A 56606-nucleotide genomic window follows, 5' to 3' on the forward strand; every position below is an offset into this window, starting at 1 on the left:
CTGAAGTCCCGGAGCAGCACGGGATCTCCCTTCCTCGCCAGTGCCCCGCGACCGAACACGCCTCAGCCCAGCGGGGCGACCATCCCGAGCCCGCCGAGGGGATCCACCCTCGGCGCTGCATCCCCCGAAGCACTCGGCCACATCGTGGGCCCGGTCGTAGGAGGACAGATATCCAGACCTGCCTTCAGACGGGCAGCGCCCCGTGCAGCCCGGTCTGGCAGCCGACCATCACCTACGTGGGCGGCGGCAAGGCCGACTACAACGGCCACAACTACCACGCCAAGTGGTGGACCCTGAACGAGAACCCTGCCAGTAGCGGACAGTGGGCGTGTGGGCCGACGACGGCCCGTGCGCCTGAGCGGCACGGCCTCCTGAGGCGCGTCCGGTCGCGCCGCTCGGAACGCCGGACGGGCCGTCCGCTCCCAGAACTTCTGGGGGCGGACGGCCCGTCCGGGTCTGCGGCTGTCGGGTGACAGGACGTCAGACGGTGGCGCGGTTGCGGTACTCCTCCGCGATGGCACGGGTCGAGGACAGGTCGGCCAGCGGCTCGCCGACCACCCGGGAGGCCAGCTCGGTCGCCACCTTGATGACGTCCTCGCGCAGTTCGGCCTCGGCCAGCACCTTGTCGGCCGCCAGCTGGACCTGTGCCTCGGCCACCAGCCGCTCACGCTGCTGGAGACCCTCGGCGCGCAGGGCGGCGACCAGGGCCGCGCCCTCCTCGGCGGCGGTCTGCCGGATCGCGGCGGCCTCGTGCCGGGCTGCGGACAGCTCGGCCTGGAACTCGTCGCGTATCCGTTCGGCCTCGGCCCGGGCAGCCTCTGCCCGGACCAGGCCGCCATCGGTCTTGTCGTGGCGTTCGGCAAGAGTCCGTTCGATGCGCGGCAGCACGACCTTGCCGAGCACCGCGAACAGCAGGAAGAAGACAATCAGGCCGAGGATCAGCTCGGGCACATTCGGTTCGAGAGGTCCCATACTCAGTATGCTATCCGGTCATCTGACTGACCGTTCGATCGGGGGTACCCCATCCACCTTGCCCCGCACGGCACTTCGACGCCGGTCAGGCGCCGGTGAAACCGTCGACGTGCTCACGCAGCAGGTCCACGTACCCGTTGTATCGGGCGCACTCGGTCGTGACGTGCAGGAACGTCATCCGCAGCGACAGCTTGGGGACGGTCCAGGTCATGCTCACGATCACGCCGAAGGCCCGAACGCGCGCACCGGAGAGTGTTCCGCGGGCTGTCCGTCGCCGCCCTGCGCCGCGCACCCGGCCGCTCACCCGGAGCGGGGCCGAGCGGGGTGTGCCCGGACCCGGTCCGGGCGGTTGGTAGCATCGCGGTGAGCCGTGACTGGCGCGCTGGGATGGATTTCACCATCGGGGAGCGGCTCCGCACGGAACCTGCGGGTTCCGACGTGCTGTAGCCGAGCGCCTGGGCCGTCCGAATCGTCGCCGTTCCGTACGAGGAGACCGCCTTGGCCGAGTCCCTGACCCCGCACACCTTCGGCAGCCCTGCCGCCGACACCGCCTTCCGCAGCGCCCTGGACGTGGTGCGCGCTGTCGAACCGCGGATCGCCGCGGCGATCGGCGCGGAGATCGAGGACCAGCGCGCCTCGCTGAAGCTGATCGCCAGCGAGAACTACGCCTCGCCCGCCGTGCTGCTGGCGATGGGCAACTGGCTGAGCGACAAGTATGCGGAGGGCACCCCGGGCCGCCGCTTCTACGCGGGCTGCCGGAACGTCGACACGGTGGAGTCGCTGGCCGCCGAGCACGCCCGGGAGCTGTTCGGCGCAGAGCACGCGTACGTGCAACCGCACTCCGGGATCGATGCCAACCTGGTGGCGTTCTGGGCGGTGCTCTCGCAGCGGGTGGAGAGCCCGGCGCTCCGGCGGGCGGGGGTGCGCAACGTCAACGACCTGAGCGAGCAGGACTGGGCAGAGCTCCGCCGCGAGCTGGGCAACCAGCGGATGCTCGGCATGTCGCTGGACGCGGGCGGTCACCTGACGCACGGCTTCCGGCCGAACATCTCCGGCAAGATGTTCGACCAGCGCAGCTACGGGACGGACCCCGTGACCGGACTGGTCGACTACGACGAAGTCCGGCGGATCGCCCTCGAGTTCAAGCCGCTGATCCTGGTCGCCGGATACTCGGCGTACCCGCGGCTGGTGAACTTCCGCCGGATGCGGGAGATCGCGGACGAGGTCGGCGCGACCCTGATGGTCGACATGGCGCACTTCGCGGGCCTGGTCGCGGGCAAGGTGCTGACCGGCGACTTCGACCCGGTCGCGCACGCGCAGATCGTCACCACCACCACCCACAAGTCGCTGCGCGGCCCGCGCGGCGGCATGGTGCTGTGCACCTCTGAGCTGGCCGAGCACGTCGACCGGGGCTGCCCGCTGGTGCTCGGCGGTCCGCTGTCGCACGTGATGGCCGCGAAGGCCGTCGCGTTCGCGGAGGCCCGGCGTCCCGAGTTCCAGGTGTACGCCCACCAGGTGGTGGACAACGCGCATGCGCTGGCCGAGGGCCTGCTGAAGCGTGGCGCCCGGCTGGTGACCGGCGGCACCGACAACCACCTGGTGCTGGCGGACGTCTCCTCCTACGGCCTGACGGGCCGCCAGGCGGAGGCGGCGCTGCTGGACTCGGGCATCGTCACCAACCGCAACGCCGTCCCGCAGGACGCGAACGGCGCCTGGTACACCTCCGGCATCCGGCTCGGCACCCCCGCCCTGACCACCCGCGGTCTGGGCGCCGCCGAGTTCGACGAAGTGGCGGACCTGATCCACACCGTACTGTCCGCGACCTCCGCCGCCGGCTCCTCCAAGGCGCAGTACCTGCTCGACGCCGGCGTCCGCGACGCGGTCGCCAAGCGTGCCGTCGACCTGCTGTCGGAGCACCCGCTCTACCCCGGCATCACCCTCGCCTGACCGCCCGTTCCTCACCCCTGCGGCCCTGGTTCCGGGCTCGCGGCCTCCCCGGCCGCGCGCCCGGACGGCGCCGACCGGCCCGGCCCTGGTCGCTCGGGCGGGGCCGGGCACTCGCGCCGCCTAGGATGGCCGCCATGATCGCGGACGAACCGACGGCAGCGGGACTGGACGGGCCCACCGTCCCCGGGGTGCGCAACTTCCGGGACGCGGGCGGGCTCGGGACACTTCCCCGTGGGGTGCTGTACCGCTCCGGGGCGCTGGACCGGCTGACGCCCGACGGCGCCCGGGCGCTGCTCGACCTCGGTGTGCGCACTGTCCTCGACCTGCGCAGCACTCCGGAGACCACCGCCCGCCCGGACGCGCTCGGCGACTCCGGCATCCGCTACCTGCACGTTCCGGTCTTCGCGGAGCAGCGCTGGCCCGAGGAGCAGCCCGAGCTGTACCCGTTGATGGCGGAGCTCGCCGGACGCCCGGCCGTCGCGGCGGTCCGGGCCCTGCTGGCCGCCGACCGCCGGGCCGTCCTGGTGCACTGTGCGTCCGGCAAGGACCGCACCGGAGTGGTGATCGCGCTGGTGCAGTCGTTGCTGGGCGCAGCGGAGCCGGAGATCCTCGCCGACTTCCTGTGTTCCAACACGGCGCTCGGGCTCACCGTTCCCGCCCCCGGCGCACCCGGTCACGCCACTCGCCCGGTCGCGGCCGTCCATCTGCGGCGCGCCCTGCTCTCCGTCCGCTCCCAGCACGGCGCACTGGACGAGCACCTGCGCGCCCACGGCGCTCGGACGTCCGAACTCGCCGCCCTGCGCTCCCAGTTCCACGCCGCTGTCAGCCCGTAGGGATCTGCTCCGGCGCTAGGGTGCCGACCATGCACGAACCCGACGGGGGATCAACCATGGACGCCACCAGACCTGGCCGCCTGACAGGCCCCGACAAGCCTGACGAACCGCCCGACGCGGCCGGGCCCGACGGAACCGACCGGCGGCCCGATCCGGACGAGAGGTACCTCAGGTCCGGCAACTCCCGCCTCTCGGCCGGCGGCGGGGCGGCGCTCACGGTCGCTGCCCTCCTGTTCATCGGCTTCCTCGGCTTCGGCTTCGCCTACGGCGGGGCCACCGACTTCACCTACCAGGCCGGCTGGCGCGGCACCCCCCATCTGCGGATGACGGTGGACCACTGCGACTCGAACGGCCGCAGCGGTCGCAACGAGACCTACAGCTGCTCCGGCCACGGCGAGCCGCGCACTGCCGACCCGGCGGGCGGCTACCGGCAACTGCCGAACAGGTCCGCCCCGTACGCGCTCGGCACCGAGCTGGAGGTGAGTTGCCTTCCGACCGGCCACTGCGTCGAGTTCGGCACCGACCGTGCGGTGGGCGACAGCGCCAGGTTCCTGTTCGGACTGTGGCTGCTCTCCCTCGCTCCCGGCGTCGGACTCGCGCTGCTGAACATCCGTCGTGCCGACCGGCTCCGACGCGCCGGAGGGCCGGTCCACAACGGCCTCAGCCTTCCGTTGCGCCTTGGCTTCGTCTGGTTCGCCGCGCTGCCGGTCCTCGCGGCGGTGCTGGGCATTGTGTCGGTCTTCCTCGAGTGACTCCTTCGCAGGCCTCCCCGGGACGGTCGTTCCCGCGCCGCCGAGGAGGCCGCCTGCCGCGGACGACCGGTCAGCTGCGCGGGTGGGTCTCGTACATGCGCACCGCCACGATGACACCGGCCACCGCGGTCAACGCGGCGACCGCCCAGATCGCGGTGGTCACGCCGTACGCGTCGGCGAGGATGCCGGCCATCAGCGCACCGACCGCGAAGCCGCCGTCGCGCCAGAGCCGGTAGACGCCGACGGCGCGCGCCCGCCACGCAGGGTGGGCGACGTCTCCGACGACGGCCAGCAGCGTCGGGTAGACCAGGGCCGTGCCCGCGCCCAGCAGGGCCTGGGCCGCGGCCCAGATCGGGAAGCTGGTCCCGGCCGCGACCAGGCCGAGGGCGACGGCCTGCAGCAGCATGCCCGCGGTGATCAGGTGCTTGCGGCCGATCCGGTCGGACCACCAGCCGGTGAGCATCTGCCCCGCGCCCCACACCGCCGGGTAGAGGGCGGCCAGGATGCCGATCCGGCCGAGCTCCAGACCGTGCGCGGCGTACAGCAGCGGGAAGATGCCCCAGGCGAGCGCGTCGTTGAGGTTGTTGACCATGCCGGCCCAGCTGGCACTGGACAGCGCCCGGTCGCCGAGGCTGGTGGTGCGGGCTATTCGGGCGGTGCTGAGCACCGCCTGGTCACCGCCGCCGAGGTGCGCCTGGGCCGTGACCGCTGGCGTGGCGGCGGCCGGGGCCGGGTGGGCGGCGGCCTCTGCGCGGGCGTACTCGCGGGTCTCCCGGACGGCGGCGACCGTCAGGCCCAGGCCGAGCGCGACGTAGGCCGCGCCGAGCAGGAAGGGCTGCGGGCGCAGGCCCCAGTGGGCGGCGATGGCGCCGGTGCCGGTCGCGGTGACGGCCACCGCGAGGTAGCCCGCCGCTTCATTGAGACCCATCGCCAGGCCGCGCCGGGCCGGACCGACCAGGTCGATCTTCATGATCACGGTGGTGGACCAGGTGAGGCCCTGATTGACGCCGAGCAGCACGTTCGCCGCGACGATCCACCCCCAGGTCGGACCCCAGGCCAGCATCGCCGGAATCGGCAGGGCGATCAGCCAGCCCGCGATCAGCACCGGCCTGCGCCCGTACCGGTCGGAGAGCGTGCCGGCGAAGAAGTTGGTGACCGCCTTGGTCGCGCCGAACGCCAGGATGTACGTCAGCGCACCTGTGTAGGCGGACAGGTGGAAGACCTGGTCCGCGAGCAGCGGCAGGACCGTCCGCTCCTGGCCGAGCATGCCGCCGACCAGGGCGTTGACCGCCACCAGCAGGCCGAACTGCGCGAGGTTGGCGCGCAGCCCGAGCCGGATCGGCCGGCCTCCGGGCCCGCCGGCCGGGGTGGTGCGCGCCGCGGCGCTCGGCGTGGCTGCTGGGGGCGGCAGTGGGGGCTGGGCCTGGACGGACATGGGGGACTCCCGGATGGTACGTGGGACGTGGTGCGTGGAGCGGTGCTCCGCGGGCGTCGATCGAGCGGGGGCACATCGGCGATCATATTCCAATCTTTTATGGATTAGTGGATACAGGGATGGTCGCCGGCCGTGCAGGCAGTCCCCGAATCGCCGGCAGGGCGAGCAGGACGAGGCCGGCCGGCAGTGCCAGCGCGGTCATGCCGAACAGCGCCCGGTGCACGCCGATCCCCTCAGCGAGCGGGCCTGCGAGCACCAGGCCGAGCGGCATCAGCGCCTCCGCGGTCAGGTGGTCGTAGGAGCTGACCCGGGACAACATCTGCTCGGGTATGTGCACCTGGAGTGACGTCTCCCACAGCACGAAGAACAGGGAGACGCCGACTCCGGTGCAGGCCTCCAGCAGAGCGATCACCACGACCGGAGCGCCGGATCCGATGATCAGCGCCTGACAGGAGGCAACCACCATCGCGACGGCCGCCACCGCCATCGGACGGGCCGGTTTGAGGCGGTAGGCACAGACGTCGCCGACGATCGCGCCGAGGCCGAAGGCGGTGACCACCATGGCCCAGGCGCCGGCCCCGCCCCACTCGCGATCCGCCAGCACCGGACCGAGCACGAACACCGAGGGCAGCACCACCACGTGGTAGACCGCGATCACGAGCATGCTCGACCACACCCAGGACCGCTGACGCACCTGCTGCCAGCCGACCCGGAGTTCGGCCAGGAACCCGAGGCGCTCGGCCCGCTCCGCAACGGCCCTCCCGCCCACCGCGCCGAGCCTCGCCAGCACGGCGGCACTGGCGGCGAAGCTCGCGGCGTCCGCCAGCAGTGCGCCGCCGGGGCCGGCGACGGCGACCAGCGCGCCGGCCAGCACCGGGCCGACCACCAGCCCCGCCGAATGGACGAACCCGCGCAACGCATTGGCCTCGCCCAGCCGCTCACTGGGCACCAGCAGCGGCAGCAGCCCCGTGGAGGCGGGCAGGAAGAAGGCGTCCGCCACACCGAACACCACCATCAGCGCCGCCAGCACCCCGACCCGGGCCGTCCCGGTGAGCAGCAGCACCGCGACGGCCGTCTGGACCACGCATCGCACCAGATCGGAGACCAGCATGATCCGCTGTCTCGGTATCCGGTCCGCCCACACGCCGCCGGCCAGCGTGAACACCAGCATCGGCAGCAGTCCCGCCGCCGCCACCAGGCCGACATCGGCGGCCGACCCGCCGATCGACAGCACCGCGAACGGCAGCGCCACGAACGACACCCTGTCCCCCAGTACGGACAGCGACTGGGCGACGAACAGACGGGCGAACTGGCGCTCCACCCGGAGCACTTCGGGAATCAGCGCAGCCACGGGCACCTCCACAGCGGGTCGGGGAACAGCGATCACCGTGATGGTAGGGAGCCCCCGAACGGGCTGTCGCGTGATTTATCCGCAAGGTCGACAATGCCCTGGTTCACCTCAACTATCATGCCTCTCAGGCAAGTTGACGTGCAGTCACATTCGCAGGCCGGAGCCCGGACGCCCGCCTTCCCCTCCACCCGATCTCCAATCCCACCGATCGGTCAGACTTTCGCGTCCGATCACCCCACCTCCGACCGCCCAATCACCCACCCCCGACCGCCCGATCACACCGCTTCCCCTCCTCCGAACCCCCGCCAACCGGTCGCCCACGCACGGCCGCCACGCCTCCTCGCCCGCGCCCGGGCGCTCCGCGTCCGAACCCGGCCGGTCCGGCGTGACTCCCCCGTGATACCGGCGCGATGAGCTTGTGATTGCTCCGTTCGAGTGAATAGGCTCGGTCCGGCCCGCACCGCCGGGCCCCGCACGCGGCAACGCCGAACCCTGCCCGCCGCGTTGCCGGGTCGATCACCACAACCCTGGGCAGGGACGGGGGAACCAGGTACGTCGCCGTCCCCCACGGCTAGGGGTGAAGTCGCCCGCACCGGCTCCGACCGGCATACGGCGGCCGGGCCTCCCTCCGGGTCCGAACCCGACAGCTCACCTCGCAGGCGTGCGGAGAGGATCGAGCATGCTCTTCACGGGTTCCGGGCGTCACCGCAAGCAGAGCCAGGCGGAGAAAGCCGCCGAGCGGGCCATCGCCGCGGCCGGCGTCGTCGGTGTCGGCATCGCACTGCCGCTGCTCGCCGCGACGAGTGCACAGGCCGCGCCCAGCGCGGTCTGGGACCGGGTCGCCGACTGCGAGAGCGGCGGCAACTGGAGTCTCGACTCGGGCGACGGCATGTACGGCGGTCTCCAGATCACCGCCCAGCGCTGGGTCGACTACGGCGGCACCCAGTACGCCGAGCTGCCCAACGGCGCCACCCGCAGCCAGCAGATCGCGGTCGCCGAACGCATCCTGGCCACCGAGGGCCCGCAGCCGTGGGCCTCGTGCGCCGACTCGTCGGACCTGCGCGTGGCCAGCGCCCCCGGTGTGGTGGACAACAACGACTCGGCGGACGAGTCGGGTGCGCTGCGCGGTGCCCGCGGCGCGGCAGCTGCCAACACCGCCTCGGACGGCACCGTCGCCGCCCCGAACGCCGCCCCGGTCTTCTCCGGCCTGCCCGGCTACGACCCGGTGTCCCACGTGTACTGGTACCAGAAGAACGGCGGCTGGTTCTGGACCAGCCACCAGAGCCTGTACGAGCGCTACATGCAGCTGACGCACCCGCAGCCGCCGACCGCTGCACCGTCCCCGACCACCACCCCGGACGCGCAGACCCCGACCGCTCCGGCCACCCCGGCCGTCCCGGCACCGCCGACCGACCCGAGCACCACCCCGAGCCCGAACCCCACCACGCCCTCCGACGGCCAGAACGGCAACGGAAGCGGGAACGGGAACGGGAACGGGAACGGGAACGGGAACGGTACAGAGAACGGCAACAGCAACAACGGCGCAGGCAACGGCCAGGGCCAGGGCGAGCCCGGAGGCGGAAGCGGAACCGGCGGCACCCAGTCGCCCGCACCGACCACCTCGCCGACCGCCCCGAACACCGACCCGAGCCAGGCGGCCGGCACGCTGCAGCCGAGCACGTCCACGCCGCCCACCAGCAGCCCGTCGGCCACCGACGCCCCGGCGGCCGGCACCCCGGCCGCCCAGCCGTACACCGTCGGCCCGGGTGACACGCTGGCGAAGATCGCCCGCACCCACGAGCTGGACGGCGGCTGGACCGAGCTCTACAACGCCAACAAGCAGGTGCTGGGCGAGAACCCGGACCTGATCCAGCCGGGCCAGGTGCTGAACCTGGGCTGAGGACTGCCCGGCCGGGCCGCCGTCGCTTCGGGGCGGCGGCCCGGCCCGGCCCGGTGCAGGCCGCCGCAGTGCTCCCCCGACGGAATCCCCGGCGAGGCCGTCGCCCCGTCCCCGGTGCTCTCCCACTCCCGCTCAGGCGATCACTCCGGCGGCGCGCAGCAGCCAGCGGTTGGCGGCGCCGACCAGTCCGGCGCGGTCCAGAACCCCGATCACCTTCCGGGCCATCTCGATCTTGGTGCTGCGCCAATGAGGGTTGACCTGGGCAGCGGCCTTGCCGACCTTCGGGTCGAGGCCGACCGCGGCGTAGACCCGGGGGTGGATCAGCGCGGTGGTGGCGAAGTAGATGACCACTCCGAGGAACAGCTGCTCCCATCGGCGCTGCAGGAACCCAAGCCGCTTGCGGACGAGTTCCTCGCGGGCGTAGCTGATGTGTCGGGCCTCCTCGATGACGTGGATCCGGGAGACCTGCCGGGTGAGCGGCTGGAGCGTGTCGTCGTTCATCATTTCGCGCTGGAACGCGTCCAGGATCTCTTCGACGTACATGGTGCCGCCGAAGGTCTGGCTGTGGGTGGAGATCGCCTTGAACAGCCGGCCGAGGTTGTGGGCGACGAATCCGGCGCCGTACGCGGGGGCGCCCATCTTTTCGATCATGCGGGCGAACATGATCGAGTGCCGGCATTCGTCGGCGATCTCGGTGAGCGCGTACTGGACGTGGTTGCTGGTGGGGTCCCGGTCGAAGGCGTGCCGCAGCAGCATCTGCATGAGGATCTCCTCGAACCAGATGCCGACGCTGGCGATCGAGGCGACCTCGTGCTTGGAGAGTTCGATGCGCTCGCCCTCGGTCATCCGCTCCCACAGGTCGGTGCCGTAGAGGGAGAGGTGGCGGGGCGGGCAGTAGTAGGCGCCGGGGACGGGGTCGGCGTCCCAGTCGACGTCCTTGAGCGGGTTGAACGAGAGCTTCGCGGAGGAGGCGAGCAGGCGTTCGGCGGTGCGTTCCCGGTCCGGGGCGGTGCGCTCGCGGTCGGGGGCGCCGGGGGTGACGGCGGGCTGGGGCGGCATGCCGGCTCCTTCGCGGTGGGGCGGAGTCGAGGGTGGGATGGTGCCACTGCCGCGAAGGTAGAAGTTATTAGACTATCCGTCAATACACCGCGCACAAGGAAGCCCAGACCGTCGACCCGAGGGTCGGTCAGCCCCGCCAGCCGAGCGGATCCGCCCATGCCGCCAGCACCCGTCCGCTGACGAAGCGCCGCGGTGTGCCGTCCACGGGGTCGGTGAACTCCAGCGAGCGTGCCAGCAGTTGGAGCGGGCGCCGGTAGTCCTCCGAGTCCCGTTCGGGCAGCAGCGCGGGGTAGATCGGGTCGCCGAGGATCGGCAGGCCCAGCCCGTTCATGTGCACCCGCAGCTGGTGGGTCCGGCCGGTGCGCGGGGCGAGCCGGTAGCGGCCGAGGCCGTCGCGGGCCTCCAGCAGCTCGACCCGGCTCTCCGCATTGGGCTCGCCCGGGACTTCGTAGGCGTCCAGTCGGCCGTGGTCCTTGACCAGCCGGTTGCGCACCGTGGTCGGCAGGGTCACCGCCGGATCGTGTGCGGCTATCGCCTCGTACGTCTTGACGGCCTCCCGCCGTTCGAACAGTCCCTGGTACGCGCCCCGGCGGGCGGGTTCGGCGACGAACAGCACCACGCCCGCGGTGAGGCGATCGAGGCGGTGCGCGGGGCTGAGCCGGGGCAGGTCGAGGTCGCGGCGCAGCCTGGCGAGCGCGGTCTCGGTGGCGTGGCGGCCGCGCGGTGTGGTGGCCAGGTAGTGCGGCTTGTCGGCGACCACGATCCGCTCGTCGCGGTACAGCACCTCCACCGGGAACGGCACCACAGGTTCGGGCGGACCGGGCTCCCGGTGGAACCAGACGTGGCCCCCGGGCCGGTAGGGCTCGTCGGCGGTGACCGGTCCGTCGGGTCCGACGAATTCTCCGGCGTCGAGCATCACCGCGATCCGCCCGGGGCCCGCGGCGGTGCCGTAGCGCTCCTCCAGGTAGGCCCGGACGGTCGGCCACGCTCCGTCGAGCGGCAGGCGTACGTGGACGGGGTCGATGCCGTCGCGCTGGGGCAGCGGGCTCACGGGGGCGGGGGGCCTACGCGCCATCGGGCGCCGTCCGGGGGTCGGTCCGACGGGTGCACATCCGACCCACGATAGCGGGCGCACACCCGTCTGGGCGCGGGCGGCCCGGCGTGCGACGATGGCAGGGCGGTACCCGCCCCCGGAACGGCAGGTGGCCAGATGGACACCGACAAGCAGGGCAATCAGCGGACCCGCCCCACCTCTCCCTTCGCGGAGGGCGGTGCGCAACTGCCGGACGGCCTGCTGGCCATCCCGGTGGCGACGGCGCTGGTCGCGGCCGACGGCCGGATCCTGCACTGGAGTCCGGACGCGGAGACGCTGCTCGGTTTTCCCGCCGAGCAGGCGGTGGGCGCGCGCGCCGCGGACCTGCTGGTGGGGGCGGACCGGCGCCCGGAGGTGCTGGAGCTGTTCTCCCGGATCCTCAGCGGGAAACCGTTCTCGGGGGTCTTTCCGGTCCGACACCAGGACGGGCATCTGGTGCGGCTGGAGTTCCGGACCTATCCGATCGCCGGCCCGGACGGTGCCCCGATGGTGCTGGCGGTGGCCTCCGACGTCAGTTCGGTGCGCAGGCTGGCCTCCGACCTGGCCATTCTGGACGGTTTCTTCACCCAGTCCCCCGTCGGCATGGCGGTGTTCGACACCGACTTGCGGTTCGTCCGGTTGAACGACGCGCTGGCCCGGTTCAACGGGGTGCCGCGCCGGCAGAGCATCAGGCGGCGGCTGACCGAGGTGCTGCCGAGCATCGACGGGCAGCAGGTCGAGGCGATGATGGCCCGGGTGCTGGCCAACGGCGAGTCGGTGCTGGACGCCCGCACGCACGGCTTTACGCCGGCCGACCCGGATCGCGAGCACGCCTGGTCGGTGGCGTGTTTCCGGCTGGACCAGCCGGACGGCAAGGTGCTCGGCGTCTGCGTGACGGTCGTGGACATCACCGACCGCTTCGAGGCGGAGATCGCCGCCGAGGCCGCCCAGCAGCGGCTGGCGCTGCTGAACGACGCGTCCGCCCGGATCGGCACCACCCTGGACCTGGCCACCACCGCCCGTGAGCTGGCCGAGACGGCGACGCCGCGGCTGGCCGACACCGTGGTGGTGGAGGTGCTGGAGTCCTTGATCCGCGGCGAGGCCGTCGGACTGCCGGACCGGTCCGACGGGTCGGCGGTGCTGCGCCGGCTGGCGTTCCACACCGTGCCCGGCAGTGGGATGTGGTCGATCGGCCCGGTCGGCGTGGTCGGTGCGGTCGGTGCGGTGCAGCGCTATCACCCGGGCAGCCCGTTCGCGTGGGCACTGGCCCACCGTCGGTCGGTGCTGGTGCCGGACACCGACGACCCGGCCATGAAGTGGTTCGCCGACGATCCGACACGCACTGCCGCGATCCGGGAGCAGGGGGTGCGGTCGTTCATGGTGGTGCCGCTGATCGCTCGCGGTTCAGCGATCGGCACCGCGACGTTCCTGCGTTCGCACAGCGCGCCCCGGTACGACGAGTCGGACGTGGCGCTGGCGGCCGAGCTGTCCGGGCGGGCCGCGGTGTCGATCGACAACGCGCTGCTGTACACCCGGGAGCGGGACGCCGCCGAGCAGCGCCAGCGCGCGCTGGAGGCTGCCGAGACCGCCCAGCAGCGGCTGGCCCTGCTGAACGAGGCGTCCACCCGGATCGGCACCACGCTCGACCTGCATCTCACCGCACAGGAGCTGGTGGACGTGGTGATCCCCCGGTTCGCGGACTTCGTCACGGTCGACATCCGCGAAGCGGTGATGGCGGACGAGGACCCGGAGCCGGTGCCCGAATCGGGTTCGGTGCTGCTGCGGGCGGTGGCGGTCGGCGAGCGCGCCGACGACGGCGAGGGCGGCCGCGCCAAGTTGGTGGGCGCGGCGGACGAGATCGGCGAGGCCTCGCATTCCGCGCACCTGTACGCGCACGCGATGCGCACCGGCCGGTCGGTGCTGGTCCCGCACGTGGACGAGTTCGCGCTGCGGCGGATCGTCACCTATCCGGAGCGGGTCCAGCCCAGTCTGGACGCGGGCCTGCACTCGTACCTGATGGTTCCGCTGCTGGCGCGCGGGCAGGTGCTGGGCGGGGTGGAGTTCGCGCGGATGGCCAATCCGGAGGCGTTCACGGCGGCAGACCTGGCGCTCGGCGAGGAGCTGGCGGCCCGGGCGGCGGTGTGCATCGACAACGCCCGGTTGTACCGGCGCGAGCGGGACACCGCGCTGACCCTGCAGCGCAGCCTGCTGCCGCAGGACGTGCATCGCACGCCGGGGTTGGAGATCGCGCACCGCTATCTGCCCTCGACGGTGGGCGACGAGATCGGCGGCGACTGGTTCGACGTGGTGCCGTTGACCGGCGGCCGGGTGGCGCTGATCGTCGGCGACGTGATGGGCCACGGCATCCGGGCCGCCGCGACCATGGGCCAGCTGCGGACGGTGGCACGCACGCTGGTGACGCTGGACCTGGATCCGGCGCGGGTGCTGCGCCGGCTGGACGATGCGACGGCGCAGCTCGGCGAGGGCCAGTTCGCGACGTGCGTGTGCGCGGTGTTCGACCCGGTGGACGAGGAGTGCATCCTGGCGTCGGCGGGGCATCTGCCGCCGGTGGTGTCCGAGCACGACGGGCAGGCGCGGCTGGTGCAGCCGCCGCCGGGGGCGCCGTTGGGCGTGGGCGGGGTGCCGTTCGAGTCGATCCGGTTCCCGCTGCGCGAGGACGGGCTGCTGGTGCTGTACACGGACGGGTTGGTGGAGCGGCGCGGCCAGGACCTGGACGAGGGCCTGGAGTTGCTGCGCGAGACGGTGACGCACCGTCAGGGCACGCTGGAGCGGGGCTGCGACGTGGTGCTGGACGCACTCGGGGCGACGATGGGCCAGGACGACGTGGCGGTGATCATGGCGCACGCGGGCCCGGTCGGCGATGACCGGTTGGCGACGCTGCCGCTGTCCGGCGACCCGGCGCTGCTGCGGCACGCCCGGGACTTCACCCGGCGGACGCTGACGGGCTGGGGCCTGACCTCGCTGGTGGAGCCGGTGGTGCTGCTGACCGGGGAACTGCTGACCAACGCCCTGATGCACGCCGGTTCACCGCTGCAGCTGCGGGTGTTCCGGGGGACGCTGCTGACGGTGGAGGTGTCGGACGCGGACAGCCGGGAGCCGCGGCTGCGGCCGTCGACTCCGCATGACGAGGGCGGCCGGGGCATGCAGCTGATCAACGAGTTGGCGCACCGCTGGGGCAGCCGGGCGACCCGGGACGGCAAGGTGGTCTGGTTCGAGATGGAACTCCCAGCCCGCTGATCCGATCGTCATACCGCAGCCCCTCAACTCCCGTACCCGACGCGCAAATCGACAGTGCCGGGCCCAGGTAGGGCATCCGGCGGTACCTCGATCACCCGTCACGGCAGTCGCGTTGCCCCGGGCGGGTGACGACACGACCGAAGGCGCGCGTCGCAGGTCGGACCTCCCCCAGGATCGGTCGCGATCGGTCGTGTTCGGCGCCAACCATGGAGGAATTGATGCGTTCCAGCATTGCCAAGCTCACCACCGCCACCTTCCTCACCGGGCTCGCCCTGTTCGGCGCCGCGGGCACCGCAGCCGCGCACGAGCACGGGCACCACCACGAGCACCCGCACGGGGCGATCGCCTTCGGCGGCGACTCGGTGGCGATCGACGGCGACGCAGTGGCGGTCGAAGGCGACGCCTGGGCCGTGCACGGCAACGCGCTGGCCGTCGACGGCGACGCGGTCGCGCTGGACGGCAGCGCCGCCGCGCTCGGTGGCGACGCCTGGGCCACGGGCGGCGACGCGCTGGCTGTCGAGGGCGACGCCGGTTCCCGCGGCGGCAGCGCGCTCGCGATCGACGGGGACGCCTTCTCCGCGGAGTGAACCGTGCCGGTTCCGCCCCACCGGGACGGGCCGACCAACGGCAGCACGGCCGGGCGGTGTCCTCGCGACCCGCCCGGCCGTCCTGTTCGACCTGGCGACGGCTAGAGCGGGGTGACGTAGGCGCCGGAGATGCCGCCGTCCACCAGGAAGGTGCTGGCGGTCATGAAGGAGGAGTCGTCGCTGGCCAGGAAGGCGACCGCGGCGGCGATCTCCTCGGGTTCGGCGAACCGGCCGAGCGGGATGTGCACCAGCCGACGGGCGGCCCGTTCCGGGTCCTTGGCGAACAGTTCCTGCAGCAACGGGGTGTTGACCGGCCCGGGGCACAGGGCGTTGACCCGGATCCCCTCCCGGGCGAACTCGACGCCCAGCTCGCGGCTCATCGACAGCACGCCGCCCTTGGAGGCGCTGTAGGAGATCTGCGAGGTCGCCGCGCCCATCACCGCCACGAAGGACGCGGTGTTGATGATCGAGCCCTTGCCCTGCCGTCGCATGTGCCCGATCGCGTACTTGCAGCACAGGTAGACGGAGGTCAGGTTGACGTCCTGGACTCGCTTCCACGCCTCCAGCCCGGTGACCAGGATCGAGTCGTCGTCGGGTGGCGAGATGCCGGCGTTGTTGAACGCCACGTCCAGGCTGCCGTAGTGCTCGACGGCGGTGTCGAACAGCGTACGGACCTGCTCCTCGTCGCTCACGTCGGTGCGGACGAACAGGCCGCCGACCTCGTTGGCGGCCTTGGCGCCGGTCTCCTCGTCGATATCGGCGCACACCACCTTCGCGCCCTCGGCGGCGAAGCGGCGCACGGTGGCCAGGCCGATGCCGCTGCCCGCGCCGGTGACGACGGCCACCCGGCCGTCGAGTCGCTTGGTCATGGGGTCATTCCTCCGTCGCGATGAAGACGTTCTTGGTCTCGGTGAAGGCGTGCAGGGCGTCGGGGCCGAGTTCGCGGCCCAGACCGGACTGTTTGAAACCGCCGAACGGCGTCCAGTACCGCACCGAGGAGTGCGAGTTGACGGACAGGTTGCCCGCCTCGACGGCGCGGGCCACGCGCAGCGCCCGGCCCACGTCGCGGGTCCAGATCGAGCCGGACAGGCCGTACTCGGTGGCGTTGGCGATCCGCACCGCGTCGCTCTCGCCGCGGAACGGCACCACCGCGACCACCGGCCCGAACACCTCCTCGGTGAACGCCCGGTGCTCGGGCGCGATCGGCGCGAGCACTGTCGGCGGGTACCAGAACCCGGGGCCCTCGGGTGCGCTGCCGCGGAACGCCACCCCGGTGTCGCCGTCGACGTACGAGGCGACCCGCCGCCGGTGCGCGGCCGAGATCAGCGGGCCCATCTCGGTCTTCTCGTCGCCCGGGTCGCCGACCCGCACCGCGCGCACCGCGCTCTCCAGCCTGGCCAGGAACGCCTCGTACACGCTCGCCTCGACCAGGATCCGGGAGCGGGCGCAGCAGTCCTGCCCGGCGTTGTCGAACACCGCGTAGGGGGCCGTGGCCGCAGCCTTCTCCAGGTCGGCGTCGGCGAACACGATGTTCGCGCTCTTGCCGCCGAGTTCCAGCGTCACGGGTTTGACCTGGGCGGCGCAGCCGGCCAGCACGGACTTTCCGACGGCGGTGGAGCCGGTGAACACCACCTTGCGGACGTCGGGGTGGGTGACGAAGCGCCCGCCGACCACGGGCCCGCGGCCGGGCAGGACCTGCAGCACCCCCTCCGGCAGCCCCGCGCGCAGGGCGAGTTCGGCGAGGCGCAGCGCTGTCAGCGGGGTGAGTTCGGCGGGTTTGACGATCACCGTGTTGCCTGCGGCGAGGGCGGGTGCGAGCGCCCAGGCGGCGATCGGCAGCGGGAAGTTCCACGGGACGATCACGCCGACCACGCCGAGCGGTTCGTGGAAGGTGACGTCGAGGCCGCCTGCGACCGGGATCTGACGGCCGAACAGCCGCTCGGGCGCGCCGGCGTAGTACTCGATGACGTCGCGCGCGTTCCCTGCCTCCCACCGCGCGTTGCCGATGGTGTGGCCCGCGTTCGCGACCTCCAGTGCGGCCAGGTGCTCGCGGTCGGCGTCCACTTCGGCGGCGAACCGGCGCAGCAGGCGGGCCCGGTCGCCCGGGCTGACGGCCCGCCAGCTCTCGAACGCGGCCTTGGCGCGGGCGATCGCGGCGTCGGTGGCCCCGGTGCCGGCCAGCTCGACGGTGGCGATCACTTCCTCGGTGGCGGGGTTGACCACCTGGTACGGATCGGGCTGGTCGGTCACGGCGCTCTCCTCTGCTGTGGGGTCCCGTGGCGGTGCCCGCGCTGCGGCATCGGCGTGGGCGCCCGCCCTGTGCTGTCCGCGCTGCGGTGTCCGGTGGTGGCGCTGCCGGGGCGGCGCCGGGTGTCCGCGCTCACAGCCGTTCGAAGCCGCGACGGCGCTCCCAGTCGGTGACGGCGGCGTCGTAGGCGGCGAGTTCCACGCGCCCCGCGTGGGCGTAGTGCCGGACCACGTCCTTGCCGAACGCCGCGGTGGCGACCTCGCTGCGGTCGAACCGCTCGATCGCCTCCCGCAGGGTGGCGGGCACTCGCGGGGCGTCCGAGGCGTAGGCGTTGCCGGTGAACTCCGGTTCCAGCGGCAGTTGGTGCTCCACGCCGTACAGCCCGGCGGCGATCAGCGCGGCCACGGCCAGGTACGGGTTGACGTCCCCGCCGGGTACCCGGTTCTCGAACCGCAGCGACCCCCCGTGCCCGACCACGCGCAGCGCGCACGACCGGTTGTCGCGGCCCCAGGCGATCGCGGTCGGAGCGAAGCTGCCCGCCACGTAGCGCTTGTAGGAGTTGACGGTCGGGGCGAGCAGCAGCGCGAGTTCGCCGAGGCAGGCGAGCTGCCCCGCCAGGAAGTGCTCCATCGTCGGGGAGAGCCCGCCGGGCTGCCCGTTCTCGGTCTCCCCCGCTCCGCGCCGGGGGAACACCGGACGGTCCTGCTGGTCGCGCAGACTCAGGTGGATGTGGCAGGAGTTGCCCTCCCGCTGGTCGTACTTGGCCATGAAGGTGAGGCTGACGCCTTCCTGCGCGGCGATCTCCTTCGCGCCGGTCTTGTACACGGCGTGGTCGTCGCAGCAGGTCAGCGCATCGGTGTAGCGGAACACGATCTCGTGCTGGCCGAGGTTGCACTCGCCCTTCGCCGACTCCACCACCAGCCCGGCGCCCGCCATCCCGGTGCGCAGCCTGCGCAGCAGCGGCTCGATCCGCCCGGTGCCGAGGATCGAATAGTCCACGTTGTACTGGTTGACGGGCGTGAGGCTCTGGTAGTGCTTCTCCCAGGCCTGCTCGTAGCTGTCGCGGAACACCATGAACTCCAGCTCGGTGCCCACGTAGGCCCGCCAGCCGTACCCCGCGAGCCGGTCCAGCTGGCGGCGCAGCACCTGGCGGGGCGACACCGCGACAGGACTGCCGTCCTGGTGGGCGAGGTCGCACTGCACCATCGCCGTGGCGGGGTGCCAGGGAACCATTCGCAGGGTCGTCAGGTCGGGACGGAACACCAGGTCGCCGTAGCCGGTCTCCCAGGAGGAGACCGTGTAGCCGTCCACGGTGTTCATCTCCACGTCCACCGCCAGCAGGTAGCCGCAGCCCTCGGCGCCGCCGGCCAGCACCTCGTCCAGGAAGTACTGCGCCGCCAGCCGCTTGCCCTGCAGCCGCCCCTGCATGTCGGTGGCGGCCAGCACCACGGTCTCCACGGCGCCTTCGGCCACCAGGCTGCGCAGGCGCTCCACCGTGAGTCGCGCGTCGGTCATCCGCCCCTCCACTTCCGCCGCCCGTGCGCGTCCCGGCAGCCCTGCGCGGCTGCCGGGACGCCGACCACCACGGCCCTGATGATCCCGCCCCGGACCTGCCCGCACCAGTGGCCGCGCGCGTGTCGCGAAAAACTGATTCATCGTCAGAACATCATCCTTCCAAGCAATATGACGCATCATCAGCCTGCTGATCGACCTCTCCACGCCCTCTCCCACCTCGGCAGCAATCCGGCACCGGCAGCCACGCGTCGACAGTGCCGCGGCGTGGTCGGCATCCGGCAGCGGACCGGAAATCGCTTGCGCCGGGCGGAGCCACCTGCTTCGGTGCCGCGTGCATGCTCATCACCCTGCCGTTCCTTCCCGTTGGAGTTCACCACCCGTGACATTCCGTCTGACCGCCCTCACCGACGCCGTCCCGGCGGCGCTCTCCCGCCGACTCACCTGGCTGGCGTCCGCACCCGACGGCACTCCGCTCGGGTCCGCCGTCCTTTCGCTGTTCACCTCGCCCGGCCAGGCCCATCTGTCCGCTCTGACGCTGAACGTCCACCCCGCCGAACGCCGGCGCGGTGTCGGCTCGGCGCTGCTGTCCGCGGCCGCTGCGGCGGCAGCCGAGGACGGCCGCGGATCGATGCTCGCCCAGGCGGTCGAGGGCTCCCCGGGCGACGCCTTCCTCACCGCGCGGGGTTTCGAACGGGCGCTGATCCTCGACTACGCCCGGCTCGACCTGACCGGTCCCAGCGCCCCTGCGGCCGCCGACGGGGCTCCGCTCCACCCCGGCTACCGGCTGATCTCCTGGGTCGGCAGCTGCCCGGACGAGTGGCTGGCCACCTTCACGGTGTCGCGCACCGCCATGGACGACATGCCGATGGGCGACACCGTCTTCGGTCTGATCCTCTGGGACGAGGCCCGCGTCCTCGCCATCGCGAAGGCAGTCGCCGACCGGGGTGAACTCCTGCACACCGTGGCCGTGGTGGAGGAGGCCACCGACACCATCGTCGGCTTCACCGAGCTCGTCCTTCCGGCCGACCGCTCGGGCGACGCCCAGCACTACGGCACCGGCGTGCTGCCCGCCCACCGCCGCCGGGGTCTCGCCCGGGCCATGAAGGCCGAGACCATTCGCTGGGCCCGCGCCGAACAGCCCGGAATCACCGGTCTCCTCACCGACACCGCCGACCACAACATCGGCATGATCACCGTGAACCAGGCCCTCGGCTACCGCACCACGCACCGCTCCGTCGAGTTCCGCCTCCCGCTCCCGTCCTGACGTCCGGTCAACCCGCCTGCCGCACGGCCACCTCCGTCGTCTCCGCGGCCGCCCACCGGGTGCCGGCGGAGACGACCAGTGTCGACCCGGCGACGAAGGCCAGCACCGTCGGCCAAGCCGGCGATCCGCCCCGGGCGAGACCTTGCACAGCCCACTGCGCCAGTGCCCAGACGGTGGCGGCCAGGCCTGCGACCAGGAGAAGAGGTCGCCAAGCTCCGCTGATCGCGGCTCGTGGCCGAGCCCTGCCGGCCAGCCGGATCAGCAGTCCGTCCACTGGCCGCAGGACCGCCAGCAGGAGGCAGAACAGTGCGGCCAGCACCAGGATCCAGACAGGCCGCCAGGCCCACCAGGCTCCCGCGCCCACCGTCGGCTCGGGAGCCAGGTCGGTCAGGTAGAAGGCGGCGCCCGCGGCGAGGACCGGCACCATGTGCCACAGGTAGAGCGTCATGCTGATCCGGCCGAGAGAATCGACGAAACGCATTCGGCGTGCCGACCGCAGCACCCGTTCCGCGAGCGGTGCCAGCGACAGGCACAGGCCGCACTGGGCGAACAGCCATGCCAGCATCGCCAACGAGGGCGGATCGGTGTTGGACACCTCCTCACCGGTGACCAGCACCAGGCTGACGGGGAACGGGCCGAACCTCACCAACGCCGCGTAGCCCGCCGCGCCGCCCACAACCAGAACGGCCCCGAACCACGGCCGGGTTGTCGGCCCGCCGCCCTTCCAGGCGAAGCCGAGTTGATACGCGACCGCCCACACGAGCAGGTAGTTCAACCGCCCCAGCTGCTCTGCCCAGTCCGTGCCCGCACCGAGAACCACCAGGTCGACGCCGACGGCCGCAACGGCCGTCATCGCCACGGAGCGAAAACCCCACCGCCGGTACGCCGCGTACAGCCACGGTGTCAGCGCACTGATCGTCAAATAGACCGGCAGGAACCAGAACTGCATGGCCAGCGCCCAGCCGATCATCCCCAGCAGTGTCGGGTCCGCGCCGAAGGCCGCGGCGATCAGCAGGCCGCCCAGCGCCGGCACCAGGTACGCGCCGGTGGGCAGCAGCAACCGCAGGGCCCGCCCACGGATCCAACCGGCGGCTGTGCCGCCCTCGGCGTGGCAGGCGATCCAGGAGCCGGCTGCCGCGTAGCCACCGGCCAGGAAGAACACCGGCATGATCTGGAAGACCAGCGTCAGCCACTGGGTCCACGGCACAGCGGCCATCAACTCGGGTGCCGCCAACGACCCGTCGGGCTCCCGTTCCAGTGTGGTGATCAGCCAGTGCCCGATCACCACCAGCACGATCGCCGTTGCCCGCAGCAGGTCGACATACCCGCTGCGCGCCGACGTTCCCTTCACGTCGATCCCCCTCTCCCCGTTGTCGGTCATCATCTCCGTTCGCCGATCACACCCGCCCCGTCCGGCGCATTGCGGTTCAGCCACAAGCCTCACCGTCGGGCCGCCTCGGCCATCCCCGTCTGCGTCTCCGGTCCCGCGTCCGACCTGGGTGTCCGGTGCCGGTCGTTTCCCCAGGTCCCGACCAGGTCGGGGTCAAACCCTGGTCAAGGGTGCGGTGAGCGGGGTTGCCGTGGCCCTATCCTGGTCGGGTAAGGACAGACACCTCGTTCGGTGAGGCGTCTTCACGGACACAGGCCACTGATCCCACCCGTCGAGAGACGCTCCGGATCAGGACAGGTCTCCCCGGCCCAAGGGGTGACCCCAAGTGGCTTCCCCCGACCGGGGACACGCCGTGGAGTGCCAAAGCTCTGACGAGTAGGGGTGCGCCGGGCTCTCGTGGCCCGGTCGCCTGCCGCGCGCCCGCGAGTGGAACTCGTCGGCCAAATCGGGAGGAGGCGAGAGATGGACTGCAGTAGTCCGGGGCACGATCAGCCCCTTCCCGATTCGTCCTCGCCGTTGTTCTGCGGTTCGAGGCAGTTCCTCCTTCACTGACTCCGTGATCTCACTCGGCCGAGCGCCGTCGATCGCCCGACCTACCGTGGGTCCGGCTGTCGCTGCCCTACGGTCTGCCCGCCTCCACGGCTGCACCTGACAGCAGTCCGGCCCGGTGCGGTCCGGCGGGCGCCGCGGTGCCCTGTCACGACTTCCCTCCGTCATGCCGTGGGCGGTCGACGGCCCTTCACCGTCGACCCCACGCGGTGGGACCGCCTGCGCCCGGACCGCCGGATCGGCCCTCGGGCCCGGACAGTTTCCGCCGGACCGGGTCCGTCTCGACCGGGTCGGCCGCTGCCCGCCTGGTCCTGCCGAAAGCGGTCCGGGCCGTCGGAGCGGGCCGGTCGCGGAAGTCGACCGGAGTCCATGAGGAGCTGCCTCCAACCGCCCGTCGGTCCCGCCTCGCCGGGACAGAGGGGTGTTCGCCATGGCCACCAACACACTCTTCAGTTCGACCACCTCCAGGATCCGCGACCGCCGGACCAACCTGGGCCACCGCACCATCGCCGGCCGTGCCGTGCGTTCCTCCCTCGTCTCGCTGGCGGGCCTGATCGGAGCGCCTGTCACCAATCAGGCGGGTGCCGAGGTGGGCCGACTCGCCGACGTCGTCGCCCGGCTGTACGGCCCCGAGCCGTACCCGCCGATGACCGGTCTGATCCTGCGGATCGGACGTCGCCGGGCCTTCCTGCCGGCCGACGCGATCGGACGGCTCGCAGCCGGACAGATCCGCCTGAGCGCCTCCCGGGTCGACCTGCGGGACTTCCAGCGCCGCCCCGGGGAGGTGCTGTTGGCCCGCGATGTGTTGGACCACCAACTCGTCGACGTGGACGGCGTCCAGGTGACTCGGGCCGCCGACCTGTACCTGGCCCCGCTGGTGGGTCGGGTCGTCCTGGTCGGGGTGGACGTCTCCCTGCCGACGCTGCTGCGCCGACTCGGCCCCCGCCGCTGGCAGGCCCGGCCGACACCCGAACGGGTCCTGGACTGGCAGTCCGTCGCCCCGTTCGGCGAGCAGGCCACCGACGGCCCGGCGGAGGTCCGGCTGCGGGCCTCGCGATCCGCGCTGCACCGACTCCGTCCGGCCGATCTGGCCGACATCCTGGAGGACCTCGGTCGCAGCGAACGCCACCAGCTCCTGGACTGGTTGGAGCCGGAACACGCCGCGGACGCCCTGGAGGAGATGGTGCCCGCCGAGCTCGAGAACCTGCTGCGCGAGGCCCACCCGGAGGACGCCGCACGGCTGGTCGACGCGATGGAGCCCGACGAGGCCGCCGACGCACTGCGCGATCTCGCGCCCAGTGAGCGGGAGACCCTGCTGGAGCGGATGCCCAGCGAGGAGGCCGCCGAGCTCCGAGGCCTGCTCTCCCACCGGGAGGGCACCGCCGGTGGAGCCATGACGACCCGTCTGGTCACCGTCCGGATGGAGCAGACCGTCTCCGAAGTCCGGGCCGAGCTGGCCGCCCAGGCCGAGCACCGCGCCGAGATCGACGCCGTGGCGGTGCTCGACGCCGACGGACGGCTGATCGCCGACCTCCCGCTGTTCGAGCTGGCGGTGGCCGAGGACTCCACCCGGATCGCCGATCTGGCGGACTGGCTGGCCCAGTTCGGCGCGCCGGTGACGCTCACCCCGGACACCCGGCTCGCCGAGGCTGCCGACCGGCTGATGGCCGCCCGCAAGTCCTCCCTCGTGGTGGTCGGCGAGGACGGACGGCCGCTGGGCCGCATTCTCGCCGACGACATCATCGACGCCCTGCTGCCCGAACGCGGGCGCCTGCACCTCCGGAGGTTCCGCCAGTGAACGCCCACATCGACCCCATCGCCGCCGACGCCGTCGACTCCGCCGCTCTTCAGGCCACTTCGGCCCCAGCCGGCCTCGCGCCGGCCGAACCGGGCGTCACCACGGGACTCTCCGGGCCGACGGCCGCGCCGACACCGCCATCGGGTCGCCGGCGCGGGCTGCGCCGACTCGCCGCTCTGGCGATGATCGCCGGGCCGGGCCTGGTCGCCGCCAACGCGGGCAACGACGCCGCCGGCATCGCCACCTATGCCTCGGCCGGATCCCAATTCACCTACGGCACGCTGTTCTTCATGGTGCTGGTCACCATCGCGCTGGTGATGGTCCAGGAGATGGCCGTCCGTCTCGGGGCGTACACCGGCAAAGGCCTCGGCGCCCTGATCCGCGAGCAGTTCAGCCTCCGGCTGACTGCCCTGGCGGTCGGTTGTCTCCTGTTGGCGAACACCGGACTGGTGGTCAGTGAGTTCGCCGGGGTCGGCGCGGCCTTCGAACTGCTCGGCGTGCCGAAGTGGGTGGTCGTCCCACCGGCCGCCGCGCTGCTGTGGGCGCTGGTGCTGTTCGGCTCCTACCGCTGGGCCGAGCGGATCTTCCTGGTGATGTCGCTGGCGTTCTTCGCCTACCCGATCGCGATGATCCTCGGCCACCCGCACTGGGGCGAGGTCGGCAAGAACCTGGTCGTCCCGCATCTCCAGCCGTCCGGCGACTTCATCCTCCTCGCGGTGGCCCTGATCGGAACCACTGTCAGCCCCTACATGCAGTTCTACGCCGCGGCCGGAGTGGTGGACCGCGGGGCGAAGCCCGAGGACTACAAGCTGATCAGGGCGGACGCCGTGCTCGGGGCGGTGTTCGCCTGCATCATCAGCCTGACCATCATCGTGGCCACCGCCTCGGCGATCGGCGGGACCGGTCCGCTGCAGTCCGCGGCCGAGGCCGCCCGGGCCCTGGCGCCGGTGGCAGGCCCCGGCGCGGAACTGCTGTTCGCCTTCGGCCTGCTGGGCGCGTCCGCCCTGGCCGGCGCCGTGGTTCCGCTGTCCGCCAGCTACGCGATCGGCGAGGCCGCCGGAGTGGAGCGCTCGGTCTCCCGGCGGTTCCGCGACGCACCGTTGTTCCTGGGCGTGTTCACCGCACAGATCGCCCTCGGCGCCGTCGTGGCCCTGACGCCCGTGGACGTCATCCAGCTGCTGATCGGCACCCAGGTGCTCCAGGGACTGATCAGCCCGATCGTGCTGGTGTACCTGCTGGTGCTCACCAACCGCCGCTCGCTGCTCGGCGACGCCGCGAACAGCCGCCGGTACCGGATCGCCGCGACCACAGTGGTGGCCGGCGTGGCGCTGATGTCCACCGTCCTGCTGGTGCAGACCGTGCTCGGCTGGTTCGGCCTGGCCTGATCCTGCACCCCACCCGCACCGCAGCAGCAGTTGCCGGAGCACAGCTCGCCATCCGTTCGTCCTGCGCATGCATTCCCTCCTCTGCCGGGGACGTCGGCCCATGGCCGGCGTCCCGCGCCGAAATCCGGTTGTCCGCCCGGCGATCGCCCTGCGAGGCTTTGCGTCCATGTCCGCCAATGAAACGCCGACCGCCCTTGCCGCCTTCTTCACCGATGGCCGTCTGACGTCCATTCCGCGCAAGCCGGCCCGTCGCACCGCCCTGCTCGACCATCTCGCGCAGTCCCTGTTCGAGCCCGACCGTTCGTACAGTGAGCGTGAGGTCAATGAGGCGCTACTCACCGTCCATGCCGACACCTCCATGCTTCGCCGCTATCTGATCGAGGCTCAGTTGCTGACCCGCACCCGCGACGGGTCCAGCTACCGTCGGGCCGGAGCTCCCGCCGGCCCGGATGCTCAGCCGCCCGCCGCGTAGCGCCAGAACTCCCGCATCAGCGGCGTCGGGGAGGGGCTGGTCATCGCCCGCTGGGTGAGCAGGATCGTCACCAGCCCGGTCATCGGAACCAGGTGGGCCGTCGTTCCGGTGCCGCCCACCCAGCCGTACCGGCCGGGCACGTTCCACGGCTCGCGCCGCTCCACGTCCACCGATCCGCCGTAGCCCCACCCCTGGCCCTCCAGGAACAGCTCGCTGTCCGCACGCTGCCGCTCCGTCAGGTAGTTGGTGGTCATCTGCCAGACCGCGCCCTCGGACAGGACGTGCCTCCCGTCCTTGGCCCGGCCGCCGGACACCAGCATCCGCTGGAAGGCGAGGACGTCGTCCAGGCTCGACACCAGGCCGCCGGCCCCCGACGGGAACGCCGGCCGTGTGCTCCACTGGCCGCCCGGCGGGTCCGTCACGGTCAGCGTCCCGTCCGGGTTCGGCCGGTACAGCGGGCCGAGCCGGCCGGCCTCGCCCGACGGTGCGGAGAAGCCCGTGTCCACCATCCCCAGCGGTTCGAACAGCCGCTCTGCCAGCGCCTCGTCGAGCGGCTGTCCGGTCGCCCGCGACACCAGCACACCCTGGAGGTCCGAGCAGATGTTGTACAGCCACGCCGCGCCCGGCTGATGGAGCATCGGGATGTGGGCCAGCATCGCCAGCCACTCGTCCGGTGGCACCACCTTCTGGGGCTGAGGCGGGCCCTGGAGCAGCTCGTCCGTCAACGAGGCCACTGCCGGCAGGGAGAAGTCCGCCGGAAAGCCGTACCCCGCCCGGGACTCGAGAAGATCCCGCACCGTGATCGGCCGCTCGGCCGGCACGGTGTCGGTGACCGGGGACTGCGGTGTTCGCACCACCTGCCGATCGGCGAGCTCCGGCAGCCAGTGCTCGACCGGGTCGTCCAGACCGAAGACACCGTCGTCGACCAGTTGCAGCACTGCGGCGGCCGTCATCGGCTTCCCGACCGACGCGATCCGGACCAGGGACTCCCTGCTCAAATCGCCCGCCGTCGCGACCTCCGTCGCCCCTCCGCGCTCCACCAGCGCCACAGCGCCCGCCACCGTGCCGTCCGCGACCCGGCGCTCCAGCATGCTCTGCAGTTCGCGCATGGTGATCTCCTTTCAACTCCGGCGCGACCTCCGCGCCTTCTGTTTCCGTGTTGTCCGGAGTGTGCCCGGCCGCCGCGACGCTATCTCAAGACATTCGGCTATCCGTTCCTCACCGATCAGTTGATGGCCCATCAGCCGATCGGTTGACCCCGACATCCACCAACAGGAGATTTCCGCGATCGCGGGCATCGATGCCGATTGCGTCGCCCGATCATCCGGGTATGTTGGCGAACACCACATTGATCGCATACGTCCCGGGAGGCAGTGGTGTCCCAGCTCGTCCTGATGATGTCCGTGTTACTCGACGGCTGTTTCGAAGGCCCGGGCGGCGATCTCGGCTGGCAGTTGGTCGACGACCAGTTGCACGAGCACTTCAACCACAGGCTGGCAGCAATGAGCGGCTTCCTCGACGGCCGCGTCACCTACCAGATGATGGCGGACTACTGGCCGACCGCCGACCAGGATCCGGCCGCCACCCCGCCCATGGTCGAGTTCTCCCGCATCTGGCGCGACATGCCGAAGACGGTCTTCTCCCGCACACTCACCCACGCCGACTGGAACACCGCAATCGCCCGCACCGTCGACCCCCAGGCGATCACCGCCCTCAAAGCCGCCTCCGCATCCGACCTCGCGGTCGGCGGCGCCGTCCTCGCCGCCGAGATGCGGCGGCTCGACCTGATCGACGAATACAGCCTGTACGTCCACCCGGTGGTCCTGGGCCGCGGCCGACCGCTGTTCCCGCCGTCCGACACCCGAACCGACCTGGTCCTCGCCGAAAGCCACACCTTCGAAAGCGGTGTCACCATGCTCAAATACCGGCGCCACTGACACTCGGCGCTCCACAACCGAGTGCCTGCTCCGGGAGCGGGGCGCACCAGCCCCGCCCGCCCGGTGGAGGTCCGGGCCGGGCGGGCGGGGCCGATGGCCGGTGCTCAGCCTTCGATACGGTGCTGGGACCAGAAGGACGTCAGGTCCACGGTCGTCGCGGCCTGCGCGGCGGCCTTGAACTCGGCGGTGGTGGACACCCCGTACCAGTGCGCTGCCGCGTAGTCGTGCAGCAGCGTGGTCATCGCGGTGTCACCGATGGTGCGACGCAGGTCGTGCAGGGCGCACTTGCCGTAGCCGTAGATGACCGTCGAGTACCGGGAGGAGTTGGCGTCCCAGTAGGCCATCGAGTTGGTGATCTTCTCGGCGGAGGACGCCCAGGAGACACTGCTCCAGCAGTTGGTGCCGGAGCTTCCGAGGGCGAGATCGGTGGCGTAGTCGGTGAACGCCTCGTCCAGCCAGGGGGTGTTGTACTCGTCGTCGCCGACGATGCCGTACCACCACTGGTGGCCGATCTCGTGGGTGAGGGCGGTGGTGGAGACCAGGTCGAGCACGAAGCCGGGGTACTCCATGCCGCCGAACCAGAAGTTGTTGTCGATCACCGCGTCCAGTTCGCCGTAGGGGTAGGCGCCGAAGCGTGCGGCGTGCGAGTCGACGGCGGACTTGGCGGTGGTCAGCATGGATTGCGCGCTGGAGGAGCTGATGCCGCTGACGGAGTACACGTTGACGGCGACGCCGCCCGGCGAGGTGCCGGAGATCTTGGTGAACGGACCGGCCGCCCAGGCGAATTCGCGGACCTTCTTGGCAGTGGCGGTGGTGACGGTCCGTCCGCTGCTGCCGGGGGTGTCCACCGAGGTGCCGGTCGCGGGCACGAGCAGGCTGCTCGGGTGGTCGAGGGTGACCGTGTAGTCCGACGCCAGCGTGTAGAACGACTCGCCGTTGTTGGTGTACGGGTCGAGGTGCCAGCCGGCCGCGTCACGGACGGCGAGCACGGGCAGGGCGTTGCCGATGAAGTTGAACGATCCGTCGCGTCCGAACCGGTCCGCGCCGGAGGGGACGGCGATGGACAGGTCGAAGCCGACGCTGCCGCTTGCACCCTGGGCGAGCGGCGCGGGCAGGGTGACCTTGAGCGCGGTGCAGCCGACGGTGAGCGCAGCGGCGGTGCCGCCGGTCAGGTTGCTGACGGTGATCGGCGTCGTGGGGCAGCTGCCGTGGTAGTTGTCCCACAGCCGCAGGTACACCTCGGTCAGCGGGGTTGCCGAGGGGTTGGTGAAGCCGATGCTCTGATGACCGGACCAGTTGGCGCCACTGGCGTCGCTGGTCAGGTTGACGGTGTACCCGGTGGGCGCGGGAGTGCGGGTGGCGTCGGTGGGCGGCGGAGTGGTGCCGCCGCCCGAGACGTCGAGCGCCACGTCGTCCAGCACGAAGCTGGTCTGCAGTCCGGAGTCCTCGACGCCGCTGAACGAGATGCTGACGGTCTGTCCGGCGTAGGCGGACACGTCAAAGGTCTTCTTCACATAGCCGGCCGCCGCATCCAGGTTGGAGTAGGTGGCGAGCGTGGTGGTGCCGATCTTGGCAGTGAGCTTGTCGTACGCCGTGGTCTTACTGGTCTCGGCCGTGTCCACGTGCAGCCAAAAACTGAGGCTGGCGCTGGTGCAGCCTGCGGGCAGGGTGACGCTCTGGGCCAGCGAGTCGGTGTGGGCCGACCCGTAGCCGTTCAGCCAGGCGAAGAACGTTCCGCCGTGGGCGCTCTGGCCTCCCCCGCTGGTGACCACGCCACTGGACGAAGTCCACGGCGTGGTGCCGGACTCGAATCCGCCGTTCGCCACCACCTGGGTCGCTGTGCAACTCGCGGCCGCCGTACCACCGTTGCCCTGTGAGGCCTGGGCGGTGGCGGCGGTCAGGGTCGCGGTGCCGGCGACAACGAGCACGGTGGTGCTCAGCAGTGCGGCGGCGCGGGTGGCGAGGACGCGGAGTCTGTCGCTCATCGATGCTCCTCTCGGTCGCCAGGGTCTGTGGGGGCCCTGGCCGAGGGGCAGATTGCCAGCAAACTCTCAGAATTGATAGGTGCATGCCATAGATCGTTACGACGCCCCACACGCCGTCAACCTCCGTGGAATGCACCTCAATTGGGCAAAATCCCACCGAAGCGCCAAGGGTCGGCGCCCCGACAAGGGTCGGAAACCGGCTGCGCCCGCGCTGGCGCCGGGGACTCCTGCCGCCGGCGCTGCGCGGGGCCGGGGTCGAGTTCGTCGATCGCTTCAGTGACGCGGGCGACGGGCCCTCCGGACACAGTGTCGCCGGGGAAGCGCAGTTCGGCGGCGCAGAAGGGGGCTTCCGGCGGTGCGGGGCGTTGCGGGTGTGGCACGGCGCGTCGGCGTGCCTCCGGGGCGGAAGGCGGTGCCACGTCCGATCTCCGGGCGGTCGAGGCGCTGCCCCCGGCCGGTGCCGTTGGCGGCGCACCCGCTCGGGGGGCGGTTTTCGGCCTTCCGGGTGACAGTGGAAGACGGTCGCCACGGGTTGGGTACCTGTGGGGTCGGGACCGAGCAGCCTGAGGGCGGGCGGATGGGAGCGGGTTTGTGAACACCTGGGCAACCTGGACCACGCAGGGCATTCTGTCCGGCCATGGTGGAGTGAAGACCGTGGAGATCGGCGTCATCACCGGCGATCTCACGGTGCACACCATGTGGATCGAGGGCGAGGCGCGACTGACGGTGCAGTACAGCGGGGCACTCGACTGGTTCACCGTGGAGGGCAGCCCGGTGACTGCGGCCGACGAGGCGGCGGCGCGCGAGGTGCATCAGCACATGGTGGAGGCAGTGAAGACGGGCGGCGGCGCGACCGCCCCGCAGTCCTGACTCCTCCGAACCCGGGTCGCGGCACAGCCGACTGCGCGACCCGGGTTCCGGGCTGCCCGGGTTCGGTGCTTCCCGTTCGGCTTCGCCCTGCGCGGACCCTCCCCGCACGAGTGCACAGGGTCACGCGCGGCTACGGGCTGCCGCGGTCACTCGACCCGTCGACCCGTCGCGACGCGGACGCCCGAACACACCGGCGCACCGGCACACGAGGTACCGGCGCGCCGATCGGTGATCACGGTGTGTCGCGACGGCGCGCGGATTCGACGGCTTCGGCGGCGGTGGAGCCGCGGTGGATCAGCTGCTGCCCAAGAGCGGCCAGGGCACGGCCGACGGCGAGTTCGTCGCCGATCGCCGGGTCGGCGGGGTCCTGGGCGCTGCGGTGGGCCTCGGCGTCGACCTCGATCAGGTTGACACCGGTGTCGAGGACGGCGTGCGCCTGGGTGAGGTCGCCGACCTCGACCAGCCGCAGGCGTACGGACCAGTCGGTGGTGTGCGGTTCAGGCACCGCGGCTCGGGCGCTCACCGCTGCTCCTCCTGCTGAGGCGGCTCGGCGAGCCGCTCGCCCTCCGCCGGCGGTTCCTCCCAGGCACGCATGTTCTGGTCGGAGGTGATGCCTTCCAGGGGGTCTACGGCGCGGATGTCGTCCTCGTCGCGCTGCGCCTTGTCGTTGAGCCTGTCGTTCATCTCGGACATCCTGGGCTCCTTGCTGTCGGGCCCCCACTACTCCCTCCAGCCTGCTCCTGCCGAACGTTTCAGTCGAGTTCGGCCAGCAACGCGGGGTTGACGGCGGCCAGCACGGTCCGCAGGTCGGCTTCGGCGACAGCGGGCCACAGGACGGCGCGGGCATCGCGGTAGCGCGCGGCGAGCCGGTCGCGGTCGGCCTCGGCCAGCCGGGCGGACCGGTCGGCGCGGGAGTTGTGGGCGTTGTCGGCGATCTTGACGAGCGTGGCGGCGTGGTCGGTGACGATGTCGAGCAGCATCGTCCGGTAGTCCGTCCCGGGTGCCCGGGTGACCCGGCGGACGGTCGCGACCACGGCGGCGGGGATGCCGGCGGCGATCAGGTCGTCGGCACGGGTCGGGGTGTCCTCCAGCACGTCGTGCAGCAGCGCTGCCATCTGCAGGCCGGTGCCGAACGCGGCGACGCCCGCCGCCACCGCGCGGACGTGTTCGATGTAGGGGACGCCGATCCGGTCGTGCTGTCCGGCGTGCGCACGGGCGGCGAGGGCGTCCACTTCGGCGAGGGTCGGTGAACGCACGGTGAGTCCCCTCGGGATGAGCGACGATCAGGTGTCGGAAAATATAGTCCGTTCGACGGAAGGAAGTGATCGTCCGGTGCGGGTGACCCCGATCTCCCCGGAACGCCTGGTCGACCTGCTCGCGAAGCGGATCCACCAGCTGCCCGGTGACTCGGACCGCCGCCTGCGGGTGGCGGTCGACGGTGCGGCCGCCGCCCGGCCCGGAGAACTGGCGGACGCGCTCGTGGAGCCGCTGCGACTGCTCGGCCGACCGGTGCAGCGGGTGTCGGCGGGGGCTTTCCTTCGTCCGGCTTCGGTCCGCTTCGAGTACGGCAAGCAGGATCCGGACGCCTTTCACGACCTGTGGCTGGACGAGGGGGCGCTGTTGCGCGAGGTCCTCGACCCGCTGGAGCCCGGCGCGGGCGGCCGGATCCTGCCCACCTTCTGGGATCCGGCGACCGACCGTTCCACCCGGGCCCGCTACCTTCAGCTGCCGCCGCGCGGCGTGCTGCTGCTGGACGGACCGTTCCTGCTCGGCCGGTGGCTGCCGTTCGAACTGACCGTGCACCTCACCCAGTCCTCCGCCGCGCTCGCCCGCCGCACGCCCGCCGGCCAGCTCTGGACACTGTCCGCCCACGAGCGCTACCGCACCGAGACCGACCCGGCCGCGCTCGCCGACCTCACCGTCCGGGTGGACGACCCCCGCCACCCGGCCTTGGTCGAGCAGGACTGACGCCCCTCAGCCGCCCGCGCCCGACAGCGGCAACAACCGACCGCCGCCCGGCACCGACGATCGACCGGCGCTGTCAGCCGGTCGGCGCCGGACCGCGCTGGCAGCGCGGGCACCAGTACGCGGTGCGGTCCTGTGCGTGGGTGCCGGTGCGGATCGGTGTGCCGCAGCGCACGCAGTTGCGGCGGGCCCGGCCGTACACCCAGTTCTGGCAGCCGGGCCGGGTGTCGCCGGTGGTGATGTGGCCGTGCCGCAGCTTGTTGGCGTCCAGCAGCTGGTGCGCCCGGTGCAGCAGCCGGTCCAGGTCCGGCAGTTCGGCGACCGGCAGCCACGGGGTGACTCCGGCCAGGAAGCTGAGCTCGTTCGCGTACACGTTGCCGATGCCTGCCAGGTTCCGCTGGTCCAACAGCGCCGCTCCGACCGGGCGTTGCGGGGCGGCGAGCAGACGGCAGCAAACCTCTGCAACGTCCCAGTCGGGGCCGAGCAGGTCGGGGCCGAGATGGCCGACCACCCGGGCTTCCTCGGCGGTGCGCAGCAGTTGCACCACGGGCAGCCGGTAGCCGACCGCGGTGCCCTGTTCGGTGCCGAGGATCGCCCGGATCTGGAACGCGGGCCCGCTGCGCCAGCGTTCGCCGGGCCGGAACACCTGCCAGCGGCCGTCCATCCGCAGGTGGGTGTGGAGCGTCACGCCGCCCTCGAACCTGGTCAGCAGGTGTTTGCCGCGCGGCACCGTCTCCAGCACCCGGCGGCCGGTGAGGTCGGCGGTGGCGTGGGCGGGCACGCGCAGATCCGCCACCGTCAGGACCCCGCCGGCGAGCGCGTGGTTGAGCTGCGTGGCGACCAGGTAGATGCTGTCTCCTTCGGGCACTCCCCCATCATGCCGCCCGCCACGGACACCGCGTCCCGGCCTGCCCCCGCCCGTCTGCCGACAGGAAATTCCCTCGTCGGGCGGCACGCCGCTGTTCTAGGTTGGCTCGATGACGATCACTCACGAGGTGGCCGGCACCGGCCCCGCCGTCCTGCTGCTGCACTCCTCCGTCTGCGACCGGCGGATGTGGGACGGCCAGTGGGACGCGCTGCGCGAGGCCGGGTACCGAGTCGTGCGGTGCGACTTCCGCGGTTTCGGGGAGACCCCCTGCGCGGACGCGCCGTACAGCAACCTGACCGACCTGGAAGAGCTGCTCGACGAGCTCGGCATCGACCGGGTCTCCCTCATCGGCGCCTCCTTCGGCGGCAACATGGCCGCGCAGTTCGCAGCTCTGCGCCCGGAGCGGGTGCACTCGTTGACGCTGCTCTGCCCGGGCAGTTCGACGCACGAGCCGAGCGCCGAGCTGGTGGAGCTGGGCGAGCGCGAGGTCGATCTGGTCGAGTCCGGCCGGCTGGACGAGGCGGTCGAGCTGATGGTGGACACCTGGCTCGGGCCGGACGCGGACGAGGCCGCCAAGGCCAAGGTCCGGCTGATGCAGCGCAACGCGTACGAGGTGCAGCTCGCGCCCGAGGAGGAGATCCACCCGACCGAGATCGAGGTGGACCTGCGCAACGCCGTCGCCCCCGCACTGGTCTTCGGCGGCCGGCACGACGTGGACGACTTCCGCCGGATCGCCGTCGACACGGCGGCTGTGCTGCCGGCCGGTGAGTACCGCGAACTCCCCTGGGCCGGCCACCTGCCCGCGCTGGAGCGCCCGGCCGAGGTGGCAGACCTGCTGATCGCCCACCTCGCCGAGGTGTGGAAGGCCTGACGCCACGTCAGCGGCGCACTATCTGCATTCCCTCCCTCGGGTGAACTCCGGCACTCTGTTCGGGCCTCGGAGCCCGCTCGCAGCCACCCGCGGGAGGCCCCTGCACCTCGCTTCCGCACCTCACCTGGCCAATCGCTGCATCGCAGAACCGATTCGGCATTGGACCACCACACCGGTCAGTCGGATCGAACGAGCCGTGCGAAGGGTTCGAAAAAACGGATGCACGCGTCCGATCGCGCTGATTTGATTCCGCATGATCAACCTCCACGAGAGGATGCACCACACCCTTGGACGGCACGATGCGCAACACCCTGCACGACACCGACGTCACCCCCACCCCCGAGGGGGAGGCCGGCGGGCCGTCGGCCGTCCTGGCCCGGCTCGAAGAGTTCTACGACGCCGTTCCCCGGTTCTCCGCGACCGCCGAGGAACACGGCCCGCTCACCCTGTTCGTCCGCACGGGGCCGGGCTGGCACTACTACGGGCGCCCGACCCTGGGCGGCAACGGGCCGTTCACCGCGGCCGACGTCGACCTGGTCCGAGCCCGCCAGCGCGAGTTGGGCGCACCGGAGAGCTTCGAGTGGGTGCACGAGACTTCGCCGGGTCTCCGTGCCGCAGTCGAGGCTTCCGGCCTGGAGGTGCACGAGCACCCGCTGCTGGTCCTGGAACTCGACGGCCCGTCAACTGCCGCTCCGGCGGCGGAGGACGGCCCGGAGGTCCGAGTGCTGACGACCGACGACCCGCTGCTGCCGAGCGCCGTCGCCGTTCCGCACCTCGCTTTCGCCGAGCCCGGCACCACGGTCGGCGAGGCCGGCTTGGAGCAACTGGCCGAGGCAACCAGGACGGCGATAGCCGATGGCCTGGTGACGCGGATGATCGGGCGAATGGAAGCCGGCCGCACGGTCATCGCCGCGACGGTCGGGCCGGACGGTCAGGCCACCGCCTCCGGCTGCCACCAGCCGGTCGGCGGGGTCAGCGAGATCGTCGCGGTGGCGACGCTCCCGTCCCTGCGACGGCAGGGCCTGGCGCGCCGAGTCACCGCACACCTGGTCGAGCACGCCCGGGCCACCGGGATACGCACGCTCTTCCTGTCCGCGAGCGACGACGCCGTGGCCCGGATCTACGAGAGCGTGGGCTTCCGCCGCGTTGCCACCGCCCTGATCGCCGAACCCGCTGCGGAGACTGCCACGTCCTGACACCACACCACCGCCCGCGTCCGCCGGGCCCACGGACCAGCAGGCCCACAGGTCCACGGATCCACAGCAAGCAGGCCGTCCGGGTCGGTCGGCCGCCTCTGTCGATCGACCGCTCGGATCAGCCACCGAGATCCGGCAGCGCCTGGTCGTCGCTGAGCAGATCGGCCAGCAGGTCGCCCTGTTCGACGAACCGGTCGAGCACCTCCTCCGGGCTGAAGGTCAGCTCGGCCGGGTCGGCGCACTGCTCGACCTCGCTCCAGCTCACCGGGGCCGACACCCCGGGGATGCTGGTGGCGCGGAGGGTGTAGGGCGCGGCAGTGGTCTTCGCCGTCGCGTTCTGCGACCAGTCGACGAACACCTTTCCCCGGCGCAGCGCCTTGGTCATCCGGGACACGACCAGGGCGGGGTGCTCACGGGCGAGGCGTTCGGCGAGGGCGCGGGCGTAGTCGCCGACCTGCCGGGCGGGGGCTGGGCGCAGCGCGGCATAGAGGTGCAGTCCCTTGCTGCCGGAGGTCTTGGGCCGGCAGACCAGGCCGTCGGCGGCAAGGGCTTCACGGATCAGCAGGGCGACCTGGCAGCAGTGGGTGAGGTCGGCGCCGGGTCCGGGGTCGAGGTCGACGACCAGGCGGTCGTGGGCGTCGGGTCCGCTCTCGGCGGTCCACTGCGGGACGTGCAGCTCCAGGGCGTAACCGTTGGCGACGGTCATCAGTGTCGGCAGGTCGTCCACGGCGACGCGCTGCTTCGGTCCTTCGTGGCTGGGCGCGGTCACAGTGTGCACCCAGGCGGGCAGGCCGGGTGGCGGGTTCTTGGCGAAGAACCCCTCCTCGCCGATCCCGGAGGGGAAGCGCAGGAAGCTGGCGGCGCGGCCGCGCAGGTGCGGCAGCATCGCGGGGGCGATCTGCGCGTAGTAGTAGAGCGCTTCGCCCTTGGTCCACCCGGTGGCGGGCCACAGGACCTTGTCGAGGTGGGAGAGGACCAGGCGGCGGCCCTCGACTTCCGTGACCTGTCGCTCGGGCATACCGTGGGAAATCCCCGCGAAAGGGCCTTGCCATGCCACAGGTCACCTGGAAAGGCGTCATCACGTTCGGGCTGGTCAGCGTGCCGGTCCAGCTGTATGCCGCCACCGAGGAGCACAGCGGCCCTGCTCTGCACCAGGTGCACGCGAAGGACGGCTCACGCATCCGGTTGAAGCGGTTCTGCGAGGCGGAGGAGAAGGAGGTTCCATACAGCGAGATCGCCAAGGGGTACGAGTCCCCGGACGGTCGGCAGGTGGTGCTCGACGACGAGGATCTGGCGGAGTTGCCGCTGCCGAGCAAGAAGGTGGTGGACGTGCTGGCGTTCGTCCCCGCCGAGTCGATCGACCCGCTGATGTTCTCCAAGGCCTACTACGTGGCCACGGCCGACAAGGCCCCGGCGAAGCCGTACGTGCTGCTGCGGGACGCGCTGCGCGAGTCGGGGCAGATCGCGGTGACCAAGGTGACCATGCGGACCAGGGAGTCGCTGGCGGTCCTGCGGGTGCACGAGGACACCTTGGTGCTCCAGACCTGTCTGTGGCCGGACGAGGTCCGCTCGGCACAGGGGATGGCGCCGGACGAGAAGGTGACGGTCCGTCCGCAGGAGCTGAAGATGGCGCGTTCGCTGATGGACACGCTGTCGGAGGACTTCGATCTGTCCGCGCTGCACGACGAGTACCAGCTGGCACTCCAGGAGGTGATCGACGCCAAGCTGGCCGGAGTGGAGGCCCCTCATCTGGAGGAGCAGGCCGAGGGCGGCGAGGCCGAGGTGATCGACTTGATGGCGGTGCTGCGCAGCAGTGTGAAGGCCGCCAAGGGCGAGCACGGCCGGGGCACGAAGGGCGGTCGGGCCGCTGCCGGGTCGGAGGCGGACGCCGAGGCGACGGACGCGGGTGCGTCGCCGGGCGACGGTGCCGCGAAGCGTACCCGGAAGGCGGCGACAGGCCGGAGCGGGGCGGCGGCGAAGAAGACCGCCAAGGCACCGACGCCCGCCAAGAAGTCCGCGGCGAAGAAGTCCGCTGCACGCAAGGCATCCTGACGCCCCGTCGGTTCCACGCATCCCGGGTGAGCCCCGGAACCCCCAGGGCTCCCACGCCACGCGGGTGCAACGGAACTCCGGCGATTCCGGGGACAGCGAGCAGGCACGGCTCCGGGCGCGCAGCCCCGGCTGGGGCGAGGCGGCGCGGCTGCGTGGCGGTGCGGTGCGGACGGACCGCGGGTCAGGAGAAGATGACGGAGCGGAGCTTGAGGCGGTCGGAGGCACGGCCGCCGGGACGGAGCGAGTAGTAGTCGCCGTCGCAGTCGGGGCCGGTGAACATGGTGGCGGTGGCGCCGGTGAGGTTCTGCGGCGCGAAGGCGGGTTCGGTGGTGTCGGGGTCGGCGACCTCGCGGAGGCTGTGGCAGTCCTGGCTGTCCGGATCGACGAGGACGCCCGGTGCACGGTTACCGAAGTCGTCGTAGTAGGCGTACCGGAATTCGCCGACGGCTGCGGCGGCGGGGCATGGCGTGGCGAACAGCAGGGCGAGCGAGGCGACGGCGGCGGCAACCGTGTGACGCAGGTGCATGGGGGTGGTACGGCCTTTCCGATCGAGCGCCGGAATCGGCGGGTCCGGTCCGGCGCGAACCACCGTAGTGAGAAAGCCTGGTGGCGAATCGGTTCTTCCCGTGCACGTCGCGCGCCGTCGCACCGGCCGTGCACGAGCTGCCGGGAGAGGTGCGACGGGGGCCGATGGGATGGGCGCGGCGCGCGGGGCATATGGGTCGTCCGGGGACGAAACGCCAGTGCTAGCAAGGCGGTTCGGCCCGACGTTCGCATGTTAGAACCGGCGTCCAGCGGGCAGATCTGTTCCTACCTGGGACGTAGGGACGCGCCGGCAGGGGACGCCGGTCGCGCCTGCCTGGCGGCGCGGAGGTGGTTGATGGACGGACCGGCACTCTCCCCGCGTGAGCTCCTGATCCTTCATCAGATCGAGGCCGAGCTGGGGAGCGATCTGGAGCTGGAACGCGAGCTGCGCACGATGCGACCGGCGAGGTTGGCACGGCTTCGACGGTCGCTGGTCGCCAAGCCACGATCAGTGGTCGTGGTGATCGCATGCTGTCTGGCCGTGTCGTTCGGACTGTTGGGACTGGCGGTGGCGCTGCGGGCGCCGGCGCTGCTGGTCGCCGTGGTGGCGGCCTGGGGTACGGCGCTGGCGGTCCTGCTGGCGCTGGCACGCTTCACTCGGCGCGCCCGGAATCGATAGCGGGCGGGGCCGACAACGGCCGGGATCGACGACGGGCGGAGTCGCCGGCGCGGGACCCTGATGGCGGGCGCACCACGCACTCAACGAACGTGATCGGCTGACGCACCGCCGCAGAACGACGGGCGTCGGCCGATCGACGTCGCAAGGCCCGATGCCACCGGAACGGGCCACAGATCCAAAGGGTCGAGCGTCGGAGCAGCGGCCGGCGTCAGACCCCGGGCAGGCCGGTCTCCACGCCGTCCAGGGCGTGCGAGCAGAGGCAGTCGCGGGTGGCGGGCAGCGATTCCAGGGTCTTGAACAGGACGCTGCGCAGGCGATCGACGTTGCGGGCGAAGACCTCCAGCACCTCGGCGTGGGTGACGCCCTCGCCGGTCTCCACTCCGGCGTCGAGGTCGGTGACAAGTGTCAACGAGGTGTAGCAGAGGCCGAGTTCGCGGGCCAGCGCGGCCTCGGGGTGGCCGGTCATGCCGACCACGGACCAGCCGTTGGCGGTGAACCAGCGGGATTCCGCGCGGGTGGAGAAGCGCGGTCCCTCGATCACCACCAGGGTGCCGCCGTCGACGGGTTCCCAGGCGAGCGAGCGAGCGGCGGCCAGTGCGGCGGCCCGGCCGTCGGGGCAGTAGGGGTCGGCCATCGGGATGTGCACCACCTCCGGCATCGAGCCGTCGGGAAGGCTCCGGCCGTCATAGTAGGTCTGCACCCGGCCGGAGGTGCGGTCGACGAACTGGTCGGGCACCAGCAGCGTGCCGGGACCGTACTCGGGGCGCAGCCCGCCGACGGCGCACGGGCCGACGATCTGACGCACTCCGAGCGAGTGCAGCGCCCACAGGTTCGCCCGGTAGTTGATGCGGTGCGGCGGCAGCCGGTGGCCGCGGCCGTGACGGGGCAGGAAGGCGACCCGCCGGCCGGCTGCCTCGCCGATGAACAGGGCGTCGCTGGGCGGCCCGTAGGGCGTCTCGACGCGCACTTCGGTGACGTCGTCGAGCAGCGCGTACAGCCCGGATCCGCCGATGACACCGAGTTCGGCGGTCGGGGCGCCGTCGGTTCGGGGCGGGTGGACGTCGGCCATGGCTCTCCTAGGCTCTGCCGGTCGAACGCGGGCCCGGCACGGCCCGGCGCGCCCGGCGGGTCTGCGGCTGGGGTGCCGTTCGGCAGGCGTGCGGCCTGCCGTGGGCACGGTGCCACCCTACGAGCAGTCAGGTCCGGCGTCCCGCACCGGACCTGACCGGTTCGGCCTCCCTTCGACCTCCCTTCGACTCCCCCGTGCCCGACAGCCGATCGCTCCCCGCGCCCGACGGCCGAGCGCTCCGCGTGCCCGACCGTCGCCTGCCCCCTGTGCGCGGGCGTCGGGCGGTACGTGCGCTCCCGGTCGGTGGTGGCGTCCGCGTACAGTGGCAGCCCAGGTCGGCGCGGTGACAGGACGGTGTGATGAACGACGGGCGGCTGACGGTGCACTCCGGCGGTGTCGGGGCGGGGGTGGCGCACCGGGCACTGTCGTGGCGGGTGCGGCCGCCGGCGCCGGACGCGGCGGTGCTGGTGTTGCACGGCGGGCGGGAGTTCGGCCCGGAGCCGGTGCCGGCGCTGAACCTGCCGGGCCTGCGGATGCGCCCGTTCGCGCGGGCCGTGGAACGGGCGGTGCAGCACGGTCCGTGCGGGGACGCGGGCCGGTCGCTGGCGGTGGGCACGGTGCACTACCGCTGCCGTGGCTGGAACGGTGAGCGCGCGGACGCCGCGCGTGACGCGGAGGTGGCGCTGGCGGAGTTGGCGGAGACGCTCGGGCCGGTGCCGACGGTGCTGATCGGGCATTCGATGGGCGGCCGGGCGGCGCTGCGGGCGGCCGCCCACCCGTGTGTGCAGGGCGTGGTGGCGCTGGCGCCGTGGTGTCCGCGGGACGAGCCGACCGAGCACCTGCGGGGCCGGTCGGTGCTGATGCTGCACGGCGACCGCGACCGGGTGACGCCGCCTGCGGACACCGATCTGTTCGCGCTGCGGGCCCGCGACCACGGCGCGCGGGTGGCCGGCTACCGGGTGTTCGGCAGCGGCCACACCCTGATGCGCCGAGCCGGCGACTGGCATCGCACCGCGGCAGGGTTGGCACTGGCCCTGCTGGGCCTGGCCGCACTGCCCGAGGAGATCGACACCGCGCTGGCTGTGGAGGCCGGCGGTTCGGACGGCGTGTGCATTCCGCTCGCCGGCCGCCGCTGAACCCGCCCAGTAGACCCCCGTCGGCCGCCGCTGAACCCGTCCCGGTGGGACTGCCGGACACGCGTCGCGGGCGTGCGGCGCCGGCGGGTGGGTGACCGGTCGATGACGGGCGGTGCAGGCCGGTTCTCCGGCTCGACGGGGGCGGGCCGGGGGCGCACACTCCGGGGGAGGAGACGTCCGCCAACCGTATGAGGGAGGACCCGGCCATGGGGATCAGCCTGACCACTGATCGGCTCGTCGTCCGCGACTGGACGCCCGACGACGCCGAGGACGCGCTGGCCGTGTACGGCTCCACGGACGTCGCCCGCTGGCTGACGCCCGCGATGGCCCGGGTCACCGACGTCGACGCGATGCGGACGGTGCTGCAGGCCTGGGCGCAGGAGCAGCCCGGGCTGCTGCCGCCGCGCGGGCGCTGGGCGGTGGAGCGCAGGGAGGACGGGAAGGTGGTCGGCGGGTTCGGCATCCGGCCGCTGCCGCCCTACGAGGAGGACCTGGAGATCACCTGGCAGCTCGCCCCGCACGCCTGGGGCCAGGGGTATGCGACCGAGGCGGGCCTGGCCCTGTTGCACTGGGCGTTCACCAAGGACGTCGAGGAGATCTTCGCGGTGGCCCGGCCGAAGAACGAACGGGCGCACGCGGTGGCGAAACGGCTCGGGATGCGCTGGGTCGGCGAGACCACCAAGTACTACGACCTGAACCTGCAGGTGTACCGGATCCGCCCCGCCGACCTGCCCTGATCCCCCGTCCCGCACCGCCCGCCGCCCGCCCTGCCCAGGCGGGTTTCGGCGGGCTTTCAGACTCGGCAGAGGCGCGCGGCGAGGTCGGCGGGCAGCGGGTAGCGGCGCTCGTCGGGGAGCAGCCGGCGGGCCTGTTCGGTGCGACCGGCGCGGACCAGCTCGGCGGCGCGCCGGATCTGCGGGGTGAGGTCGGTGAGGGAGACGATCCACTCGTCGACGAAGGTGCGGACGGTCTCCCGCCCCAGGCCGACCTGGATGCTGTAGTGGTTGAGCGCCGCCCCGCGCAGCGACCGCTCCGGATCCCACTGGACGTGCACTTCGGCCGCCGCCAGGCGCTGCTGGTCCCCGGTGGTCAACTCGGCTGCTGCCAGGGCGCGTTCCCAGCCCCGGCGGGTGATCCGGACGGCCAGGATGCGTTCCTGCCCCGGTTTGGCGGCCCAGTTGCTGCGGTGCAGCAGCCAGGGCAGCGAGGGCTTGATCCAGGTCATCCGCCGGAACGAGAACGGCGCGACGAACCGCCCGGCGCGCAGCGCGGGTTCGGCGATGGCCGGCGCGTACGCCTGGTAGACCACGATCGTGCTGTCGTCGAAGTCGGCGCGCACCGCGTGCAGTTCGGACGACTGCCCGGACGCGACGGGGCCGCGCGGCGAGTGCCGGGACGGCGACTGTCGGGGCGAGCTGCGCTGCTGAGCCATCCTCCGACCCTGCCATCCGCCCGGGCCCACCGGCCACGCATTTTCCGGTCCGGCGGCCGGGCGGTTGTTCGCAGAGGACTTGCTGTGCCGACGGACCGTCAGCCCTTGGCGGGCACCCGGGGAGGCCGGACCGGGTGCTTGCTCAGGATCGAGACGCGGTTGAAGGCGTTGATGGCGACGGCGACCCAGATCACGGCGGAGATCTGCTCGTCCCCGAACACTGCCCGGGCCTGCGCGTACGCCGCCTCCTGGGCGGTGGAGTCGGCGGGGTGGGTGGTCGCCTCGGCCAGCGCCAGGGCGGCCCGCTCGCGCTCGTCGAACACCTCGGTGTCGCGCCAGGCGCTCAGCACGCCGAGCCGCTGCACGCTCTCGCCCGCCTGCAACGCGGCCTTGGTGTGCAGGTCCAGGCAGTAGGCGCAGCCGTTGATCTGCGAGACCCGCAGGTTGACCAGCTCGACCAGACGGCGGTCGAGGCCCGCCTCCGCGGCGGCCTCGCGGACCGTCTCGGCGGTGGAGAGCATGGCCCGGAAGGCCTGCGGGTGCTGCTTGTCGATGTAGACCCGCCGGCCGGTCGTGATGGTCGCCACCTCGGTCACCTTGAGCTCCTCCGCCTACGCGCTGGTGTTTGTCGGACGATACACTCCATAATAGTTGAAGCTGAAACGATTTGCCGCGCGCGCAGGACAATCAGAACACGTGAAACGAGCGGAACGAGTCGCACGGAAGCCCCGGCTTCCGGACGGCACGGGAGGGAGCACCACCATGAGCACCGCCGAGAACGGGCCCCGCCCGGCCACCGTCCGGGTCCTCCCGCCGCGGGACGTCCCGCTCGGCGGACCGCGCGCGATGACCGTCCGTCGCACCCTCCCCCAGCGCGAGCGCACCCTGATCGGCGCCTGGTGCTTCATCGACCACTACGGCCCCGACGACGTCGCCACCACCGGCGGCATGGACGTCGCCCCGCACCCGCACATTGGACTGCAGACCGTCAGCTGGCTGTTCAGCGGCGAGATCGAGCACCGCGACAGCCTCGGCGTGCACGCCTTCGTCCGCCCCGGCGAGCTCAACCTCATGACGGCCGGTCACGGCATCGCCCACTCCGAGACCTCCACGGCCGCCACCAGCATCCTGCACGGCGTCCAACTCTGGGTCGCCCTCCCCGACGAACACCGCCACACCGCCCGGGACTTCCACCACCACGTGCCCACTGCCGTCACCTTCGACGGCGGCGAGGCCCGCGTCTTCCTCGGCACCCTGGCCGGCGACACCTCCCCCGTCCCCACCTTCAGCCCGCTCCTCGGCGCCGAGATCACCCTCGACCCGGGAGCCACCCTCACCCTCGACGTCGACCCCGCCTTCGAACACGGCCTCCTCGTCGACCAGGGCGACATCACCTTCGCCGGCGCCCCCCTGCACCCCGCCGACCTCGGCTTCCTCCCCGCCGGCCCCACCACCCTCACCCTCACCAACCCCTCCCCCACCCCCGCCCGCCTCGTCCTCCTCGGCGGCACCCCCTTCGAGGAGGAGATCGTCATGTGGTGGAACTTCATCGGCCGATCCGGCGAAGAAATCGTGCAAGCACGACTCGACTGGGAGAAGGGCGCCCGCTTCGGCGAAGTCGAGGGCTACCCGGGCGACCGCCTGCCCGCTCCGGAGCTCCCGAACGTAGCCCTCAAGGCGCGCGGAAACCGCGACTGACCTGCAGAAACGCCTTCCTTGGGCAGTCGCGGACGCCGAGGCGTGAAGGGTGCTCCGCGACCGCCCTCGACACCGGCGTCGGGGTCGCGTTCACCTCCGACGGGCATCTCGGTTACGAACGCCGGCACCCTGTCGATTCCCATACTGTGGGCCGGTTTTGCAGGCTGTGGGCGAATGAATGCTGACTTTTTGCTGACTTTCGTTCGGCGGTGCGGGCGGCCGGGCATCGTGCCGTGGGCGACCGTCAGCGGCCGGCGGTGAACCGGTAGACCGTGGTGGAGCGGTATTCCTCCCCTGGGCGCAGGACGGTGGAGGGGTACTCGGGATGGTTCGGGGAGTCGGGGAAGTGCTGGGTCTCCAGGGCGATGCCCGCGTGCGCGCGGTAGGGGCGGCCGGAGCGGCCGGTGACCGCACCGTCGAAGTGGTTGCCGGTGTAGACCTGAAGGCCGGGTTCGGTGGTCCGGATTTCGAGGCGGCGGCCGCTGGCCGGGTCGGTGAGGACCGCGACGGTCCGCAGGCCGGTGCCGTCCAGGACCCAGTTGTGGTCGTAGCCGCCGCCGGCCAGGGCGAGCTGCGGGTGGCGGTCCGTCAGTCGGTCGGCGATCGCCCGGGTTTCGCGGAGGTCGAAGGGGGTGCCGGCGACGGGTTCGATCGGGCCGCGCGGGATCAGGTCGTCGTCGACGGGGAGGTAGCCGGCGGCGTCGACCCGGAGCAGGTGGTCGAGGACGGTGCCGCTGCCCTCGCCCGCGAGGTTGAAGTAGGCGTGGTTGGTGAGGTTGACGACAGTGGGCGCGTCGGTGACGGCCCGGTAGTCGATGGTCAACTCGCCCGCAGCGTCGAGCAGGTAGCTGACCTGGGCGGTCAGCGCGCCGGGGAAGCCCTGGTCGCCGTCCGGGCTGTGCAAGCGCAGGCGGACGCCGACCCGCCGATCCTCCCGGACGGGCGTGCCCTCCCACAGGCGGGTGGCAAAGCCGTCGGGTCCGCCATGCAGGGTGTGGCCGGTGTCCTGGGTGGCGAGGCGGTGCACGGCGCCGTCCAGCGGCAGGGTGCCGCGGGCGACGCGGTTGGCGCAGCGTCCGACGGTGGCGCCGAAGTAGGCGGCGTCGCCGAGCAGTTCCGCGACCCGGTCGCCGCCGAGCACGACGTTGCTGCGGTGACCGTCGCGGTCGGGGGCGTGCAAGGCTTCCAGCCGGGCGCCGAGGCTGAGCACCTCCGCCGTGACGCCGCCCGGGGCGCCGAATGTCCAGCGGGTGATCCAGCGGCCGTCGGGGAGGGGCGCGACCTCGGCCTGAGTGATCCTCGGTCGGTCGGATGCTTCGGGCGGCACGGGCGGGCTCCGTTCGGCGTGCGGGCGGCAGGGGGTAGGGGGCAGGCAAGCGGGCAAGCAGACGAACCGGTGCGGAAACGGGTGACGACGCCCGCGGGCGGGCGGGCGTCGTCGGTCCTCGGTGACAATCCCTCGGAAACCCGGGTCAGAGGCCCTGGGCGAGGCGGTGGTACGCCTGGTTCCAACGCAGTTCGCGGGTGAAGCGGCGCATGGTGGTGTCCTGTTCGATGAGGACGAGCTCGACCTTGAGCATTTCGGCGAGGTCGTCGAGGTGGTCGCTGTCGAGGGCGCTGGTGAGCACGGTGTGGTGGGGGCCGCCGGCGGTGAGCCAGGCTTCGGTGGAGGTGCGCAGATCGGGGCGGGGCTGCCAGACGGCGCGGGCAACGGGGAGGTTGGGCAGCGGCTCGGTGGGCGTGACGACGTCGATCTCGTTGGCGACCAGGCGGAAGCGGTCGCCGAGGTCGGCCAGTCCGACGACGACGGCGGGGCCGGGCGCGGCGTCGAAGACCAGCCGGACGGGGTCCTCCCGGCCGCCGATGCCCAGCGGGTGGATCTCGCAGGAGGGGGTGGCGGAGGCGATGCTCGGGCAGACCTCCAGCATGTGCGCGCCGAGGATCAACTCCCGTCCGGGCTCCAGGTGGTAGGTGTAGTCCTCCATGAAGGAGGTGCCGCCGGGCAGGCCGGTGGCGGCGGTCTTGAGGGTGCGCAGCAGGACGGCGGTCTTCCAGTCGCCCTCGCCGCCGAAGCCGTAGCCGTCGGCCATCAGGCGCTGGACGGCGAGGCCGGGGAGCTGGCGCAGGCCGCCGAGGTCCTCGAAGTTGGTGGTGAAGGCGCCGAAGCCGCCGTCCTTCAGGAAGCCGCGCAGGCCGAGTTCGATCCGGGCGGCGTAGCGCAGCGAGTCGTGGCGCTCGCCGCCGGGGCGCAGTTCGGGGGCGAGGCGGTAGAGCTCCGCGTACTCGCGGACGAGCTTGTCGACGTCGGCGTCCGCGGTGGCATCGACGGCGGCGACCAGGTCGTTGACGGCGTAGGTGTTGACGGAGACGCCGAAGCGCAGTTGGGCCTCGACCTTGTCGCCCTCGGTGACGGCGACGTCGCGCATGTTGTCGCCGAAGCGGGCGAGCTTGAGCGAGCCGAGGTCGGCGCGGCCGGCGGCGGCCCGCGACCAGGTGGCGATGCGGCGGGCGACGGCGGGATCGCCGACGTGGCCGGCGACGGTCTTGCGGGCGACGCCGAGGCGGGACTGGACGTAGCCGAACTCGCGGTCGCCGTGGGCGGCCTGGTTCAGGTTCATGAAGTCCATGTCGATGGTCGACCACGGCAGGTCGCGGTTGGCCTGGGTGTGCAGGTGCAGCAGCGGCTTGCGCAACGCGTCCAGGCCGGCGATCCACATCTTGGCGGGGGAGAAGGTGTGCATCCAGGCGATCAGGCCGACGCAGGCGTCGTCGGCGTTGGCCTCCAGGCACACGCGGCGGATCGCGTCGGCGTCGGTGAGGACGGGCTTCCAGATCGGGCGCACGGGCAGGCCGGTGCGGGCGAGCTGGTTGATGACCTGCTGGGACTGCTCGGCGACCTGCTGCAGCGTCTCGGGCCCGTAGAGGCCCTGGCTCCCGGTGAGGAACCAGATCTCGCGTCCGGTGAAAACCTCGGTCACTGGTGGTACTCCTTCACTGGGCCGCGGGGCGCTGGCCGTAGACGTTCTGGTAGCGGAAGTTGAGGCGGTCGATGTCGTCCTGCGCGATGGGCAGCGGCTCGCCGAGCTGGCGCGAGACGTGCACGGTGCGCGCGACGTCCTCGCACATGACGGCGGCCTTGACGGCGGCCTCGGCGTCCTTGCCGATGGTGAACACGCCGTGGCTCTTCATCAGCACGGCGGGCGAGCGGTGCCCGGCCAGGGTCTCGACGATGCCGCGGCCGATCGAGTCGTCGCCGATCAGCGCGAACGGGCCGATCGGGATCTCGGCGCCGAACTCGTCGGCCATCGCGGTCAGCACGCACGGCACCGGCTCGCCGCGCGCGGCCCAGGCACTGGCGTAGGTGGAGTGGGTGTGCACCACGCCGCCCACGTCGGGGCGGTGGCGGTAGACGTAGGCGTGCGCGGCGGTGTCGGAGGACGGGAGGTGCTCGCCCTCGACGACGTTGCCGTCCAGGTCGCACAGGATCATGTTCTGCGGCGTCAGCTCGTCGTAGGAGACGCCGCTGGGCTTGATGACCAGCAGGTCCTCGCCGGGGACGCGGGCGGAGACGTTGCCCGCCGTCCACACGACCAGGCCGTAGCGGACCAGTTCCTGGTGCAGGTCGGCGACTCGGCGGCGCAGCAGGTCGATGGCTTCGCTCATGGGGTGTCAGTCCTCGGTGTCGTGGCTGAGGGCGGTGTTGCGGATGGCGCGCAGGCGGTGCAGCAGCAGGTCGGGGCCGGTGCCGAAGTGCTCGTGCAGCAGGCGGTACTCGGCGTACAGGGCGTCGTAGGCGTCCGCGCGGGCCGGATCGGGCAGGTAGGCGTGGCGCTGGACGCGGCCCATCGCGGCGGCGGCGGTGCGGACGTCGGGGTGGGCGCCGGCGGCGACGGCGGCGTGGACGGCCGAGCCGAGAGCCGGGCCCTGTTCGGAGGCCGCCAGCGAGACCGGGCGGCGCAGCACGTCGGCGTGGATCTGCATGAGCAGGGCGTTCTTCTTCAGTCCGCCGGTGACGACGAACTCGGTGACGGGGACGCCGCCGTTCTCCAGGGCTTCGACGATGGTGCGGGCGCCGTAGGCGGTGGCCTCCAGCAGGGCGCGGTAGACGTCCTCGGGGGTGGTGGCGAGGGTGAGTCCGGCGATGACGCCGGAGAGGTGGTGGTCGACCAGGGTGGAGCGGTTGCCGTTCATCCAGTCGAGCGCCACCAGGCCGTGGGCGCCGACGCGTTGGGCGGCGGCCTTGCGGGTGAGCAGTTGGTGCGCGTCCTCGCCGTTGGCCTCGGCCTCGGCGAGGTGGTCGGCGGGCAGGCCCTGGCGCAGCCACCAGGCGAAGATGTCGCCGACCGCGCTCTGTCCGGCCTCGTAGCCCCAGGAGCCCTCGGCGATGCCGCCGTCGACGACCCCGCAGATGCCGGGGACGTCCGCCAGGGCGGGGCCGTTGACGACGTGGCAGGTGGAGGTGCCCATGATCGCCAGCAGCCTGCCGTTCTCGACGGCCTGCGCGGCGGGGGCCGCCACGTGCGCGTCCACGTTCCCGGCGGCGACCGCGATGCCCTCCGGCAGGCCCGTCCACGCGGCGGCCTCGGCGGTCAGCGACCCGACCCGGGTGCCCAGCGGCGCGAGCGGGTGCTCCAGCCGGGTGCGGGCGAAGTCCGCGAAATCGGGATGCAGGGCGGCCAGGTACTCTTCGGACGGGTAACCGCCGTCCTGGAAGATCCCCTTGTACCCGGCGGTGCAGGTGTTGCGGGACTCCGTGCCGGTCAGCTGCCAGACGATCCAGTCGGCGGCCTCGATCCAGCGCTCGCACGCCGCGTAGACCTCGGCGTCCTCCTCCAGCACCTGCAGGGCCTTCGCGAACTGCCACTCCGCGGAGATCTTCCCGCCGTAGCGGTGGATCCACTTCTCGCTCCGGGCGTGCGCCAGGGCGTTGATCCGGTCCGCCTGGCCCTGGGCGGCGTGGTGCTTCCACAGCTTGGGCCAGGCGTGCGGTCTCCGCGCCCACTCGGGCAGTTCGGCGAGCGGGGTGCCGTCGGCCAGGGTGGGCAGCACGGTGCAGGCGGTGAAGTCGGTGGCGATGCCGATCACGGCGGCCGGGTCGACGCCGGCGGCCGCCAGCGCGGCGGGGACGGCGGTGCGCAGCACCTCGCGCCAGTCCTCGGGGTGCTGGAGCGCCCAGTCGGGGGGCAGGCGGCGGCCGGTGCCGGGCAGGCGGTCCGCGATGACGGCGTGCGGGTAGGCGTGCACGGCGGTGCCGAGCTCTTCGCCGTCGCTGGTGCGGACCACGACCGCGCGCCCCGACAGGGTGCCGAAGTCCACGCCGACGACGTAGCTCTCCGACGTGTTCGCCTGGTCGTGGTGGGAAGTCACGCTCACTGTCTCTTCCTTGGCATCGGGTGGGGGCGTGGACGGTGGGGGTCGGCGGCCGCCGGCGGTTCCGCGTCCTTGCGGGCCGGCGGCCGACCGGTGCTCCCGGCCCGCGCCGTTGACGGGCGCGGACCGGGAACCGCGCGGGCCGTCCGACGAAGCGGGGTGCCGTACGGCCCGGCGGGGTCAGCGGAATTGGTAGCGCTCACATTCAGGTGCGCGCCGCGGCCCGGTGACGCAGGCTCCGGGCCGCAGACCGGAGGCCGTCAGCGTCGGCGGGCGGTGATCAGGCGCTGCAGGACGATGAAGACGAACAGCAGGGCGCCGATGACGATCCGGGTCCACCAGGAGCTGAGGGTGCCCTGGAAGCTGATCACGGTCTGGATCAGGCCGAGCACCAGCACGCCGAGCAGGGTGCCCAGCAGGTAGCCGGAGCCGCCGGTCAGCAGGGTGCCGCCGATGACGACCGCGGCGATCGCGTCGAGTTCCAGGCCCACCGCGTGCAGGCCGTAGCCGGACAGCATGTAGAAGGTGAGCAGCACGCCGCCGAGCGCGGAGCAGAAGCCGCTGATCGCGTAGACAGTGGTCTTGGTGCGCTGCACCGGCAGGCCCATCAGCAGCGCGGACTGCTCGCTGCCGCCGAGCGCGTACACGTTGCGGCCGAACCGGGTGTAGTGCAGGACCACGAAGCCGGCGGCGACCACCAGCAGGGCGATCAGCGCGCTCGGGGAGACGAACAGGTCGCCGAGCGGGATCCGGGTCTGCGCTGTCGCGGTGTACTGCGGGTCGGTGATGGAGATCGACTCGACGCTGATGGTGTAGCACAGGCCGCGGGCCAGGAACATGCCGGCCAGGGTGACGATGAACGGCTGGATCTCGAAGACGTGGATGATCCAGCCCATCAGCCAGCCGCCGGCGGTGCCCATCAGCAGGACCAGCGGGATCACCAGCAGCGGCGGCCAGCCGTGCTGTTCGACCAGCCAGGCGGAGACCATGGTGGACAGCGCCACCACCGCGCCGACCGACAGGTCGATGCCGCCGGTGAGCACGACGAAGGTCATGCCGACCGCGACGACCAGCAGGAAGGCGTTGTCGATCAGCAGGTTGAGCACGACCTGGCCGGAGAAGAAGCCGTCGTACTGCACCGAGCCGACGCTGAACATCGACACCAGCAGGACCGCGGTGACCAGCAGCGGGAGCTGTCCGCGCAGGCGGGTCAGCAGGGCGTGGGCGTTCATGCGCCGACCTCCCGGTTGGTGGGGGCCGCGGCGTGCGGCCGGGCGGTGCGCCGGGTGCGGGCGCCGCGGGCGGCGAGCTTGGCGCGGAAGACGGGCGACTGGATCAGGCAGACCGTGATGACCACGAACGCCTTGAACACCAGGGTGGTCTCCGGCGGGATGCCGATGGTGTAAACGGTGGTGGAGAGGGTCTGGATGATGAGCGCGCCCAGGACGGTGCCGCCGATCGAGAACCGTCCGCCGTTCAGCGAGGTTCCGCCGAGCACCACCGCGAGGATGGCGTCCAGCTCGATCCACAGTCCGGCGTTGTTGCCGTCGGCGGCCGAGACGTTGGAGGACACCATCAGGCCGGCCAGCGCCGCGCACAGCGCGCTGAACACGTAGACCAGGGCCACCAGGCGCATCGCCCGGATGCCGACCAGCCGGCTGGCCACCGGGTTGCCGCCGACGGACTCCAGCAGCAGGCCGAGCGCGGTGGAGCGGGTCAGCAGGACGGTGGCCACCACCACCAGGGCGCTGAGCAGGATCGCGAACGGCATGGTCAGCCAGTAGCCGCCACCAATCAGCTTGTACGGGTCGCTGGTGACGGTGATGATCTGGCCGTCGGTGATCAGCTGGGCCACGCCGCGGCCGGCGACCATCAGGATCAGGGTGGCGATGATCGGCTGCACGCCGGCCTTGGCCACCAGCAGGCCGTTGACGGCCCCGAGCACCAGGGCGGTGCCGAGCGCGATGCCGACGGCGGTCAGCACGGTGGCGAGGCCGCCGGGGTCGGTGGACTCGCTGATGTGCAGGCAGGCCAGGGCGCCGGAGATCGCGACGGTGGAGCCGACCGAGAGGTCGATGCCGCCGGTGGCGATCACCAGGGTCATGCCGAGGGAGACCAGGATCAGCGGGGCGCCGAAGTGCAGGATGTCGATCAGGGAGCCGTAGAGGTGGCCGCCCTGGAGGCGGACGGCGAGGAAGTCGGGAGTGAAGGCGAGGTTGGCGACCAGGAGCACGGCCAGCACCACGGCCGGCCAGAACAGCCGGGACCGGGTCACCGCCTTCACCGGGCTCGCCGCCGTTGCCGTGCTCATTGGTCCGCTCCGCTCGCGATGGTGGCCAGGACTCGCTCCGGGGTGAGTTCGCCGTCATTGTCGAGCTGGGCGACCATCCGGTGGTCGCGCAGCACGCCGATTCGATGGCTGAGCCGCAGCACCTCCTCCAGTTCGGCGGAGATGAACAGCACTGCCATGCCGTCCTCGGCGAGGTTCGCCACCAGCTTCTGGATCTCGGCCTTGGCACCGATGTCGATGCCGCGGGTGGGCTCGTCGAGGATCAGCAGCTTCGGGTCGGTGATCAGCCAGCGGGCGAGCAGCACCTTCTGCTGGTTGCCGCCGCTGAGGTTGCGCACCAGTGCCTCGGGGTGGCCGGGGCGGATGTCCAGGGCGCGGATCCAGCGCAGCGCGTAGGCGTCCTGCGCGGTGCGCGAAAGCGGGCGGGTCCAGCCGCGGGAGGCCTGCAGGGCCAGCACGATGTTCTCGCGGACGGTCAGTTCGCCGACCAGTCCCTCGGTCTTGCGGTTCTCCGAGCAGAACGCGATGCCGTGGGCGATCGCGTCGCGCGGGCTGCGCAGCGCGGTCACGGCGCCCTCGATCCGCAGGGTGCCGCCGTCGCTCTGGTCGGCGCCGAACAGCAGCCGGGCGGCTTCGGTCCGTCCGGAGCCGAGCAGTCCGGCCAGGCCGATCACCTCGCCGGGGCGGATGTCGAGGTCGTACGGTTCGACGGCGCCGCGCCGGGTCAGCCGGTCGGCCTGCAGGAACGCCTTGCCGGTGGGGGCGGTGCGTTCGCGCCGCTTGCCGCCGCCGAGCTGGTCGAGTCCGGCGAGTTCGGCGCCGATCATCCGGGAGACGAGTTCGACCTGGTTCAGTTCGCCGGTCAGGTACTCGCCCTCCAGGCGGCCGTTGCGCAGCACGGTCATCCGGTCGCAGATCTCGTAGACCTGGTCGAGGAAGTGCGAGACGAACAGGATCGCCACGCCCTGGTCGCGCAACCGCCGCATGACGGCGAAGAGTTGGCGCACTTCGTCGCGGTCCAGGCTGGAGGTCGGCTCGTCCAGGATCAGGACCTTGGCGGAGACGTCGACCGCGCGGACGATCGCCACCAGCTGCTGGACGGCGATGGAGTAGCTGTTCAGCGGGGCGCTGACGTCGATGTCCAGGTCGATTCCGCGGACCCGTTCGGCGGCCCGGCGCCGCATCGCCGCCCAGTCGATCAGGCCGAACCGGCGGGGTTCGCGCCCGATGAAGATGTTCTCCGCGACCGAGAGGTTCGGGCAGAGGTTCACCTCCTGGTAGACCGTGCTGATGCCGGCCCGTTGGGCCTGAAGCGGCCCGGCGATCCGCACCGGTTCGCCGGCCAGCTCGACCTCGCCGCCGTCCGATGGGTGGACGCCGGTGAGCACCTTGATCAGCGTGGACTTCCCGGCGCCGTTCTCCCCCATCAGGGCGTGCACCTCGCCGGGGAAGAGCCGGAAGTCGACCCCGTCCAGCGCCACCACCCCGGGGAACTCCTTGCGGATCCCCCGGACTTCCAGGACCGGTTGCTGCCGCACCCCGGCTCTCCTCTCGTGTCTCCCGGGCCGGGCCGCCCGAGGGCGGCCCGACCCGGCGGGGCAGGTCAGTACTGGCGGTTGGGCAGGGCCGCAGTGGCCTGCTCGGGAGTGAAGGCGCCCTCCTCGGTCTTGATCCGCCGCGGCACGCTCTCACCCGCCTTGACCTTCTTCACCAGGTCCATCAGCTGGTCGCCGAGCAGCGGGTTGCACTCGACGTCGTAGTTGATCTTGCCCTGGCTCATCGCGGTGAAGGCGTCCTTGACGCCGTCGACGGAGACGATCCTGATGTCGGCGCCGGGCTTCTTCCCGGCCTCCTCGATCGCCTGGATCGCGCCCAGCGCCATGTCGTCGTTGTGCGCGTACAGCACGTCGATCTTCGGCTGGGACTTCAGGAAGGCCTGCATGACCTCCTTGCCCTTGGCGCGGGTGAAGTCGCCGGTCTGCGAGGCGACCACCTTGAACTTCGGCTCGCCCTTGACGGCGTCCGCGAAGCCGGACTTGCGGTCATTGGCGGGTGCGGAGCCCGTGGTGCCCTCCAACTGGACGACGTTCACGTCACCGGGCTTGCCCTGGTACTCCTTCACCAGCCAGTCGCCGGCCTTCTTGCCCTCCTCCACGAAGTCCGAGCCGAGGAAGGACACGTACAGCGACTCGTCCCTGGAGTCGACCGCGCGGTCGGTCAGGATCACCGGGATGTGCGCGTCCTTCGCCTCCTTCAGGACGGTGTCCCAGCCCGACTCGACCACCGGCGAGAAGGCGATCACGTCGACCTTCTGCTGGATGAACGAGCGGATCGCCTTGATCTGGTTCTCCTGCTTCTGCTGCGCGTCGGAGAACTTCAGCTCGATGCCGGCCTTCTTCGCCGACTCCTGGATCGACTTGGTGTTGGCCGTGCGCCAGCCGCTCTCCGCACCGACCTGCGAGAAGCCCACGACGAGCTTGTGACCGGAACCCTTGCCGGCAGAGCCACCGCCGCCGCCGGAACCACACGCGGTGAGGACAGCGACCATCGCACCGGCGACCAGCGCCGCCGCAGCTCTCTTGGACATGTGAGGACTTCCTCTCGGGGATCGTCGATCGCACGGACGGCGGAGACCGGCCGGCGTTCACGGGACCGGGCGGGACGACCGGGGCCGGGGCCCGGCCGGGGAAGGCCCGTTATCTCGTCGATGTGAACGCGGCGTGGCGGCGCCGTTTCGCTCGAGTGAGATTGTTAGCGTTCACAATCGGCTGCCACAAGCCCCGCCGCCGCCCGTTACCCAATCTTGACCGGCCATGCACACCCCTCCCCGGCACACGGCGCTCGCGCCCGAACCCGAACCGGCCGCGGGCCACGATCAAGTCACCTCGACCTCCTTGACGCCCCGCCACCACCATGCTTTCCTCCGTGTCACGACCTGGACACAGGACCGCTGTTGGCGATCACGGTCGCGCTTCCCCACTCCGAGAACGGCGCTCCACCGGCCGACGATCACGGTTGTCCGCCGCACTCCTGGCCGCGGTCGACACCGGCGACGCTTCGGCGCCGACGGTCGACACGGCCAGGTGGCGCGTCCCGGCGAACCGCAGCAGCGACCCGGCCGCCTCCGCAACCCTGGCCGTCAACCCGGGCAGGCTGCCGTACGCCTATCGGAGCGCCGCCCCTTCCGCCGCTGGCGACCGACTTGAACTTCCTTACTGCACAAGCTGGTTGGCGCGGAACCACAGCCGCCGCCGATCAACCCTCGCCCACTGCGCGAGGTCAATTGTGAGCGTAAACAATAATCGGCGGTACCCTGAAGCACCGGCACGAGGCCACTGCCGCTCCCCCTTGCTCTGCACGAGGCGGGCCGGCCGCCCGGTGGTTGTCCGCAGTCATTGAGGGAGAGTCGAGTTGGGGACCGAAACGGCCGACCTGGAGTCGCGTCAGCCGGTGATGGCGGACGTTGCGAAGCTGGCAGGGGTGTCGCACCAGACGGTGTCGCGGGTCCTCAACGGCGCGCCGCACGTCCGGCCGGGCACCCGGGACCGGGTGCTCGCCGCCATCCGGGAGCTCGACTACCGGCCGAACTCGGCCGCCCGGGCGCTGGTCACCCGCCGCTCGCAGACCCTGGGCGTGGTCAGCTTCGAGTCCACGCTGTACGGGCCCGCCTCGATGTTGGACGGCATCGAGCGGGCGGCCCGAAGCGCCGGGTACTTCGTCAGCGTCGCCAGCCTGCGCTCGCTGGACAGCCGCTCCGTCCAGGAGGCCGTCGACCGGCTGCGCGACCAGGGCGTCGAAGGAGTGGTGGTGATCGCCCCGCAGACCTCCGCGGTCAGCGCCGTCGCCAAGCTCTCCAGCTCGATCCCGGTGGTCGCGGTCGGCTCCGGCACCCGCTCCAGCATCCCGACGGTCTCGGTCGACAACCTCTCCGGAGCGGTCGCGGCCGCCCAGCAACTCCTCGACCTCGGCCACAGCACCGTCCATCATCTGGCCGGCCCGGCGGGCTGGCTGGAGAGCCAGGACCGCCAGGAGGGTTGGCGCCGCACTCTGGAGGCCGCCGGCGCGCGCGTACCCGCCGTGGAAACCGGCGACTGGAGTGCCCGGTCGGGCTACGAGGCGGGCCAGCGGATCGCCGCGCTCGCCGACGTCACCGCGGTGTTCTGCGCCAACGACCACATGGCCCTCGGCCTGCTGCGCGCTCTGCACGAGGGCGGCCGCTCGGTACCGGACGACATCAGTGTGGTCGGCTTCGACGACATCCCTGAAGCCGCCTACTTCATCCCTCCGCTCACCACCGTCCGGCAGGACTTCGGCGAACTCGGCCGCCGCGCCCTGGAATTGCTGGTGGCCGAGCTCAGCGGCGCGACACGGCCCAGTGCCCGAGTACGGGTCGCCCCGGAAATAGTGCTGCGCCGCAGTACCGGCCCGGTCCACCGCGCCTGACCGCATCCACCGGCCGGGCCGACAGCGACGACCCGGCCCGCCCCCGTGGCAGTACCGCGCCCGGGTCCGGCCGCGCAGCCCCTGCTCGGCACGCCCGCAGCGAAAGGCCTGCCGACGGCCTTCTCGTTTCTCGGCACGCCGTCCGGCAGGCCCGGAAGAAGGAGTGCGCGCCCGCCGCGGCCTGACGCCCCGTCGGCACTGCGGGCCGACCCGTCGGCGGCGGCCGGGCTCAGCCGCGCGGGCCGTGGATCAGTGGTTGGCGTTTGACCCGTTCCACGGGCAGGTCATCGCCGGCGCCTCGACCGTGCCGAAGGAGACCGACCTTCGTCCGATGCCGTGTCCGGCCATGCCGGCCCGCGGCCAGGTCCGGATGAAGCACCTGCTGCAGACCCGGCCGGTGGACGGCGTGAGGTCGGCGTCCCTGCGCGGGGAC

At 71.9% G+C, this 56606-nt stretch carries 51 protein-coding genes and 3 riboswitches; of the genes, 22 read left to right on the forward strand and 29 right to left on the reverse strand.

What is annotated here, in order from left to right:
- Positions 1 to 227: 227 nt before the first annotated feature.
- Entirely contained in the window at positions 228 to 473 is a 246-nt protein-coding gene (locus tag IEZ12_RS40655) for a hypothetical protein (RefSeq protein ID WP_373295527.1), read from the forward strand.
- 7 nt (positions 474 to 480) lie between these two features.
- Here IEZ12_RS40655 and IEZ12_RS25110 read toward each other — a convergent pair whose 3' ends face one another.
- Together IEZ12_RS25110 and IEZ12_RS40155 are read right to left on the reverse strand one after the other, a co-directional pair.
- A complete protein-coding gene (locus IEZ12_RS25110) occupies positions 481 to 972 on the reverse strand; it encodes a F0F1 ATP synthase subunit B family protein (protein WP_043907403.1) in 492 nt (163 codons plus the stop codon).
- 85 nt (positions 973 to 1057) lie between these two features.
- Positions 1058 to 1276, reverse strand: coding sequence for a mycothiol transferase (locus tag IEZ12_RS40155; RefSeq protein WP_308431075.1), 219 nt, complete (start codon positions 1274 to 1276; stop codon positions 1058 to 1060).
- Positions 1277 to 1332: 56 nt separating this feature from the next.
- Positions 1333 to 1440, forward strand: a riboswitch (ZMP/ZTP riboswitch).
- Between the two features lie 30 nt (positions 1441 to 1470).
- Here IEZ12_RS40155 and IEZ12_RS25120 point away from each other — a divergent pair.
- The 3 genes from IEZ12_RS25120 to IEZ12_RS25130 all read left to right on the forward strand — a co-directional run bounded on the left by IEZ12_RS25120 (position 1471) and on the right by IEZ12_RS25130 (position 4504).
- On the forward strand, positions 1471 to 2919 hold the full coding sequence (locus tag IEZ12_RS25120; protein ID WP_229847967.1) for a glycine hydroxymethyltransferase: 1449 nt from the start codon (positions 1471 to 1473) through the stop codon (positions 2917 to 2919).
- Between the two features lie 134 nt (positions 2920 to 3053).
- Positions 3054 to 3752: a tyrosine-protein phosphatase gene (locus IEZ12_RS25125; RefSeq protein WP_229847969.1), complete on the forward strand. Its 699-nt coding sequence runs from the start codon at positions 3054 to 3056 to the stop codon at positions 3750 to 3752.
- A 29-nt stretch (positions 3753 to 3781) separates the two neighbouring features.
- Positions 3782 to 4504, forward strand: a complete 723-nt coding sequence (locus tag IEZ12_RS25130; protein ID WP_189274928.1) for a hypothetical protein — start codon at positions 3782 to 3784, stop codon at positions 4502 to 4504.
- A gap of 70 nt (positions 4505 to 4574) precedes the next feature.
- Here the strand turns inward: IEZ12_RS25130 and IEZ12_RS25135 are convergent, their stop codons facing one another.
- Entirely contained in the window at positions 4575 to 5939 is a 1365-nt protein-coding gene (locus tag IEZ12_RS25135; protein ID WP_189274930.1) for an MFS transporter, read from the reverse strand.
- A gap of 97 nt (positions 5940 to 6036) precedes the next feature.
- Positions 6037 to 7290: an MFS transporter gene (locus tag IEZ12_RS25140; protein WP_189274932.1), complete on the reverse strand. Its 1254-nt coding sequence runs from the start codon at positions 7288 to 7290 to the stop codon at positions 6037 to 6039.
- Positions 7291 to 7797: 507 nt separating this feature from the next.
- Positions 7798 to 7966: riboswitch (cyclic di-AMP (ydaO/yuaA leader) on the forward strand.
- Between the two features lie 3 nt (positions 7967 to 7969).
- Here IEZ12_RS25140 and IEZ12_RS25145 point away from each other — a divergent pair.
- Positions 7970 to 9190, forward strand: coding sequence for a LysM peptidoglycan-binding domain-containing protein (locus tag IEZ12_RS25145; RefSeq protein ID WP_189274934.1), 1221 nt, complete (start codon positions 7970 to 7972; stop codon positions 9188 to 9190).
- A 132-nt stretch (positions 9191 to 9322) separates the two neighbouring features.
- Here IEZ12_RS25145 and IEZ12_RS25150 read toward each other — a convergent pair whose 3' ends face one another.
- Both IEZ12_RS25150 and IEZ12_RS25155 read right to left on the reverse strand, forming a co-directional pair.
- On the reverse strand, positions 9323 to 10249 hold the full coding sequence (locus tag IEZ12_RS25150; RefSeq protein WP_189274936.1) for an AurF N-oxygenase family protein: 927 nt from the start codon (positions 10247 to 10249) through the stop codon (positions 9323 to 9325).
- A gap of 127 nt (positions 10250 to 10376) precedes the next feature.
- Positions 10377 to 11324, reverse strand: coding sequence for a pseudouridine synthase (locus IEZ12_RS25155; protein ID WP_189274938.1), 948 nt, complete (start codon positions 11322 to 11324; stop codon positions 10377 to 10379).
- A 135-nt stretch (positions 11325 to 11459) separates the two neighbouring features.
- Here IEZ12_RS25155 and IEZ12_RS25160 point away from each other — a divergent pair, with 135 nt between their 5' ends.
- On the forward strand, positions 11460 to 14579 hold the full coding sequence (locus IEZ12_RS25160; RefSeq protein WP_189274940.1) for a SpoIIE family protein phosphatase: 3120 nt from the start codon (positions 11460 to 11462) through the stop codon (positions 14577 to 14579).
- A gap of 218 nt (positions 14580 to 14797) precedes the next feature.
- Positions 14798 to 15166, forward strand: a complete 369-nt coding sequence (locus tag IEZ12_RS25165) for a hypothetical protein (protein ID WP_043907420.1) — start codon at positions 14798 to 14800, stop codon at positions 15164 to 15166.
- A gap of 101 nt (positions 15167 to 15267) precedes the next feature.
- On the opposite strand, the gene IEZ12_RS25170 is transcribed toward IEZ12_RS25165, so the two are convergent.
- From IEZ12_RS25170 to IEZ12_RS25180, 3 genes are all read right to left on the reverse strand, one after another.
- Entirely contained in the window at positions 15268 to 16035 is a 768-nt protein-coding gene (locus IEZ12_RS25170; RefSeq protein WP_189274942.1) for a 3-oxoacyl-ACP reductase, read from the reverse strand.
- Between the two features lie 4 nt (positions 16036 to 16039).
- On the reverse strand, positions 16040 to 17416 hold the full coding sequence (locus tag IEZ12_RS25175; protein WP_189274944.1) for an aldehyde dehydrogenase family protein: 1377 nt from the start codon (positions 17414 to 17416) through the stop codon (positions 16040 to 16042).
- A gap of 130 nt (positions 17417 to 17546) precedes the next feature.
- Entirely contained in the window at positions 17547 to 18929 is a 1383-nt protein-coding gene (locus tag IEZ12_RS25180; protein ID WP_189274946.1) for a glutamine synthetase family protein, read from the reverse strand.
- A 379-nt stretch (positions 18930 to 19308) separates the two neighbouring features.
- Here IEZ12_RS25180 and IEZ12_RS25185 point away from each other — a divergent pair, with 379 nt between their 5' ends.
- Positions 19309 to 20193 carry a GNAT family N-acetyltransferase gene (locus IEZ12_RS25185; RefSeq protein WP_189274948.1) on the forward strand — a complete coding sequence of 295 codons (885 nt, stop codon included), beginning with the start codon at positions 19309 to 19311 and terminating at the stop codon, positions 20191 to 20193.
- 7 nt (positions 20194 to 20200) lie between these two features.
- Here the strand turns inward: IEZ12_RS25185 and IEZ12_RS25190 are convergent, their stop codons facing one another.
- Positions 20201 to 21544 carry an acyltransferase family protein gene (locus IEZ12_RS25190; RefSeq protein WP_189274950.1) on the reverse strand — a complete coding sequence of 448 codons (1344 nt, stop codon included), beginning with the start codon at positions 21542 to 21544 and terminating at the stop codon, positions 20201 to 20203.
- Between the two features lie 255 nt (positions 21545 to 21799).
- Positions 21800 to 21971: riboswitch (M-box (ykoK) riboswitch) on the forward strand.
- A gap of 591 nt (positions 21972 to 22562) precedes the next feature.
- On the opposite strand from IEZ12_RS25190, the gene IEZ12_RS25195 reads away from it, so the two are divergent.
- From IEZ12_RS25195 to IEZ12_RS25205, 3 genes are all read left to right on the forward strand, one after another.
- Entirely contained in the window at positions 22563 to 23930 is a 1368-nt protein-coding gene (locus IEZ12_RS25195; RefSeq protein ID WP_189274952.1) for a magnesium transporter MgtE N-terminal domain-containing protein, read from the forward strand.
- Complete coding sequence (locus tag IEZ12_RS25200) at positions 23927 to 25315, forward strand: NRAMP family divalent metal transporter (protein ID WP_229847971.1); 1389 nt, start codon at positions 23927 to 23929, stop codon at positions 25313 to 25315. The genes IEZ12_RS25195 and IEZ12_RS25200 overlap by 4 nt, the downstream gene beginning before the upstream one ends.
- 166 nt (positions 25316 to 25481) lie before the next feature.
- Positions 25482 to 25787: a DUF2087 domain-containing protein gene (locus tag IEZ12_RS25205; RefSeq protein WP_043907430.1), complete on the forward strand. Its 306-nt coding sequence runs from the start codon at positions 25482 to 25484 to the stop codon at positions 25785 to 25787.
- Here the strand turns inward: IEZ12_RS25205 and IEZ12_RS25210 are convergent.
- On the reverse strand, positions 25769 to 26896 hold the full coding sequence (locus IEZ12_RS25210) for a serine hydrolase domain-containing protein (protein WP_189274954.1): 1128 nt from the start codon (positions 26894 to 26896) through the stop codon (positions 25769 to 25771). The two genes, IEZ12_RS25205 and IEZ12_RS25210, sit on opposite strands and share 19 nt — an antisense overlap.
- A 267-nt stretch (positions 26897 to 27163) precedes the next feature.
- Between IEZ12_RS25210 and IEZ12_RS25215 the strand changes: the two genes are divergently transcribed.
- Positions 27164 to 27724, forward strand: a complete 561-nt coding sequence (locus IEZ12_RS25215; RefSeq protein WP_189274956.1) for a dihydrofolate reductase family protein — start codon at positions 27164 to 27166, stop codon at positions 27722 to 27724.
- A 104-nt stretch (positions 27725 to 27828) separates the two neighbouring features.
- On the opposite strand, the gene IEZ12_RS25220 is transcribed toward IEZ12_RS25215, so the two are convergent.
- Positions 27829 to 29709 (reverse strand): M1 family aminopeptidase, encoded by a 1881-nt coding sequence (locus IEZ12_RS25220; protein ID WP_189274958.1) that lies wholly within the window; start codon positions 29707 to 29709, stop codon positions 27829 to 27831.
- Between the two features lie 591 nt (positions 29710 to 30300).
- Between IEZ12_RS25220 and IEZ12_RS25225 the strand changes: the two genes are divergently transcribed.
- Complete coding sequence (locus IEZ12_RS25225; protein WP_100589889.1) at positions 30301 to 30579, forward strand: hypothetical protein; 279 nt, start codon at positions 30301 to 30303, stop codon at positions 30577 to 30579.
- Positions 30580 to 30811: 232 nt separating this feature from the next.
- On the opposite strand, the gene IEZ12_RS39035 is transcribed toward IEZ12_RS25225, so the two are convergent.
- Genes IEZ12_RS39035 through IEZ12_RS25235 form a run of 3 tightly spaced genes read right to left on the reverse strand, consistent with a single transcriptional unit; the run spans position 30812 to position 31835 of the window.
- Positions 30812 to 31102, reverse strand: a complete 291-nt coding sequence (locus tag IEZ12_RS39035; protein ID WP_229847972.1) for a dsRBD fold-containing protein — start codon at positions 31100 to 31102, stop codon at positions 30812 to 30814.
- Positions 31099 to 31272, reverse strand: coding sequence for a hypothetical protein (locus IEZ12_RS39040; RefSeq protein ID WP_229847973.1), 174 nt, complete (start codon positions 31270 to 31272; stop codon positions 31099 to 31101). The genes IEZ12_RS39035 and IEZ12_RS39040 overlap by 4 nt, the downstream gene beginning before the upstream one ends.
- Positions 31273 to 31331: 59 nt before the next feature.
- The gene (locus IEZ12_RS25235; protein ID WP_043907437.1) at positions 31332 to 31835 is read right to left on the reverse strand and encodes an HD domain-containing protein; all 504 of its coding nucleotides are present in this window, start codon (positions 31833 to 31835) and stop codon (positions 31332 to 31334) included.
- Positions 31836 to 31911: 76 nt separating this feature from the next.
- Here IEZ12_RS25235 and IEZ12_RS25240 point away from each other — a divergent pair, with 76 nt between their 5' ends.
- Entirely contained in the window at positions 31912 to 32547 is a 636-nt protein-coding gene (locus IEZ12_RS25240) for a nucleoside/nucleotide kinase family protein (protein ID WP_189274962.1), read from the forward strand.
- Positions 32548 to 32620: 73 nt separating this feature from the next.
- Here IEZ12_RS25240 and IEZ12_RS25245 read toward each other — a convergent pair whose 3' ends face one another.
- Positions 32621 to 33412 (reverse strand): DNA-formamidopyrimidine glycosylase family protein, encoded by a 792-nt coding sequence (locus IEZ12_RS25245; RefSeq protein ID WP_189274964.1) that lies wholly within the window; start codon positions 33410 to 33412, stop codon positions 32621 to 32623.
- A gap of 109 nt (positions 33413 to 33521) precedes the next feature.
- Between IEZ12_RS25245 and IEZ12_RS25250 the strand changes: the two genes are divergently transcribed.
- Both IEZ12_RS25250 and IEZ12_RS25255 read left to right on the forward strand, forming a co-directional pair.
- On the forward strand, positions 33522 to 34283 hold the full coding sequence (locus tag IEZ12_RS25250) for an alpha/beta fold hydrolase (RefSeq protein WP_189274966.1): 762 nt from the start codon (positions 33522 to 33524) through the stop codon (positions 34281 to 34283).
- A 287-nt stretch (positions 34284 to 34570) separates the two neighbouring features.
- The gene (locus tag IEZ12_RS25255; RefSeq protein ID WP_229847974.1) at positions 34571 to 35479 is read left to right on the forward strand and encodes a GNAT family N-acetyltransferase; all 909 of its coding nucleotides are present in this window, start codon (positions 34571 to 34573) and stop codon (positions 35477 to 35479) included.
- 118 nt (positions 35480 to 35597) lie between these two features.
- On the opposite strand, the gene ligD is transcribed toward IEZ12_RS25255, so the two are convergent.
- A complete protein-coding gene (gene ligD, locus IEZ12_RS25260; RefSeq protein WP_189274968.1) occupies positions 35598 to 36497 on the reverse strand; it encodes a non-homologous end-joining DNA ligase in 900 nt (299 codons plus the stop codon).
- Between the two features lie 32 nt (positions 36498 to 36529).
- Between ligD and ku the strand changes: the two genes are divergently transcribed.
- Positions 36530 to 37531 carry a non-homologous end joining protein Ku gene (gene ku, locus IEZ12_RS25265; protein ID WP_189274969.1) on the forward strand — a complete coding sequence of 334 codons (1002 nt, stop codon included), beginning with the start codon at positions 36530 to 36532 and terminating at the stop codon, positions 37529 to 37531.
- Positions 37532 to 37712: 181 nt separating this feature from the next.
- Here the strand turns inward: ku and IEZ12_RS25270 are convergent, their stop codons facing one another.
- Complete coding sequence (locus IEZ12_RS25270) at positions 37713 to 38057, reverse strand: hypothetical protein (RefSeq protein WP_189274971.1); 345 nt, start codon at positions 38055 to 38057, stop codon at positions 37713 to 37715.
- A gap of 354 nt (positions 38058 to 38411) precedes the next feature.
- On the opposite strand from IEZ12_RS25270, the gene IEZ12_RS25275 reads away from it, so the two are divergent.
- Positions 38412 to 38735: a hypothetical protein gene (locus IEZ12_RS25275; RefSeq protein ID WP_189274972.1), complete on the forward strand. Its 324-nt coding sequence runs from the start codon at positions 38412 to 38414 to the stop codon at positions 38733 to 38735.
- A gap of 208 nt (positions 38736 to 38943) precedes the next feature.
- Here IEZ12_RS25275 and IEZ12_RS25280 read toward each other — a convergent pair whose 3' ends face one another.
- A complete protein-coding gene (locus IEZ12_RS25280; RefSeq protein WP_189274974.1) occupies positions 38944 to 39804 on the reverse strand; it encodes an S-methyl-5'-thioadenosine phosphorylase in 861 nt (286 codons plus the stop codon).
- A gap of 359 nt (positions 39805 to 40163) precedes the next feature.
- Here IEZ12_RS25280 and IEZ12_RS25285 point away from each other — a divergent pair, with 359 nt between their 5' ends.
- Positions 40164 to 40940, forward strand: a complete 777-nt coding sequence (locus IEZ12_RS25285) for an alpha/beta fold hydrolase (protein WP_189274976.1) — start codon at positions 40164 to 40166, stop codon at positions 40938 to 40940.
- Between the two features lie 206 nt (positions 40941 to 41146).
- Positions 41147 to 41677 (forward strand): GNAT family N-acetyltransferase, encoded by a 531-nt coding sequence (locus tag IEZ12_RS25290; RefSeq protein WP_100589877.1) that lies wholly within the window; start codon positions 41147 to 41149, stop codon positions 41675 to 41677.
- Between the two features lie 56 nt (positions 41678 to 41733).
- Here IEZ12_RS25290 and IEZ12_RS25295 read toward each other — a convergent pair whose 3' ends face one another.
- Complete coding sequence (locus IEZ12_RS25295; RefSeq protein ID WP_189274977.1) at positions 41734 to 42372, reverse strand: DUF4291 domain-containing protein; 639 nt, start codon at positions 42370 to 42372, stop codon at positions 41734 to 41736.
- A 98-nt stretch (positions 42373 to 42470) separates the two neighbouring features.
- Positions 42471 to 42968 (reverse strand): carboxymuconolactone decarboxylase family protein, encoded by a 498-nt coding sequence (locus IEZ12_RS25300; protein WP_189274979.1) that lies wholly within the window; start codon positions 42966 to 42968, stop codon positions 42471 to 42473.
- Between the two features lie 166 nt (positions 42969 to 43134).
- On the opposite strand from IEZ12_RS25300, the gene IEZ12_RS25305 reads away from it, so the two are divergent.
- Complete coding sequence (locus IEZ12_RS25305; protein ID WP_189274981.1) at positions 43135 to 44070, forward strand: pirin family protein; 936 nt, start codon at positions 43135 to 43137, stop codon at positions 44068 to 44070.
- 244 nt (positions 44071 to 44314) lie between these two features.
- Here IEZ12_RS25305 and IEZ12_RS25310 read toward each other — a convergent pair whose 3' ends face one another.
- The 8 genes from IEZ12_RS25310 to IEZ12_RS25345 form a co-directional block, all read right to left on the reverse strand.
- On the reverse strand, positions 44315 to 45397 hold the full coding sequence (locus tag IEZ12_RS25310) for an aldose epimerase family protein (RefSeq protein ID WP_189274983.1): 1083 nt from the start codon (positions 45395 to 45397) through the stop codon (positions 44315 to 44317).
- 145 nt (positions 45398 to 45542) lie between these two features.
- Positions 45543 to 47048, reverse strand: coding sequence for an L-arabinose isomerase (araA, locus tag IEZ12_RS25315; protein WP_189274985.1), 1506 nt, complete (start codon positions 47046 to 47048; stop codon positions 45543 to 45545).
- A 13-nt stretch (positions 47049 to 47061) separates the two neighbouring features.
- On the reverse strand, positions 47062 to 47733 hold the full coding sequence (locus IEZ12_RS25320; protein ID WP_189274987.1) for an L-ribulose-5-phosphate 4-epimerase: 672 nt from the start codon (positions 47731 to 47733) through the stop codon (positions 47062 to 47064).
- 6 nt (positions 47734 to 47739) lie between these two features.
- Positions 47740 to 49437: a ribulokinase gene (locus IEZ12_RS25325; RefSeq protein WP_189275029.1), complete on the reverse strand. Its 1698-nt coding sequence runs from the start codon at positions 49435 to 49437 to the stop codon at positions 47740 to 47742.
- A 263-nt stretch (positions 49438 to 49700) separates the two neighbouring features.
- A complete protein-coding gene (gene yjfF / locus IEZ12_RS25330; RefSeq protein WP_189274989.1) occupies positions 49701 to 50672 on the reverse strand; it encodes a galactofuranose ABC transporter, permease protein YjfF in 972 nt (323 codons plus the stop codon).
- Positions 50669 to 51751 (reverse strand): ABC transporter permease, encoded by a 1083-nt coding sequence (locus tag IEZ12_RS25335; protein ID WP_189274991.1) that lies wholly within the window; start codon positions 51749 to 51751, stop codon positions 50669 to 50671. The genes yjfF and IEZ12_RS25335 overlap by 4 nt, the downstream gene beginning before the upstream one ends.
- Positions 51748 to 53268, reverse strand: coding sequence for a sugar ABC transporter ATP-binding protein (locus IEZ12_RS25340; RefSeq protein ID WP_189274993.1), 1521 nt, complete (start codon positions 53266 to 53268; stop codon positions 51748 to 51750). The genes IEZ12_RS25335 and IEZ12_RS25340 overlap by 4 nt, the downstream gene beginning before the upstream one ends.
- A gap of 65 nt (positions 53269 to 53333) precedes the next feature.
- Positions 53334 to 54317 carry an ABC transporter substrate-binding protein gene (locus IEZ12_RS25345; protein ID WP_189274995.1) on the reverse strand — a complete coding sequence of 328 codons (984 nt, stop codon included), beginning with the start codon at positions 54315 to 54317 and terminating at the stop codon, positions 53334 to 53336.
- Positions 54318 to 55141: 824 nt separating this feature from the next.
- Here IEZ12_RS25345 and IEZ12_RS25350 point away from each other — a divergent pair.
- On the forward strand, positions 55142 to 56173 hold the full coding sequence (locus IEZ12_RS25350; protein WP_229847975.1) for a LacI family DNA-binding transcriptional regulator: 1032 nt from the start codon (positions 55142 to 55144) through the stop codon (positions 56171 to 56173).
- Positions 56174 to 56606 lie beyond the last annotated feature (433 nt).

Source organism: Kitasatospora griseola (assembly GCF_014648555.1).
Classification (GTDB): domain Bacteria; phylum Actinomycetota; class Actinomycetes; order Streptomycetales; family Streptomycetaceae; genus Kitasatospora; species Kitasatospora griseola.

Excerpts from the sequence above, each read along its gene's own strand:
- IEZ12_RS25145 (WP_189274934.1), top strand. The coding sequence starts at position 7,970 with ATGCTCTTCACGGGTTCCGGGCGTCACCGCAAGCAGAGCCAGGCGGAG.
- IEZ12_RS25135 (WP_189274930.1), bottom strand. The coding sequence starts at position 5,939 with ATGTCCGTCCAGGCCCAGCCCCCACTGCCGCCCCCAGCAGCCACGCCG.
- IEZ12_RS25205 (WP_043907430.1), top strand. The coding sequence starts at position 25,482 with ATGTCCGCCAATGAAACGCCGACCGCCCTTGCCGCCTTCTTCACCGAT.
- IEZ12_RS25155 (WP_189274938.1), bottom strand. The coding sequence starts at position 11,324 with ATGGCGCGTAGGCCCCCCGCCCCCGTGAGCCCGCTGCCCCAGCGCGAC.
- IEZ12_RS25210 (WP_189274954.1), bottom strand. The coding sequence starts at position 26,896 with ATGCGCGAACTGCAGAGCATGCTGGAGCGCCGGGTCGCGGACGGCACG.
- IEZ12_RS25320 (WP_189274987.1), bottom strand. The coding sequence starts at position 47,733 with ATGAGCGAAGCCATCGACCTGCTGCGCCGCCGAGTCGCCGACCTGCAC.
- IEZ12_RS25180 (WP_189274946.1), bottom strand. The coding sequence starts at position 18,929 with ATGACCGACGCGCGACTCACGGTGGAGCGCCTGCGCAGCCTGGTGGCC.
- IEZ12_RS25290 (WP_100589877.1), top strand. The coding sequence starts at position 41,147 with ATGGGGATCAGCCTGACCACTGATCGGCTCGTCGTCCGCGACTGGACG.
- IEZ12_RS25170 (WP_189274942.1), bottom strand. The coding sequence starts at position 16,035 with ATGACCAAGCGACTCGACGGCCGGGTGGCCGTCGTCACCGGCGCGGGC.
- IEZ12_RS25195 (WP_189274952.1), top strand. The coding sequence starts at position 22,563 with ATGGCCACCAACACACTCTTCAGTTCGACCACCTCCAGGATCCGCGAC.
- IEZ12_RS25335 (WP_189274991.1), bottom strand. The coding sequence starts at position 51,751 with ATGAGCACGGCAACGGCGGCGAGCCCGGTGAAGGCGGTGACCCGGTCC.
- IEZ12_RS25150 (WP_189274936.1), bottom strand. The coding sequence starts at position 10,249 with ATGCCGCCCCAGCCCGCCGTCACCCCCGGCGCCCCCGACCGCGAGCGC.
- IEZ12_RS25125 (WP_229847969.1), top strand. The coding sequence starts at position 3,054 with ATGATCGCGGACGAACCGACGGCAGCGGGACTGGACGGGCCCACCGTC.
- yjfF (WP_189274989.1), bottom strand. The coding sequence starts at position 50,672 with ATGAACGCCCACGCCCTGCTGACCCGCCTGCGCGGACAGCTCCCGCTG.
- IEZ12_RS25295 (WP_189274977.1), bottom strand. The coding sequence starts at position 42,372 with ATGGCTCAGCAGCGCAGCTCGCCCCGACAGTCGCCGTCCCGGCACTCG.
- IEZ12_RS25165 (WP_043907420.1), top strand. The coding sequence starts at position 14,798 with ATGCGTTCCAGCATTGCCAAGCTCACCACCGCCACCTTCCTCACCGGG.
- IEZ12_RS25285 (WP_189274976.1), top strand. The coding sequence starts at position 40,164 with ATGAACGACGGGCGGCTGACGGTGCACTCCGGCGGTGTCGGGGCGGGG.
- ku (WP_189274969.1), top strand. The coding sequence starts at position 36,530 with ATGCCACAGGTCACCTGGAAAGGCGTCATCACGTTCGGGCTGGTCAGC.
- ligD (WP_189274968.1), bottom strand. The coding sequence starts at position 36,497 with ATGCCCGAGCGACAGGTCACGGAAGTCGAGGGCCGCCGCCTGGTCCTC.
- IEZ12_RS25345 (WP_189274995.1), bottom strand. The coding sequence starts at position 54,317 with ATGTCCAAGAGAGCTGCGGCGGCGCTGGTCGCCGGTGCGATGGTCGCT.
- IEZ12_RS25275 (WP_189274972.1), top strand. The coding sequence starts at position 38,412 with ATGGACGGACCGGCACTCTCCCCGCGTGAGCTCCTGATCCTTCATCAG.
- IEZ12_RS39040 (WP_229847973.1), bottom strand. The coding sequence starts at position 31,272 with ATGTCCGAGATGAACGACAGGCTCAACGACAAGGCGCAGCGCGACGAG.
- IEZ12_RS25270 (WP_189274971.1), bottom strand. The coding sequence starts at position 38,057 with ATGCACCTGCGTCACACGGTTGCCGCCGCCGTCGCCTCGCTCGCCCTG.
- IEZ12_RS25280 (WP_189274974.1), bottom strand. The coding sequence starts at position 39,804 with ATGGCCGACGTCCACCCGCCCCGAACCGACGGCGCCCCGACCGCCGAA.
- IEZ12_RS25110 (WP_043907403.1), bottom strand. The coding sequence starts at position 972 with ATGGGACCTCTCGAACCGAATGTGCCCGAGCTGATCCTCGGCCTGATT.
- IEZ12_RS25160 (WP_189274940.1), top strand. The coding sequence starts at position 11,460 with ATGGACACCGACAAGCAGGGCAATCAGCGGACCCGCCCCACCTCTCCC.
- IEZ12_RS25305 (WP_189274981.1), top strand. The coding sequence starts at position 43,135 with ATGAGCACCGCCGAGAACGGGCCCCGCCCGGCCACCGTCCGGGTCCTC.
- IEZ12_RS25220 (WP_189274958.1), bottom strand. The coding sequence starts at position 29,709 with ATGAGCGACAGACTCCGCGTCCTCGCCACCCGCGCCGCCGCACTGCTG.
- IEZ12_RS25250 (WP_189274966.1), top strand. The coding sequence starts at position 33,522 with ATGACGATCACTCACGAGGTGGCCGGCACCGGCCCCGCCGTCCTGCTG.
- IEZ12_RS25130 (WP_189274928.1), top strand. The coding sequence starts at position 3,782 with ATGCACGAACCCGACGGGGGATCAACCATGGACGCCACCAGACCTGGC.